The sequence below is a fragment of the Streptomyces sp. NPDC127097 genome, assembly GCF_042724075.1.
GTDB lineage: Bacteria > Actinomycetota > Actinomycetes > Streptomycetales > Streptomycetaceae > Streptomyces.
In genome coordinates this window covers 1-57,671 of the sequence record NZ_JBHXFI010000043.1, presented here as the reverse complement: position 1 = coordinate 57,671, position 57,671 = coordinate 1, and the positions used below count along the sequence as shown (strand labels likewise).

Below are 57,671 nucleotides of genomic sequence, written 5' to 3'. Positions count from 1 at the left end.
GTACGCACCAGGGGTGGCCTCTCGGTGCGCCTGGATGTACGCGCCACGGCGGCCGGACTGCTGCTGCTGGCCCTCGCACTGGCCGCCGCCGTCGCCCTGATCGGCTCCGGCGACTACCCGATGACCCCGGCCGAGGTGCTCGCCGCCCTGACCGGCGGCGGGGACGCCGGCCAGCAGTACATCGTGCACGACCTGCGGCTGCCGCGGGTGCTGGTGGGGCTGTTGGTGGGGGTCGCGTTCGGGGTCTCCGGGGCGGTCTTCCAGACCGTCTCCCGCAATCCGCTGGGCAGTCCGGACGTCCTGGGCTTCGCCCAGGGCTCGTCCGTCGGCGCGCTGGCCGCCATCGTCTACTTCCAGGCCGATGCCTTCGGGGTCGCGGCCGGCGCGGTGGCCGGCGGGGTGGGCACCGGGATCGCCATCTTCCTGCTCGCCTGGAAGCGCGGCATCCACGGCTACCGCTTCGTGCTCGTCGGCATCGGAGCGAGCGCCATGCTCTACGCGATGGTGCTCTTCCTCATGACCAAGGCGAACATCGTCGAGGCGACCCGGGCCACCACCTGGATGACCGGCTCCCTCAACGGCCGTGACTGGGACCAGGTCCAGCCGCTGGCCGCGGTCTGCGCCGTCCTCGTCCCGCTGCTGCTGTTCTTCGGGCGGCCGCTGCGCATGCTGGAGATGGGCGATGACGCCGCGTATGCGCTCGGCGTACGGGTCGACCGGGTCCGGGTCGTCGTGCTGCTGGCGGCGGTGGTGCTCGTCGCCGCCGCCACCGCGGCGGCCGGGCCGATCTCCTTCGTCGCGCTCACCGCACCCCAGCTGGCCCGCCGGCTGACCCTGCCGCGCTGGCTCAAGGGCGCGGGGAGCGGGGGCGGTGCCCCCATGCCCGGTCCCAACCTGGTGCTCTCCGGCCTCATGGGCGCCGTGCTGCTGGTCGCCGCCGACTGGGCGTCCCAGCGGCTCTTCGGCGCCGACCAGCTGCCGGTGGGGGTGCTCACCGGCGTTCTCGGCGGCGGCTATCTGCTGTGGCTGCTGGCCACGGAGCGCAGGGCGGGACGGGTGTGAGCGGTTGGGCGGCGAGGGGAGGACGGGCCGGGCGGGAGCTACGGGCCGGGTGGTGGGCGCCGGAGGGCGGGGCGGGGTGTGCCGGGCGGTGGTTCCGGGCCGGGCGGAGGGGAGTGTGGGCCGTGCCGGGCGGTGGTTCCGGGCCGGGCGGGAACCCCGGGCCGGGCGGCGACCCAGCGCCGGCCCGGCGACGGTGCGGGTCCCGGCCGGCGACGGCGCGGTCGGTTCCGGGCCGGCCAACAGCAGTGACACGACAACAACCCCAGGAGTTCCGAAGTGAGCCGTCTCTCGGCCGAGAACGTCACCCTCGCCTACGACCAGCGGGTCATCGCCGAGAACCTCTCGGTCGCCATCCCCGACCACTCCTTCACGGTCATCGTCGGCCCCAACGCCTGCGGTAAGTCCACGCTGCTGCGTGCGCTCTCGCGGATGCTCAAACCGGCCAGTGGATCGGTCCTGCTCGACGGCGCCGCGATCTCCTCGCTGCCGGCCAAGAAGGTCGCCAGGACGCTCGGGCTGCTGCCGCAGTCCTCGATCGCCCCGGACGGGATCACCGTGTCGGATCTGGTGGCCCGCGGCCGCTATCCGCACCAGGGGCTGCTGCGGCAGTGGTCGCCCGAGGACGAGCGGATCGTCGAGGAGTCGATGGCGGCCACCGGCGTCCGTGAGCTGGCCGACCGCTATGTCGACGAGCTGTCCGGCGGCCAGCGGCAGCGGGTGTGGATCGCGATGGCGCTCGCCCAGCAGACCCCGCTGTTCCTGCTGGACGAGCCGACGACGTATCTGGACATCCAGCACCAGATCGAGGTGCTGGACCTGTGCGCCGAGCTCCACGAGGAGCAGGGACGCACCCTGGTCGCGGTGCTGCACGACCTCAACCACGCGGCCCGATACGCGACACATCTCATCGCCATGAAGGACGGCGCGGTCCTCGCCGAGGGCGCCCCGGCCGACATCGTCACGGCGGAACTGGTGGAGCGGGTCTTCGGCCTCGGCTGCCAGATCATCGAGGACCCGGAGAGCGGCACTCCCTTGGTCGTCCCGGCGGCCCGCAAGCCGCGTAACGGGGGTGCCCGCGGGGGCCGGACGATGAAGGCTGAGGCGTCGGCGGGGGTGGGGGAGGCGCTTTCGGGACGGGAGGCGGCTTCGGCAGTGGAGAGGGAGGAGGCGCCTTCGGCCACGGAGACGGCTGCGCGGGCGGGGGAGGCTTCGGGGGCTGAGGAGCCTGCGGGGGCTGCGGGGGCTGCGGCGGGGGTTGGGCGGGGGAGCGGTCGGTAGGGGGCCAGGGGGCCAGGGGGCCAGGCGGCCGGGGCCAGGGGCTGCGTCGCGGGCTGTGGTTGGCGAGGCGTGAGGCGTCAGGGCCTGGTCGGTGGGGCGTGAGGCGTCAGGGGCTGGCCGGTGGGGCGCCCGGGGCGCGGCTGATGGGGCGTGACGGGGGGCGGTCCGGCTGACGAGGGTGCGACGAGCGGGGCTGCGGCTGCCCGGAGTGCGCTGAGCGGGGCCGCGGCGCCGGTTGGCGAGGCGCGACGCGATGGGCTGCTGTTACAGCAATGTCCTGAGGCGGAGCAGGTCGCGCAGGCCGGCCTCCAGCTTGACGCGGCCGCTGCCCCATGCCCTGGCGAAGTTCAGCTCTCCGTCCACCAGGGACACCAGGTCGTCGCCGGCCATGGACAGCCGGATATCGGCCTTGTGCGGGGGCGGGCCGGGGACGTTGGTCACCTCCTGGATGGTGCCGTCGGCCAGCCGCCCGAGGAAGGTCACATCGAGGTCCGTGATGCGGCAGCTGAGTGAGCGGTCGAACGTGGCGGCCTGGCGGACGCTGCCGTCGGCCGAGGACAGGTTCTGGGCCAGCCGGTCGAGAGCGGCGCGGCACTGTTCGAGGGTTGCCATCCTGATCGACGATACGCCAGGTCGGGGACGGCTCGTTCCTCCCCGACCGGCTTCGCCGGGGTAGCGTCGGGGGCATGGAAGAGCCGACGTCCGGCCCGGAGCCGGAGGCGCCCGCGCAAGCCGCGCCAGGTGAGCCGATGGAGCCCGCGGAACCGAGGGAACCCGGGCCGCGCGAGCGCAGCGGAGCCGTGAGCCCCGAGGGTGGTCTGCCGGCCGGTCCCGTCGGGTCGGGCAGTGCCGCAGGGCCGGACGGTGCCGCAGGGCGTGACGTTCCCGCCGAGCGGGGCGTTGCCGCCGAGCCGGACAGTGACGCCGAGCCGGGCGGTGGCGCGGAGCGGAGCGGTGACGCCGAGCCGGACAGTGACGCCGAGCCGGGCGGTGGCACGGAGCCGGGCGATACCGCTGAGCCGGTTGGTGCCGCCGGGCCGGGCGGACAGGGCCGGTCGGGCGCTGCGGGCGAGCCGGTGGAGCCCGCTGGGCCGCAGCCGATCGGGGTGGGTGTGACACCGACCGGTGAGGCCGCGGTCGATACCGGGCTGCGGCGCCTCGCCGACGCCGACCACCTCCCCGCGAGCGAACACCTCCAGGTGTACGAGGATGTGCATCGTGGGCTGCGCGATGTGCTGGCCGGTCTCGACCAGCACCCCGGGCCGCCCGCCCCTTCCTCGACGACGCACGACAACAGGAGCTGAACCACAGGTGGCAGGAGTGGCACGACGCCGTCTCGACGCGGAGCTGGTGCGCCGCAAGCTGGCCCGTTCGCGCGAGCACGCCAGCCAGCTGATCGCCGCGGGCCGGGTGACCGTCGGCGGGGCGACCGCGACCAAACCGGCCACCCAGGTGGAGACCAGCGCGGCCGTGGTCGTCCGCGAGGACGAGAGCGACCCCGACTATGTCTCGCGCGGCGGGCACAAGCTGGCCGGAGCATTCGCCGCCTTCGTCCCGCTCGGCCTGAAGATCGAGGGCCGCCGGGCGCTGGACGCGGGCGCCTCGACCGGTGGCTTCACCGATGTCCTGCTGCGGGCCGGCGCGCGTCATGTCGTCGCCGTCGACGTCGGATACGGACAGCTCGCCTGGTCGCTCCAGAGCGACGAGCGGGTCACCGTGAAGGACCGCACCAATGTACGCGAACTGACCCTGGAGCAGATCGACTCGGAGCCCGTCGATCTCGTCGTCGGCGATCTCTCGTTCATCCCGCTGGGGCTCGTGCTGCCCGCACTGGCCCGCTGCGCGGCGCCCGGCGCGGATCTGGTGCTGATGGTCAAGCCGCAGTTCGAGGTCGGCAAGGAGCGGCTGGGCAGCGGCGGGGTGGTGCGCAGCACGGAACTGCGGGCCGAGGCCGTCCGCGCGGTCGCGAGCCGGGCCGCCGAACTGGAATTTGGCGTACTTGGCGTAACTGCGAGCCCACTGCCTGGACCTTCCGGGAATGTCGAGTACTTTCTGTGGCTGCGCGCCGGGGCGCCTGCACTCGACCCGGCGGACGTCGACCGTGCAGTGGCGGAGGGGCCTCGTTGACCACTACCCATGCAGTTGAAGGCAGCGCAGCACACGAGAACACCGGAGCCGGGCGGACGGTGTTCCTGCTCGCACACACGGGCCGCCCCGCGGCCATCCGCAGTGCCGAACTCGTTGTCCAGGGGCTGCTGCGCAGCGGCATCGGGGTACGGGTGCTGGCGGAGGAGGCGGCGGATCTGCCGCTGCCGTCGTCGGTCCAGCGCGTCGACTCCGAGCAGTGCGCCGCCGAGGGCTGCGAACTCCTGGTGGTGCTGGGCGGGGACGGCACCCTGCTGCGCGGCGCGGACTTCGCCAGGACGTCCGGGGTGCCGATGCTCGGTGTCAATCTCGGCCGGGTCGGCTTCCTCGCGGAGGCCGAGCGCGACGACCTCGACAAGGTCGTCGACCGGGTCGTCACCCGGGCGTACGAGGTCGAGGAGCGGATGACGCTCGATGTCCTCGTCCGCAACAACGGCAATGTCGTCCACACCGATTGGGCCCTGAACGAGGCGTCGGTGGAGAAGGCCGCACGGGAGCGGATGCTGGAGGTGGTGACCGAGGTCGACGGCCGGCCCGTCTCGCGCTTCGGTGGCGACGGCGTGGTCTGTGCGACTCCGACCGGTTCGACCGCATACGCCTTCTCGGCCGGCGGGCCGGTGGTCTGGCCCGAGGTCGAGGCCCTGCTGATGGTCCCGATCAGTGCCCACGCCCTGTTCGCCAAACCGCTGGTCACCTCGCCGCGTTCCGTGCTGGCGGTGGAGGTCCAGCCCAAGACGCCGCACGGCATTCTCTGGTGCGACGGCCGCCGCAGTGTCGAACTCCCCGCCGGCGCCCGCGTCGAGGTCCGCCGCGGCGCCGTACCCGTACGCCTGGCCCGTCTGCACCATGCCTCCTTCACGGACCGCCTGGTCGCCAAGTTCGCCCTCCCCGTGGCGGGGTGGCGGGGGGCGCCGCACTAAGGGGTGTCCGGTGCGTCCCCGCTGCCGCCAGGGCCGGCGCCAGCGGGCGCCGGTCGCGCGGAGCGTCGCGCATCCGCGGCGCTGCCGGGCGACGGCCCGGACCTTCGTCGAGACGCTCGTGAATATCGACATGTGGACCGAGCCGCGGAGCGGAGTGACGGCCGTGCCCGCCCCGGCGCCGCCGCACCTCGCCCGCGCGCCGGCGTCGGCCGTCACCGCCCGGTCCACGGCGGGCGGCAGGGCCTCCGCGCCGGCCGAGACGAATCGCCTCATCGACGCGACGAGCCGCCGCACCGAGGCGCCGGCAATGGCCACCGCACCCCGCCTGACCACCGCTGTCCTGCCCGCCGTGGGCCGGTGACCGCACCACCCCGCATACGTCGATACATACGTCGATCCGCTGGACATGAGCACACCTTTCGTTCCGGACTGTGATCAGCTTGACGGCTGAGCGTGATCACGCACCATGCGGAATTCCCCCGTCTTTCGGTGCGGTTTTCCGCAGGGCCGGGGGCAGGAGTGAGGGGAGGCCGTCGCGGGGCGACCCCGGGACCTCGTAAGGTCGTATCCGTGTTGGAGGAGATGCGGATCCGGTCCCTGGGTGTCATTGACGACGCCGTTGTCGAGCTGTCCCCCGGCTTCACGGCGGTGACCGGCGAGACGGGCGCGGGCAAGACCATGGTCGTCACCAGCCTCGGCCTGCTGCTCGGCGGGCGCGCCGACCCCGCCCTGGTGCGGATCGGCGCCAAATCGGCAGTCGTGGAGGGCAGGATCAGCGTCGGCCCCCAGGCCCCCGCCGCAGTACGGGCCGAGGAGGCCGGTGCGGAGCTGGACGACGGCGCACTGCTGATCAGCCGCACGCTCTCCGCGGAGGGCCGTTCACGCGCCCATGTGGGAGGCCGTTCCGTACCCGTCGGCCTCCTGGCGGAGTTGGCCGACGACCTGGTCGCCGTACACGGCCAGACCGACCAGCAGGGCCTGCTGCGGCCGGCCCGCCAGCGCCAGGCCCTGGACCGCTACGCCGGAGACACGGTCGCGGTCCCACTGGCCAAATACGCCGCCGCCCACCGCCGGCTGCGCGCCGTCGCCACCGAGCTGGACGAGCTGACCACGCGGGCCCGCGAACGCTCGCAGGAAGCCGATCTGCTGCGGTTCGGCCTGGACGAGATCGCGGCGGCCGAGCCACAGCCCGGTGAGGACACCGAACTCGCCGCCGAGGCGGAGCGGCTCGGCCATGCCGAGGCACTGGCCTCCGCCGCGACCCTCGCGCACGCCGCGCTGGCCGGCAATCCCGAGGACCCCGAGGGCGTCGAGGCCACCACTTTGGTCGCCGGCGCCCATCGTGCGCTGGAGGCCGTACGCAGCCACGACCGGGAGCTCGCCGGGCTCGCGGAGCGGATCGGCGAGATCGGCATCCTGATGGCGGATGTGGCGGGCGAGCTGGCCGGCTACGCGGACGGCCTGGACGCCGACCCGTTGCGGCTCGCCGCGGTCGAGGAGCGCCGTGCCGCGCTGAACCATCTGACCCGCAAGTACGGCCAGGACATCGCGGCGGTGCTGGCCTGGGCCGAGGAGAGCGCCGCCCGGCTCGCCGAACTGGACGGCGATGACGACCGGATCGGCGAGCTGACCGCCGAGCGGGACGCACTCCGCACCGAACTGGGCGAACTGGCACAAACGTTGACCGATGCCCGTACGGCCTCGGCGAAGCGTTTCGCCGACGCGGTCACCGCCGAACTGGCCGAACTCGCCATGCCGCACGCCCGGGTGACCGTCGAGATCCGGCAGACCGAGGTCGCCGAGGACGCCGACGGCATCGAGGTCGGCGGCCGCACGGTGGCCTATGGACCGGCCGGCGCCGATGAGGTCGAACTTCTTCTGGCCCCGCACCCGGGCGCACCGCCCCGGCCGATCGCCAAGGGGGCGTCCGGCGGTGAGCTCTCCCGGGTGATGCTCGCCGTGGAGGTGGTCTTCGCCGGCTCCGACCCCGTACCGACCTACCTCTTCGACGAGGTCGACGCGGGCGTCGGCGGCAAGGCGGCCGTCGAGGTGGGCAGGCGGCTGGCCAGGCTCGCGAAGTCGGCGCAGGTCGTGGTCGTCACGCATCTCCCGCAGGTCGCGGCGTTCGCGGACCGTCAGCTGCTGGTGGCGAAGACGAACGACGGCTCGGTCACCAGGAGCGGGGTCACGGTCCTGGAAGGCGAGGAGCGGGTCCGTGAACTCTCCCGGATGCTGGCCGGCCAGGAGGACTCCGAAACGGCCCGCGCGCACGCCGAGGAGCTGCTGGAGACGGCGCGTACGGGCAGCTAGCAAGCGGTGGGGTGCCCGCGGGGCGCTTCCGCTCTCTCACCGGCCACCTGCCACCGGTCGTCGGCCACCGTTACGGCTGGCACCGGCCACCTGCCACCGGTCGTCGGCCACCGGTACCGCTGGGACCCGCCACCTGCCACCCGTCGCCGGGGGCGTCGTTCCCGCGTGACCGGGCGGCGCTCGCCCCTAGGGTGACGGGAGTCGAGCACGGCAGGGTGCCGGGTGAGGGGCGTGACATGGCGACGGTGGCGGGCGGCAGGGCGCTGGGGCGGTTCTCGGCGCTCCTGGGGGCGGCAGGGGCGACCCGGGCCGTGTACACGGTGCTCAGGAAGCGCCCGCCGGGCGGTGCCGTCCTGTGGGAGCGGAAGAACTACGCCGGCCGGACCGTGAATCTGCACGCGGGCCTCGCCACGGCCACGGGTACCGCCCTCGCCGCCGTCACCGCACCGGGGCTGCCCGCGCGGACCCGGGCCGCCGGGGCGCTGGCAGTACTGGCAGCCGGGGGCTGTGGCGCGTACGACGACGTGTTCGGCGCCAGTGATCCACGCCGCGGATTCCGGGCGCACCTCTCGGCGCTCCGGCAGAAAGAGGTCACCAGTGGGGCGGTGAAGCTGTTCGGGATCGGCGCCGCCGGGCTCGCCGCCGGTGTCCTCCTCAAGGAGCGGCCGGCCGACAAAGTGCTGGCAGGTGTGGTGATCGCGGGCTCGGCGCATCTGGTGAACCTCCTGGACGTCAGGCCGGGCCGGGCGGCCGGCGCCGTACTGGCCATCGGTGCCCCCGGACTGCTGCGCAGCGGCGCGGCGGGTGCCCTGTCCGCCGCGCCCATGGGGGCCGCGGCCGCCGTCCTCGGCGACGACCTCGGGGAGCGCACGATGATCGGGGACGCCGGGGCGCACGCCCTCGGCGCGGCGCTCGGTCTCGCCCTCGTCACGGGCAACGGCCGCCGGGGCCTGGCCGCGCACGCCGTCGGACTGATCGCCGCCGCGGCCGCGGGGGACCGCGTCAGCCGGGCGGCGGCGACGCTCCGAGCCCGTTGAAGACCCACCGAATCGACACCCCTCCGGAGGGCACCCCGCGAGGGGAACACCGCCCGTCCGGTTTACGCGCCGTCCGGTCTACGCGCCGCCCGCTCTCCGCTCCACCGGGTGTCTACGCCACGCGAACCTGCCGTGGGTCCCACACGGGCAACTCCGGTCCTCGTGGCCGGACCCTCGCAACCCGGCCCCGTCACCCACCCCGCCCCGTGTTGAGCCGGGCGGCCTGGCGCGTGAGGTAGTCGCGCTCGGCGAGGTTGGGTGCCTTCTGGGCCGCCTCGGCGTACAGCCGGGCCGCCGTCGCCAGGTCGCCGTCGCGCTCGTGGAGGTAGGCCGCCACCGCGGTGTGGCGGGGCAGGGAGTCGTTCAGCGCCGCGAGCGCCGCCAGCCCGGCCCGCGGTCCGTCGGCTTCGCCGACGGCCACCGCGCGGTTGAGCCGGACGACCGGGCTGTCGGTCAGGCGCGCGAGCTCGTCGTACCACTCGACGATCTGCACCCAGTCCGTCTCCTCGGCGGTGGGCGCGTCGGCGTGGAGTGCCGCGATGGCGGCCTGGGCCTGGAATTCGCCCAGCCGGTCGCGGGCGAGGGCCGCCTGAAGGATCTCGACGCCCTCGGCGATCGACGCGGTGTCCCACCGGCCACGGTCCTGCTCGGCGAGCGGCACCAGGCTGCCGTCGGGTGCGGTCCGGGTGCCGCGCCGGGCGTGGTGGAGCAGCATGAGGGCGAGCAGCCCCGCCACCTCGGGGTGGTCGATCGCGGCCGCCAGCTGCCGGGTGAGCCGGATGGCCTCGGCGGCCAGGTCGATGTCGCCGGAGTAGCCCTCGTTGAAGACCAGGTAGAGGACGCGCAGCACGGTGGCGACGTCGCCGGGCCGGTCGAACCTTCCCCGGGCTCCCGGGCTCGCTTGAGCAGCGGATATCCCCGTGCCGGAGACGGTGCGCTTGGCGCGGCTGATGCGCTGCGCCATGGTCGCCTCGGGCACCAGGTATGCCTGGGCGATCTGGCGGGTGGTGAGCCCGCCGACGGCACGCAGGGTGAGCGCCACCGCGGACGACGGCGTCAGCGACGGGTGGGCGCACAGGAAGTAGAGCTGGAGCGTGTCGTCCACCCCGGGCGCGGGGCCGGGCGCCGGCTCCTCGTCGACGAGGTCCTCGCGCCGGCGGCGGGCGGCGTCCGCCCGGGCCGCGTCGAGGAACCGGCGCCAGGCCACGGTGACCAGCCAGCCCTTGGGATCCCGCGGAGGGTCGGCCGGCCAGACGCGGACCGCCTCGACCAGCGCGTCCTGCACGGCGTCCTCGGCCGCCGCGAAGTCGGCTCCGCGGCGGACGAGGATCGCGAGGACGCTCGGTGTGAGGCTCCGGAGCAGGGCCTCGTCCATCGATGCGCTCACTCCGTGATGGTGGGCGGCGCGGTCAGGAACGGGCGTACCTCCAGCCACTCGTGGATCGGCTTCCCGCCCGCCCCGGGGGCCGCCGACAGTTCCCCGGCCAGCTCGACGGCGCGCTCGTAGCTGTCGACGTCGATCACCATCCACCCGGCGATGAGGTCCTTGGTCTCGGCGAACGGGCCATCGGTGACCGGCGGGCGCCCCTCCCCGTCGTACCGGACCCAGGTGCCCTCGGGGGCGAGCGCCTGACCGTCGACGAACTCGCCGGTCTTCTCCAGCCGGTCCGCGAAGTCCTGCATGTACCCCACGTGCGCCGAGATCTCCTCCGGCGTCCACTGGTCCATGGGCACGTCGTTGACCGCGGCCGGAGCGCCTCGGTAGTGCTTGAGCAGCAGGTACTTGGCCATGGTGTTCTCCTCGGTGCTGGTGCGTCCCATTGTGGTCGCGTTCACCCCGGGGACGGAGCCGGTCACGGGTTCTCGACATCGCCGTCGGAAGTTTTTTGGCCCGGGTGGAGGAACCCGGGTGAGCCGCCTCGTGGGGGGCGGGTCCATGGCACGGCGCGAGGGCGAGCCGGGCGCGGCCCTCCAAGATCAGTTGACGGGCGCTGCCCCCGCCGGAGTGCCGCCGGGACGGGGCCTCCGAACCCCGCGCCACCGGGAGTCGGGAGCCATACGCGGCCAGACCGGTCATTCCCGGCATCGCTTCTCCCATGGCAACTCCTTGTTCGGCCAAACACCGGCCGCGCTCCGAGCGGCGGCGCACGCGCCGGGTGAGGCGGCGCGAGGCGCACTCCGGGGAGTGGGTTCACCCTTGGGAGCCATGAATCCGCGCGGGTGGTTTGTCGCCCATGTGGGTGATCTGGTGGGCGCGGGGGTGAGACTTCCCACCGGAACGGCGGCCGGACGGTGCCGATTTGACCCCGCCGGGCTGGCATCCTGGGCGCGGTGCGCAGTCCCGGGCCCGGTGTCCGCGTCCTGACCCGTCGCCGGGCAGGCAGCCGGCCGCCGGCCGTGCGCCGCAGCTCAGCGGACCGACCCGCCGGTACGGCCCGCCCGCCCCCGACCCAGGAGTCCGACCACGTGATCAGCACCCCGACCTCGGCGCACGGGCTGTCGCCGCTGCGCACGGTCCAGGTGCTCGGGCACGGCAGCGCCGGCAGCGCGGCACATGTCCGCTCGCTGGCCGAAGGGCTGGTCGCACGCGGCGTACGGGTGTCCGTCTGTGCCACCCCGGAAACCGAGGAGGCATACGACTTCACCGGTGCCGGTGCGCGGTTCGTGCAGGTCCCGCCGCGGATGGATCCGGCGAGCGTGGCCGTATTGCGCAGCGCCTGCTGGGACGCCGACCTCGTCCATGCGCACGGCCTGCGGGCCGGGCTGCGGGCCTCGATGGCGTTGCGCGGACTGCGCGGCCCCCGGGGCGGGCGGCGGGTCCCCCTCGTCATCACCTGGCACACCAAGGCGCACACCGAGGGTGCGCGAGCCGGGATGGTGCATCTGATGGAGCGGCGGGTGGCACGGGCGGCCGCCGTGGTGCTGGGGGCTTGTTCCGATCTCGTGGACCGGGCGCGTGAGCGGGGCGCCCGTGATGCGCGGCTTGCGCCGGTCGCGATTCCGCGCCCCCGGTCCGGTGGCACACCGGGCGAGCTCGAGGAGCACGACCGGACGCGTCACAAGGAACGGGCCGAACTGGGCGCGGTGGACCGCCCGTTGCTGCTCGCGGTGGGCCGTCTCGATGTGAACCAGGGCCATGACCTGCTGCTGGACGCGGCGCACGCCTGGTGCGCGCTCGATCCGCAGCCGCTGGTCGCCATCGCGGGGGAGGGCGACCGGCGGAGCGCGCTCCAGCGGCGGATCGACAGCGAGCAGCTGCCCGTCCAGCTGCTCGGACGCCGTGACGACGTACCCGAACTCCTCGCCGCCGCGGACCTGGTGGTGCTGCCCAGCCGGTGGGAGGCGCGTTCGCTGATCGCTCAGGAGGCGCTGCGGGCCGGCGTGCCGCTGGTCGCCACCGACACCGGAGGCACCCGTGAACTGGTCGGCCGGGCCGCGGAGCTGGTCCGCTACGGGGATGCCGCCGCCCTGGCCCGTACCGTTCTCGCGCTCCTCGCCGACCCCGCGCGGCGGGACGCGCTCGCCGAGGCGGGCCGCGCCCAGGCGGCCGGCTGGCCCAGCGAGAACGACACCGTCACCCAGGTCCTCAGCGTCTACGACGAGTTGACCCAGCCGATTCAGCCGGTCTAGCCAGGAGAGGCCGAGCCGGCCAGGAGACGGCCGGGCTTGCCACTACGGCCGGGCCGGCTCAGCAGTCAACCCATGGGGACGCCGGCCGAGGCGCTCACGGACTGACCCGCCGCCCCCGGCCGCCGCCGCCCGTTACGGCTTGTCCGTGTGGCGCCGGGCGCGCAGCGCGAGCCGCAGGCCCAGGACGGTCTGCGGATCGTCCAGGTCCGTGCCGAGCAGCTGGGCGATGCGGGCCAGCCGGTCGTACAGCGTCTGCCGGTTCACATTCAGATCGCGGGCGGTCTCGGCCTTGCGGCCCGCGCTGGCCAGATATGCCTCCAGCGTCGGCAGCAGCGGCTGACGGGCGGCCCGGTCATGGGCCAGCAGCGGCCCGATGGCGCGTTCCACGAAGTCGGTGAGCACGCCCTGCTCGCCGTGTTCGCGCATCCGCCACAGCAACAGCTCGATATCCAGCCGGCGGGCGTCGTACCAGGGCTGTTCCGGCAGGCCCTGGGCCGCGGCCGCCGTCTCCGCCGCGTGCTGGAGGCCGGGGCCCGCCGCCGCCCAGTCACCGGGCGTCCCGACGACGACCACCGGGCGGTGCGCGGCCGGCCGGTCCAGGCCCGCGCGGACCACCCCGGCGCGCAGGGCCTCGGCGATCCGGCCGGCCAGCGCGTCCCGGTCCTGGCCCGCGCGCAGCGCCACCAGTATCGGCACCCGGCCCTCCACGGGGCGGACGCCGAGCAGCACGGGCACCCCGGGGGCCGCGAGTTCCTCGCGCAGGGCCTGGGCCAGGAGCGCCCAGTTGCCGGGGGAGGGCAGCCCCGCCGGCAGCCGCATCACCACCGGGAACACCGGCTCGGAACCGGGGCGGAAGCCCAGCAGGCGGGCCTGTGCGGGCGCCTCGGCCGCGGAGATCCGGCCCTCCGCCAGGTCGGCCAGGAAATCGCCACGCCCCCGGGCGGCGAGCACCTCCTCCTGGCGGGACTGGAGCATGACGACGGCGAGCAGATCGGCGGCGCGTTCGGCGGCGATCCGGTGCACCGGCGCCAAGGGGGTGTTGACGGGCAGCAGGACGAGGCGGGCGCGCACCGCGTCGGGGCCGTGGCCGCCGCCGGGCACATCGACCCGCAGGCCGGTGTCGCGCAGGCCCTCCCAGGCCAGCAGCGGGTCGGCCTCCGCGGGACCGTCGTCCTCGCCCTCCGGGCCCGCCGCGTAGAGCGGGCTGCCGTCGGGGGCCTCCAGACAGAGCGGGTTGCCGGTGAAGACGGCCAGCAGCCGGAGCACCTCGGGGACGCCACCGCCGCGCAGCAGCACGTCCGTGCAGCGCCGCAGGATCTCGTCGGCCCGCCGCAGCAGCGCGTAGTGGCTGTTGATGATCTCGGTGTGGATCGCCTCGGTGACCGTGACGTACGGGACCTCGCGGTGCAGCTGGATCAGCGGCAGCCCGCAGTCCCGTGCGGCGTCGACCAGCGCGACCGGCAGGGAGGCGAAGCGGGAGCCCAGCTCCACGACGAGCGCGGCGATCTCGCGGTCCGCGAGCTTACGGATGAAGGCGCGCTGCTCGGACGGCCGGGCCCCCAGCCCCAGGCCGGTGGTCAGCAGCAGCTCGCCGCCCTTGAGCAGTGAGGCGATATGCGGCACCTCGCCCGCGTGTACCCAGCGGACCGCGCGGTCCAGGCGGTCCCCGCCGGCCAGCACCTCCGGCAGACCGCGCCGCAGCGCGGGCAGCTCCAGCGCCCGGCGTACCGTGACCTCGGGTTCGATCTTCGCTTCCTGCCCCATGGCGAGGACGGTACCCGTAGTCCGCTATCCGGAGCTTCGCGGTCCGGATCACCGTCCCGTGTGGCGCCAGGAGGGCGCGCGCCTCCCGGCGCCCGCGCCCGTCACCCCGACTCCCGCACCACCAGCCGCGCCTCCGTGATCACCGGGGCGAGCGCCACCGCGTCCGCCTCCGCCGCCTTGCCCGGATCCAGCAGCCGCAGCAGCAGCCGCGCCATCAGCCGCCCCATCTCCTCCACGTCCTGCCGCACCGTGGTCAGCGGCGGATCCGCCCAGGCCGCCGGTTCCAGATCGTCATAGCCGACCACCGCCACCTCCTCCGGCACCCGCCGCCCCCGTGCCCGCAGGGTGCGCAGCGCACCGCTCGCCATCAGGTCGGAGCAGACGAAGACGGCGTCCAGGTCCGGGACGGCGTCCAGGAGTTGGGCCATGGCCCGCTCGCCGCCGGCGGCCGTGAACCCGCCGTCCGCGATCAGCCGCGGGTCCGGTTCGGCCGTGCCCAGCGCCTCGCGGTAGCCGTCGAGACGGTCCACCGCGGAGGTCTGGTCGAGCGGTCCGGTGATCACGGCGATCCGGCGGCGGCCGCGGCCGAGGAGATGGCGTACGGCCTGCCGCGCGCCCCCGCGGTTGTCGGTGTCGACATACAGCGGCCGCGGGCCCCGGCCGGCGTCCGCCCAGCCGGGCCGGCCGCCGTAGACGGTGGGCAGCCGGGCGCGCTCGGCCATGGCGGGCAGCGGGTCGTCGCGGTGCAGCGAGAACATCAGCGCGCCGTCGACATGCCCGGCCGACAGATACCGGCCGATCCGGTCGTAGTCGTCGCGGTGCTCGACGAGCATCAACAGCAGCTGGGTGTCGGCGGCGGCCAGTTCCCGGCTGATGCCGCGCAGTTGGCGTCCGAAGAACGGATCGCTGAAGACCCGGGTCTCCGGCTCCGCGATGACCACGGCGACCGCGCCGGTGCGGCGGGTGACCAGGGAGCGGGCCGCGCTGTTCGGGACGTAGCCCAGCTCGGTGACCGCCTGGCGCACCCGCTCCTGGACCGCGGCCCGGACGCCCGCACCGCCGTTGACCACACGGGACACCGTGGCGCGGGAGACCCCGGCGCGGGCCGCGACCGCCTCCAGCGTCGGCCGCGGACCCTTCGGATCGGACACCATGCAACTCCTTTTTCCACGCGGTGACTTGACGGCCTGCCATCGAGTCGGCAGGGTGCACAGCGCACGATATGAGAGCGCTCTCAGTCCGGAAAACCCCTGGAACTCCTCACGACCCCCCCACTGTGCCGAGGAGAGAATGTCATGTGCATGAGAGTCGGGCCCGGATGCCGGACGGCCGCCGTCCCGCAGCCCGCCGGGGCCGGTACCAGCCGCGTCACCCCCACCGATCGGCACACCGCCCCGCAAGGAGCCACCTCGTGATCACTCGCCGCACTCTGCTCGGCGGTCTCGCCGCCGGCGCCGCCGCCTCCGGAATCGCCCTGGCCGGCCGTGCGAACGGCGCGCCCGCCCCGGCCGCCGCACCCCGCGGGCCCGCCCGGTCCGCCGCCGGAATGCCCCTGCACCTCGTCAACAACTCCGGTGCCTACGCCAACTCCTCGGTCTGGATCTACATCGTCGGCAACGACGGGACCCAGCAGGTGCACGTCACCCCCGACGGCGAACTCAAGCCCGTGGCACTGGCCGACAACGGGCCGGACGGCTTCACCGACTACGCCATACCGCTCGCGGCGAGCGGCACCACGACCCTCCAGCTGCCCCGGATGTCCGGCCGGATCTACACCGCGCTGGGCAGCAAGCTCAAGTTCAAGGCGGTCGAGGACGGCAACGGCAAGGCCGCGCTCGCGTACCCGGCGGGCTGGGTCGCCGGCGACCCGAACTACGACGTGCTGCACGACTGCGCCGAGTTCACGTACAACGCCGGCGGGATGTACTGCAACACCACCATGGTCGACATGTTCAGCGTGCCGCTGGCGATCAAGCTCACCGGGGCCAGGGACCAGACCACGGGCACGCTCAAGGACGGCGCCCGCGCCAGGGTCTTCGCCGACGTCCGGGCCGCCGAGGGCTTCGACCGGCTGGTCATCGGCGACCGGCGGGTGATCGCCCCCGGCCACGGCCTGGACGGCGGACTGTTCGCCCCCGACCACCTCGCCCCCGCCATCGACGAGGCATGGTCCGCCTACGCGGCCAAGGACCTGTCCGTCACCACGAACGCGGGCACCTTCACCGGCCGGGTCCGCGACGGCAAGCTCACCTTCACGGGCCCAGGGACGGTCTCCTTCAACAAGCCGTCCACCCGCGACGTCCTCTTCTGCGACGGCACCCTCGCCGCGCCCAACGACGGCACCCTCGGTCCGGTCGCGGCCATCCTGGGCGCCGCCCTCAACCGCTCCACCCTCACCGCGCACGCCGCCCAGCCCACCACCGACCCGGCCACCTTCTACCGGGAGCGGCTGACCAACCACTACGCCAAGGCCATGCACACCGCGACCCGGGACGGCCGGGCCTACGGCTTCGCCTTCGACGACGTCGCCGGCTTCGCCTCCTACATCGAGGACCCCGCCCCGAAGGAGATCACCCTCACCCTGACCCCGTTCTGACAAAGAAAGGTGCCGTCCGAAAGCCGGTGTAGGTTCCCTTCACTGTTGGCCACCGGCTGCGCCCGTGACCTGCAGGTTCAGATGCGGGCCCCAGCTGGCTGTCCACGGTTCTGTTCCATGATCGTGTCCATTTCCTCAGGGCTGCTCCGTTCCCTGTCAAGTGCATGTAGGGAGGCCCTGGCGCCGATCCGGCTCCGGGGCCGGGGCAGCTAGGGACGGCTGACGAGGCTCGAGAGTCGAGCGAGCTCGGAAGTCAGTCCACGAACCTGGCTCTCGCCTAGACGACATCACCCGGAGATGTTGGGGTACGGCACTCAGCTGCGCTGTGGGGGAGTGTGGTGATCGTCGTCCTTGGCCAGCATCTCAATCTCACTCTTGACGACACGACATCGCTCGTCTTCAGGCCCGCCTGCGCAGCCTTTCCTCGGACCTCTGCGTGCTCCGGCGCTGGAGTCATGCTGAGCCGCGGAGCGGTCCACATTGGAAATGTGCTCGGGGCGGATCCGACCGGCATGCCACCTGACGCAGCGACAGGATCAGACGTACCGGGCCAGTTGAGTTGGGATGACACGGCCGAACTGGTGTGCGATGATGTGCATGGTTTCAGAAATGCGACCTCGGCTGAGGTATCATTTCTGAAACCGACTAAGCCTGGAGGACCTGACCTTGGCCGAGCTCGACCCCCAGCAGCACGCTCAGCAACTCGCCGAACTTGATGTGTCCGCAGATCTGTTCACCCTGGTGCTGAGCATGGCGCTGGAGGACGTGCGAGGGTGTACCGACTTCGATGCCCCGGCGGCACGCGGGTTCCTGTTCTGGAGCCGGGCCAACCGCTACCTGGCGGAGGTGCTGGTGCCCGACGGGTGGGGACGTACCTCGCGGGACAGCATCCTGCGGGTGATTCACCCCGACCGGACGCACGCCATCACGGCCATCAGCGCGGAGGGTGGTGTCGCCGACCTGAACCGCCGCGTTCGGTCGAAGAATCCCAAGGGTCCCGCCATGGCGCGGATGGTGGAGAAGAACGGCCAGCTGGCCTTCCTCTCCCGTGACGAGGTGGAGTACGGGGTGGAGCTGGACCAGCTCCCTACCTGGTGTCTGCTGTACAAGCGGGAGGAGGGCATCATGCAGGCGGAGCTCTCGCTGCCGGTGAAGATGAACGGCAAGTTCGTCGACGAGTGGCTGACCCGCATACCCATCAGCCTCCCGCCGATGGATGACCCCGGCTTCGATATCTCGCTCGACGAGCCCGGGGACGACCAGGGCCCAGAGGTCGTCGTGGAGCTTCTGGGGGAGAATTAGCTGGTCAGGGTAAGACATGGGAGTTGAGGCAAGGTGTTCACGCCAGAGCGGCTGGTTCTCGCGCGCAAGCGTCGTCGTATGACCCAGGCCGCTTTGGCGGCCGCTTCCGGCCTGTCCGCGCAGAGCATCAACGCATTCGAGAAGCACCGCAAAGCTCCGTCTGCGGACACGCTGGCCGCGCTCGCCGAGATTCTTCGCTTCCCTGTGGCGTTCTTCCAGGCCCCGCCCGCGCCGGAGATGCAACTGGACGCGGTCAGCTTCCGGGCACCGACCAAGATGAGCGCCTTGGAGCGCGACGCCACGCTCAGCTCCGGTGCCGTGGCCTCTACCCTCAACGCCTGGATGGAGGAGCGCTTCCGCCTGCCGGCCCCCAACGTGCCTACCTACCCACACCTCACCCCGGAACAGGCCGCTGAGCAGGTCCGAGCTGCTTGGGGGCTGGGCGAGGCCCCAGTCCCCAACCTGGTCCACCTGTTGGAGGCCAACGGCGTACGTGTGTTCTCGTTGGCTCCGGACTGCCTGGACGCGGACGCCTTCTCCACCGTCCACTCAGGCACGCCGTACATCTTCCTCAACACCCGCAAGACCGGCGAGCGTGGCAGGTTCGACGCCGCCCACGAACTCGGTCACCTGGTCCTGCACTCAGAGCACCGCATTCCGGGTGGCCGGGAGGGCGAGCCGGAGGCCAACTCCTTCGCCTCTGCCTTCCTCATGCCCCGGGCCGGCATCATCGCTCAACGCCTCAACGACGCGTCCGTCGAGCGAATCCTCAGCGCCAAGCGCCGCTGGGGCGTTTCTGCCATGGCCCTTGCCTACCGCCTCCGCGACCTCGGCCTACTTTCCGAGTGGCGCCACACCCAGACCGTCAAGAAACTCGCCCAGATGGGCTACCGCAACGGTGAGCCCGGGTCCCTGTTGGCCAGGGAGAGCAGCCAACTGTTGGCCAAGGTCTTCGACGCCCTGCGCGCCAAGAGCATGGCCCACGCTGACATCGCGGCCCACATGGGCATTCACCTCGACGATCTCAACGACTACGTTTTCGGGCTTGTCCCGGTCAGCGTCCCGGGCGGCGGCAGAAAATCGCCAGCGCCACGCCCCGAACTACGCTTGGTCCACACCACCCCGGCCAGTCCATCACGACCTGGTGTCGTACCTATGGGACACTCAGCCTCCTCGGCTGACACCGAGTCGACGACGCCTCCCCTCGATGAGTCGATCGATGAGGGTATTGGGCGCCCCACACCACTGCGACGCCCCAGCCGATCGAGGATGTCCGGTCCACAGACCCCCCGACGTAGGTGACTTTCTCGGCGGTGGGCTCGCCGGGCGACGAGAGCGCAGGTGTTTGCTTCGGCGTCGCACATGCCGGGTGCCTGACGCTCGGTTCATGCGTTTCCCGACATGGCGTCAGTGAGCCCCGCTAGCGTCCTCGCATGGCACTTGAACCGGTTTGGATAGCGCTGGTCGACGCTCCATCCTTGTCCCCAGCCCAGCAGCGCACGGTGGCTGAAATCGTGGCCCATCGCGGTGACCCCGCGACCGCTGCTCGTTTCTTCGCTCGACCCGATGTGACAGCGGAGACCCGCGCACTCCTGATCCGAGAGGCTTATGACAGGCAGCTGATCAAGGCTGTGCTGGCTACGCCGGTGGTAACCACCGAAGCCTTGCTGATCGCCGCAGAGAAGCTCGGCGCCGAAACTGTTCTGACCGAAGTTGCTCGCACCCGCTGGGATCTGCAGGAAGCCCAGCTTCTGCTCGTAAAAAGACTGGATCACGCCGCGGCCCGGCGTGTGGCCGAAGCATGGACATACTTCGGCCCAGAGCTACGCATCGCCTTGATCGACGCAGCGGTACGGGACAAACCGCAGGATTTGGAGCATGGCGTAGCGTCCGATAGCGGGCGCAAGGCCGAACGAGACGCGTGGATGGCCAAGGTGGAGTCCTGGCACAACGACGTTTGGGCTCTGCTGTCCGCCCAGCCTGCCGAGAGTCTCTGGCCGGAACTCATCGCTCGTAGCCCGGGTCACGACAGCGACCAGCTCATCGTCAACATGATCCTGGCCAGAGCCGAGGAACTGCCTGATCGGACGCTGCTGGCCTGCCTGAAACAGGCGTTTCCCAAGGCTGACCCCGAACCTGATCCCGACCTTCGGGGATGGGCGGCACGTTTGGAGCTCGAGAGACTGGCGGACATCGTCTCCCGTCACCCTCGTGCTCTCGCGTTGCACGGACCCGTCTTGCGCCCACTCACGCGTTCCTTGGCCGTGGCAGGCGTGGCCGAGTGGCGGAAGAAGGGCATCTCAAAGTGGGAGTGGTCCACCTTCGAGTCCCTGGCTGCCGTGTGCACAGATCCGGAGGTCTTGAGTGACGCCGCTGAGGGCCTGGCGACTGCTACTTTGCCATCTTGGCAACGCGATAGACGGCCGGACCCCGACTGGGGCATCGGCCGCAGCAAAGCCGCTGATGCCCTTGCGGGGAACCCATTGCTCCCTTCCGACGCGTTGACGCTGATAGCACCTTGGCTCGGCCCGGCAACTGCTGCTCGGTTCACCCAGCATCCGAACGAACAGGTGCGGGAGGCCGTGGAGCGCACTGTTGCGCAGGCAGTCAGCAAGACGGAACCAGTTCAGCGTGATGTGAGGCCCCCGTCCAAGGAGGCGAAGCGTCCAACGCTCCCGTCCGACGGTGCCCTGGCCGAAAGCGGCGATCCGCGGAGCGAGCTGGCCTCGTACCTTCCCCTGAAGGGCCCTGCAGCGCACAAGCGGCAGATAGCCCAGGCGATCATCGAATCACGGTTCGCGGATGCTGATCTCCTCCGGGAACTCCCGGCTGCCCTTGTGCTGACGAGTGCATCCCACGCGCCTGGGGTCGCCACCCTCTTGCAGGAGGAACTGGGCGACAACCCACAGATGTGGGACACCTTCGCGGGCAAGGTCTCCCGCATGGCTCCCAACGCCACCAAGAGCCTGACTGCCCTCATTGAGGAAGCGCGCGCCAGCAGTACCTCCGACTGACGGAAACAGGGGACCACCTGCACGGTGGGAAACGATCTTGAGGTCGGCGGGATAGCACCTTGGCGCCTTCGATCTTCCCGCTGATCAGCACATTTCGGCGGTTCCCTTGGAGGGATTGGAAGCACCGCAGCTTGCGGCCGCCCGTGTCCCGTCTCATCTGTCCCTTCGCAGCGAAGGCTGAGCGTTCTCACCGAAGGTTGGGCGAAGGGCTTTTTCCCACCGAAGGTTGAGCGCTTGCCATCGCGGCCTGCGCCGAGGCCGTAGCCTGCTCGCTCACCGGCAAGGGACTGTAGGGGTCCGGGGAGCGCCGGAACCAGTTTAGGAGGTAGGGCTCAGCGCTCTCAGAAGGGGGCAATGCAGCCCGCGCAAGGCGTCGGAATTCCGCACCGGCGGGGTCAACGCCCGCACTACGATGCGCGGATGAACGAGCTGATGCCGTCCATACTACGCACCCTGTACAAGCGCGGGCCGCTGCGCCGCGCGCTGCTGGACACCTCCGTGCTGACCACGGACATCATCGCGGCCACCCGTCGGCGGGACCCGTCGTCGTTCGTCGCCGGGGCGCGGGCGGGGACGGTGCGGTGTCTGATCCCTGTTCACGTGTGGGAGGAAGTGCCGCGGGTGCTGGCCGACCGGCACCAGGAGGGCGGGCGGTTCGACCTGGGGCGGGCACTGGCGCTGTGGCAGTCCCGGTACGCGCCCGTCCTGTACGTCGTGGACACCGCCGGCCTGCCGATGACCCCGCAGGCTCAGGTTCTCGCCGGACGGGATGCCTCCGATGTGCCGATGCTGCTGTTGGCCGGGGTGATCGCCCCGGTGGTCATCATCGGAACCGATGCGGACCTGGTCGACAGCGGGCTCGCGGTCAAGGAGTGGCGGGAGCTGCGTTCGGCCCTGGGCGACGTGGGGGTGACGGAGGGCAAGATGATCGACCTGGAACGGCAGGCCAGCGTCTTCCTGAATATCACGGAGCACCTGGTGAAAGGGGTGATCCGGCAGAGCAGCCCGAAGCATCTGGCGGCCGCGGCGGTGGTGGCCGGGGCGGTGGGTGGGGCGCTGTACTGGCGGCAGCAGAAGCACCCACGAGTCCCCCCGCAGCGGCAGCCGGTGTGGCCGGTGATCCTGGAGCACGCCTCGACGCGGATGGCCGCCCACGCCGAGCGGCACACCCGCGGTGAAGACCGGTGGCGGCAGGCGGAGCTGGGGGCGCCCGGCGACACGCTGCTGCATCGGGTCGCACGGACATTGGTCAGGTCGCGGGAGCCTCTGACCCGTACGGCAATCGTGGAGCGGCTGGGGGAGGCTGTCCCCGGTGCCGGGCACACCGAGCGGATGGCGGCTGTCCAGGACGTGCTGACCTCCCACGCGATGTTCGTGGACGTCACAGGCCGGGGGCACTGGCAGGTCGGCCGCCTCGGCAGCCGGTAGCCGGAGAGCTCACCTGCACCGTGCCCTCACTCACCCTTTGATGAGAATCGCTCAACCTTTGACGCTACAGGTCATCACCGAAGGTTGAGCCTTCTCACCGAGCTTTGACTGCCTCGGTCGGGTCTGCCCGCTCTCGGCACGTGGCTGAACCAGAACCAGCCGCATGACCGCCCGGTCACGCGGCTGGTGAGAACAGGAGGCGGGCTCCTCAACTGCCTTGAAAAGCCCGCCGGCACATGCCGGTCTCGGGTTCTACCGCGCCGGTCAGACCCGAAGGATCAGCGCTTCCACCTGTTCGAGCGTCGTCACGCTGGCCTGGGCTGCGGCCCGGACCTTCGTCAGCTTCTCCATCCACTCGATCCGCTGCTCGGCTGGGAGCGCGTCCTCTCCGAGCTGGACTCGCAGGCGGTGCGCCTCCTCGAAATCCGTCATCAGGGTGTGGGCGGAGTCCACGGCCTGCTGGTAGCCGCTCTCGACGAGTTCCACACGAGCGGGCAGCTCCCGGCGCAGCGTGGCCAGCTGGTCGTGCGGGTCGGCCGGCGGAGCGCCGTTCACGGCGGCAGTGGGATCCGTGCTGGTTCCGGCCCCGGGAGACGTGGTGGTGCATCCGGGGCTGCCCGGGGCCGGGCGGCTGAGCTCCACGGGGAACGTCTCGTCGAACCAAGCCTTGTCGGCGACATAGTGGGTGGGCTGGCCCTCGGTGTCAGGAGCGATCACCATCCCCGCGGTGATCGGCGTCCGGCCCTTCACCCAGTGCCGCTCCCCATAGCAGACCAGAGGCTCACCGTCTTCCGCCTCGGGCGGCTGCGTCGCGTCCGGGTGCTCCAGGACGGCCTTAGCGAACGCCAGGAGGAGTGCCCGGCTGATGTTCGGGGCGTTGGGTGCCGTGTACGCCAGGGTGAGGGCGGCGAGGGCGCTCTTGGGGGTGCGCCGCACACCTTTGCGTCCTTCGCCTGCCTCGCTGCCCTGGCCAGCGGTGATGAACGGCTGCGGAGCGTGGATCAGCGCCGGTGCCATGCGCTGGACGAGGGCGGCCCAGGCGGTCGCGTCGCCGGCCTCTGACCTGAGGAGGAGCACCTTTAGTGACCGCGGGTCCTGCCCGGCGCCCTTGGCGGTCTCCGGGACGCCGAAGAGGCCGAGGGCGGAGAGAATGTTGCCCCGGTGCAGGAACAGTTGGGCGATGGCGGCGGACCACAGGCGGGTGCGTGCCTCTGCTGTCTTCGCCTTGGTCTGGCTCCACGCCGGCTCCTGCAGCGTGCCCCTGACGATCGGCCAGAAGCGCCCCGTGTCTCGGACGGTGCGTGCGTTTGTCCGCTTCGGAGCCTCGGGCGGGATCTCGGGGAACACGAGCGCGGTGATGGCGCGCACCGCGATGTCACGGAGCACGCTGGGGGAGATGTCGTCGCCCGCGGGCACGAGCGGCTCGAGCGGGTCGAGAGGTCCGTTGGCGGTCAGTGCGTCGCGTACCCCGACCAGGTCGAGAAGATCCGCGCCGCGCGCGTCGGGAAACGCCTCGGCGAGCGCGTCCGCGAGGAGCGACTCCCTGGCGTAGGCGTCGACGAGCGTTGCGAACAGGGCGATCAGGCGTGCGTCCTCGTCGTAGGGCTGGATGCCGCGCAGGTGGTCGTTGACGTTCAGCGTCCGCAGGACGTGTTCCAGCGCCGCCGGCTTGGTGCAGCCGATCACGATCTCAGCGGAGACCGTGGCGATCTTCTGGGCCCGGACCGAAGGATCGGTCGCCTCCGGCTCCGGCTTGGCGGCGGCCTCGTTGAGCCGGTCGGAGAGCCGGTTCAGGATCTCCCGCTGGCTCAGCAGCAACAGCTCGGGATCGGCCTTCTTGCCCTTCGGCATGGGCAGGAGCGACTGGGGCATCCCCGTGACCAGGTGTTCCGGACGCACACGGAAGATGTTGAGACGGGCCAGCGCACGGTTGTTCCCGGTCACGGCGGCCAGCCGCCACAGCTTCGACACCGTACCGTCGGGGCGGGTGATCTGCCACTGCTGCAGGACGTTCATGCCCTTGGAGAGCTGACCCGCGTCCACGAGGGACTCGGCCAGGTCGTAGCCGCGGGTCTTGCCGGCACGCTCCAGATTCTCGGCGGCGTACCGCTGCATGTGGACGGCCACCTCGTACGGCTGCTCGGCGAGAGTGAGCGCCGCCTTCGGTTCCCCGTCCTCCTCCGCGGCCCGGACCACAGGACGTGGCCGCCGGCCGCCGAGGGCGGTGAGGAGGGCCTGGCGCTCGCCTTCGAGTTGCCTCACGCGGCGCTCGGCGTCCTCGTGCTTCTGCGTGGCCGCCGCCAGGGCCTGTGCGGCGTACGTGTCGTCGCCGGCCGCGCGGCGGCAGCTCTCCCGCTCCTTCTCCGCAGTCCTCTCGGCCTTCCTGGCCTCGTGCAGCGCCAGCTCGGCGGCGATGAGGTCCTTGACGCGCTGGCTGGCCTCAGCGACGGGCGGCGACCAGCAGTTGACGGTGCGGTCGTTGAGGTCCCACGGGACTACCGCAGCGCCATGGACGTCACACATCAGCAGGAGTACCTGCTCGTCGCCAGCCTGCACGAGACGGTAGGCCGAGGGCTTGAGCACCTTCTTGTTGTTCCGGCTGGCGATCAGGCCCTTGATCTCCGTGTCCGGGAGAGCGGTGGCCAGTCCCTCGGTGATCGCCTGCCGAGGAGGGGGCACGACCCCGTGTTCCGCGCAGGTGTTCTCGATGGCTTCCGCAAGGCGGCCACCGTAGGCGTCGGTGCCGATGCGCGGGAAAATGCCGTCAGGTCGTTTCGCGACCATGGTGTTTGTCCTTCCACCCGGGCGTGCCGGGCGAACACAGAAGCTCCCGTCTCTCGGGAGCGTGTCACGCGCCCGAGCGCCGAAGCCTCGTGCCGACGAGAAACAGGCAGACACCCCTTGCAGGAGGGTGTGCGGCGGTCCTCGCCCCGTACAGCCCATCTGCCAACGTCCGAAGAACGATCAGCCCCAACAGCGCCTCGGTGGCGCCTGGACATCTCGCAGCTTGCTCCTGCTCCGCCGACGGCGGCATGAGGCGGACGCCGGTAATGAGCCACCGACGTGCACCACGGAATCTGCCACCCGCTCCCGCGCAATGCCGAACCAGGACGGCGGAGTTCAGTAGATCAGGTGAACAAGCAATCAACCGGGCCGCCCACAGGCTGATTTAAGGTATAAGCGCTACACGATCCTGGGCGCCCCGCGCCGCCTCGACCGCGCCTGCAGCTCGTCCAGCAGTTCGTCCAGCCGCAGCTTGGGCAGGTGCTGCTCGGATCGCCCGGGCCGTTCCCCGCTCATCGTCACCTCCGACCGGCTCACGCGGACGCACCCGGATCAGGCGCCTTCCTTCCCTCACGATAGTGCGTGGTGACCTGGTAGGACGGGCTTCCGCCTCGCCTTTGCAACGGCTGCTCGAAGGCGCCCGCCCCAGCGGGGGGGCCTTCCTGGCGACCTGCAACAACCACTAGGACCGAAGGTCCCCCGCACTGGACCAACCAGCCCAGGCAGGGCCTCGGGAAGCCGCCTAGGGTCGCTGGTGGGACAGGCCTCCAGCAGCAGGAGGAAGCGACGTGGAGATCATCGCGTACGGAGTACTCGCCGACGAGAAGCCGCTCCTGCAGGAAGCCATCGACCAGGCATTCGGCAGTAGCCACGAGCTGCGCTGCCTGGAGCTGTTCCTTAACCGGGACACCGCCCCCACCGCGGCCGGCCACGAGGTGGTGCTCAGCAGCGTGAACGACACCCTCAACGCCGATGTGCTGCACCACTTGGCCAAGGGCGGGACGCGGATGATCGCCCAGCGGGCCACCGGCTATAACAACATCGACCTGGCCGCGGCACAGGAACATGGGCTGACTGTGGCCCGGGTGTCGTATTACTCGCCCCACTCGGTCGCCAAATTCGCCGGGGCCCTCGCCCTGGCCGTCAACCGGCGCATCGTCCGGGCCGCGCACCGCACCCGCGAGTTCGACTTCCGTCTCGATGGCCTGATGGGCCGCGACCTGCATTGCCGCACTGCGGGCGTGGCGGGCACCGGCAAGATCGGGACGGTGTTCGCACGCATCGCCCCTGATGGCCTGCTTATCCATACTTGGATGCGACGAACGCGATCCCTGATGATCAAGGTTCTCGAAGCCTTTGATCACGAACAGGTTCGCCTTCGCGCGCCATCCTCCCTGATCGACGTTCTCCAGCGCCACCGCGAGGACGCCGACCTGCTGCACCTGCCTGCCGGGCTGTCCGAACTCGCGGCGCTGTCGGAGGTGTTGGACCGGCTTCCCGATCCACTACGGGTGCAGGGACGTCGCTACCAGCTGGGGTCACTGCTCGCCCTGTGCCTGCTCGCGGTGCTCGGCGGCGCCACCACGCTGGGCCGCTTGCTGTCCCGTCTGGACGGCGACGCCCTCGATGACGCCGTGGGCGCCTGGCTGGCCCGGCACGCGAGTGATCCGGCCGACGAAGGCACCGTGGAGCTGGTGGGGGTGGCCGTCGACGGCAAGGCCGTACGCGGCAGCCGCACCGGCGAGAAGACGGCCGTCCACCTCCTCGCCGCCGTCCTGCACGAGGGCCAGGCCGTCATCTCCCAGCGGCAGATCGCCGCGTAGAGCAATGAAATCCCTGCCTTCGCCCCACTGCTGAAACGGCTCGACCTGCGCGGATGCGTCATCACCGCCGACGCGATGCACACCCAGACCGGCCATGCCGAGCACGTCGTCGCCCGGGGCGGGCACTACATTCTGGTCGTCAAGGGCAACCAGAAGAAGCTCCGCCGACAGCTGCGGCATCTGCCCTGGCGCGCGGTCCCACTGCAGCACCGCACCCGCGAACAGGGCCATGGCCGACGCGAGATCCGCCGGCTCAAGGTCTGCACCGTCCAGCCCGGCCTTCTCTTCCCGCACGCCGTGCAGGCCATCGAGGTCAAGCGCCGCCGCACCAGCCGCACGACGGACAAGACCACCATCAAGACGGTCTACGCGGCCACCAGCCTCACTCCCGAGCAGGCCACCCCGGAACGGATCGCCGAACTGATCCGCGGGCACTGGCAGGTCCAGGCCCTGCACCACGTGAGAGATGTGACCTGCACCACGTGAGAGATGTGACCTTCGCCGAGGACGCTTCCCGCGTCCGTACCGGCACCGCACCCCGCGCGATGGCAACACTCCGCCACTTCACCATCGGCCTCATCCGCCAGGCCGGCTGGAGGAACATCACCGCCGCGACCGACCACTCCCGGTGCCGAATCGACCACGCCCTCCACTACTCGATCTTGAAGCCTGAGAACGCATCAACCTTGGGCCGCTGATTGATCATGGCCGCCGGTATTACAGCCGATGCTATCCGGAACCGCAAGAATCTCATCGCTCAGCTCAAGCGCTAGTCGCGCAGCGCGCGTACCGTTCCCCAGTCCGCTCCGGACCCAATCTGTGTTGGATGCAGAAAACTCGCGCCCGTAGAAAAGGTGTTGATGACGGTCTTTGCGCGTGCCTCGGTCAAGCCCTCGTGGTTGAGAACCTCTTCGTTCTGCTTGTCTTCAGTCAGTTCGCCCTCGGCGATCGGGTAGCCGTCCATATGCGCATACCCGAGAGTTCCCACCCCTGCATTGCTGTGTGAGAAAATGAAGTGCTGATAGTTGCCGGGGTTTCCGAGATAGTAGGACTCGGCGTACAGGAAGTTGTTCGCGCCAACGCGAACGATTCGACCGGTCGCGACGCCCGGGAGATCCCGGAAAGTGCTCTTGCCCAGTTTTACTGGTAGGCCATCCCAGGTTAGGTGTTTCGTGCTGTAGCGGAACCTCTTACGCGCTACGGTGATAGAGAATGCCTCGACACCTTTCGCGGCAGTGTGCTGTACCTGAACCCAGGCATATGCCGTCTTATAGACATAGGTGCTGGTGTCCGTGCCTGCTTTCCGCTCAAAGACCGGCGCGCCAAACAAGCTTTCAACATGAGCTAGTGTGCTGCCAACAGCCAGTTGGTTCAGCTGCTCCCTGACTCTTCGTCTCTTGCCGAGCGTCGCTGTATAGCGGCTCTTGCAGAATTTTCCGGTGGCAACCAGGAAGCCCCATACGCCGGCAGCTGAAGCCCCGAGCTTGATGGCATCCGCGGTGCCAATGCCGTGCCAGTTCAAAATTGTTCCTTCCGCACCAAATCTATGGAGCGATTCCTAAGTCACGCCGCATGACAATTCGCATCTCAGATATGACCTCCCATGTGTCTCTACGTACCTCTGCGGCTGCTTCGATGGTTTCACCTTGTTCAGGCTCATCGATATCGATTCGTCGCAAGATTCCGTACAGGTTGCCGAGATGGCCGTTCACGGTTCCGGCTGCAACTAACACAGTGTCGGGAACGAGCATCTGAGCTTCTGCGTGACGAGCTCTGTGGTCTCGTCGCATTTCGTCCACGTCGGCGCGTATCTCATCGGTCACGGCGCCGGAGCGAATGGCGACAAGGTAGTTAGTGAGCGCTGTCTGGTACAAGCGGGCGGCGATATTCAGCCCGACGTAGCAGGCACGCCGACTCTCAATAGTTGCTTGCTCGGTTTGGTACGCACGCTCTTCTCGCCGTTGTTGGTCGGCCCGCTCAAGTTCTCGCATCTTGTTGTTGTTGGCGCTGCGTTGGGTGAGGAGTGCCGAAGCGAGCGTTCCTACGATGCCAACGAGGGCAATAACTAAGGCGCTTGTGGACGGACTCACATTCCCCCGATACTCCAGTGGCTACGCGAACGGGTCGTTGTCGGCTGGCGGCAACGGCTCGTACTCTCGCTTAATCCTGAACGTGCTTAGCGATGCTGGGTCAATCTTCAAGTGGAGCTTGTCATCTGCGAAGCGCTCGATTTCGTCGTCCCGATCGATGCACCGCTTGTTGGGCACGTCGAGTACGACACAGGTCTTACCCGTCACAGCAGAGGTATAGATCAAGCCGTCGACACTGCCCCCACCCTTCGGGTGGTGCACTTTAAGGAGGTACTCCATCAAGATCTGAGTCGGTACGTACTCGATCTGCTCGAAAGTTGGCCGGACCTCTCTGGTTAGATCTTTCGTGAAGTCTTTGAGGAACAAGATGCCGTACCGTTCAGTAAGCCGTTCGACATCGAATTCAGAAGGGGGCTCGGGGAGCCTGCTTCCAGTCAGGTCGACTACCGTGAAGCGTTGCGTTCCCCGGAAGGCGGCAACACTGACATGGGTGTCTGAGGTTCGTACGAGGCTTTCCCGCACGGCTGTGTCTGCGTCTTCGGCACCGTAGAACATGGGTATGCCGGCGGGGCTCATGCGGTTCGCTTGTTTCGCGTGTTCCCGTCCTGCCGTTCCCAGGTCCTTTGCGCCCCAGGAAGCTTCAGTCTCCGTACGTGTGCGGGCTCGCCAAAATGTGTCGCTTACTTCAACGGTGCGGTACAGGTTGTGTTCGTCGATGTGCTCGCTCAGTGATTGCATGATTCTGGCAGGGTGAACGCCGTCTGCGTCGTATTCCTGGTCTTGCCAGTCCTTGCGCTGCCAGAACACATAGCGAGACTCGTACATGACGGCTTCACGGAATCGTTCCCAACCGGTAGAGATGGCCTCGCTTGGTGAGGTGTACCAGCTATGCAAGTCAGTCCAGATTTTGTCATTAATCGCGTCGACCACTGCTTCCTGAAATAGTGGCTCGCGGAAGATATGACAGTACTCTCCGACCATTTCGTCAGTGTCTAGGGTGTAGCCGATGTAGACACCGTCCTCACTGTCGTATGGCAGTGTCCCTTCCGCATCTCCGTACCGGGCAAACACCCCTTGAGTGAAGGCGTCGACGAAGATGTCTAGCTCGGCAGCCGGACTTTCGCCACAGTAACTACATTCCTCACCCTCGCGGGCTGCGTCCTTGACTATTGCTGCGAGGAAAGGTTCGTTGACACACTGCTCGCAGACCCATACGTCATCCGTTGGAGCCCAGCCTTGTTCCTCGATTTGGATGGCTCGGTTTTTCCAGTACCCCACGTTGTCCCCCGATTGTTTATCGCGACTCGCTATTTCGTTGTGTCTGCGGGTTCGGTCTCCGGAGCCGTCAGCCCGTGCACCAGCTCGGCCGGATAGAGCGGCAAGGCGTCGGCAATCTTGAGGATGTTGTGCAGCGAGACGTTGCGCTGCACACGCTCCACCTGCCCGATGAACGTCCAGTGCAAGCCGCTGTCATCGGCTAGACCCTCTTGGCTCCTGCCGAGTTCGTTCCGCCGGCTACGGACACGTGCGTAAGGTTGCTGCTGCGTCTAAGATGGGTTGCTTTGGCATGTCATGCCCTAGCTCATACGTCCCAAGCTTCGGTATCCAGAGATGATGTATCCCAACTCTCCACGTCCCATGACTGTATGTCCTATAGACGGCCGTGCACTACCCCGACTGGCGGAGGCGGTGGAGAGCTATGTACGCACGCAAGAGCGGTGGCGGCGGGACCAAGAGGTGACGTCGGCAAGCAGAGCAGCAGGGAAGCGCTTCGAGAACCTTGATCATCAGGGGTCGCGTTCGTCGCATCCAAGTATGGACAAGCAGGCCGTCAGGGCACGTCCACGCACGAGTCACTCATCTCGCCGCGTGAGAACGCACGCGCCCTGCCCACGAGGCGGACAATCGAGTGTCAGGGATGGACAGTCCCCGCAGCGAACCAGTCACGAGCGGTTGATTCTCCTCCTTCGGGCAGGTCGTTTAGGAAGACCACTGCCAGGCCGCGCTTGGCTCGTGAGCAGCAGACGTAAAACAGGTTTCGTGACCGTTCGGTGCGGTCGGGCTTGTCGGTGCCGGCGAGCATCTTGCCGATGCTGTACATCGTCCACGCGGAGTCGTCGACGACCACGACAACGTTCCCGAACTCATCTCCCTTCACGCCGTGCTGCGTGGAGAAGGGGGTGAGTTCGTCGATGAACCGGGTGACGCTGATGACCTCACGATAGGGAATTCCGCGTAGGTTGCTGGAAAAGTCGGCCTTTCGCTGTTGGCGCTCGTCCAGGCCGGTCGCAGTTCTACGGCGTTCGAGATCCCGCACCCTTCCTGGAACGGCCAGGAGGTGACCATCGGCCATGAGGTCCAGTACGTCACCGATGGTCCCAGTCGTGCGCACGGTGTCGAGTCTGCGGATGGCCTCGTTGATGGTCCGCTTGTCAGCATGCTTGGCGATGGGCCGCCTACCTTGGTTCAGCAAGCTATTCAGCTCCACGAAGTCCCTGGTCTGGTAGGCCCTGCACAGCGCCTCGATCCTCGTGAGGTATTGGATGTACGGCTCGTTGCGCGCCATGAGGTCATCGGGGCCGTGGCTGCCAAGCTGCCGGTACTGCTCCAGCAAGCTGGCGTACTCCAGCGTGCCGGCGATGCCGCGGTGGGTGAGCAGGAGGTACTTGGTGTTCTCGCGTAACCAGCCTTTGCTTGCGAGAGTGGCTTCTGCGGCAGCAAGCCGGGGTGGGCCGGGAGACGCGTGGGTGTTGAGGAACAGGTGCACCTCGCCCTCTTGCTGTTCTCCGGAGGCCCGCTGGATGAGCTGGGGACGAATTTTGTTGAGAACGTCGATAACCGGGCGCGAGCACCGGTAGTTCTCGTGTTTGGTGATCGGCGTAAGTTTTGCATGCTGAACCGCGCCGACGCCGGACCGGTAGATCTTCTGCATCGAGTCGCCGAAGAGGCCGATCACACAGGGGACCTGACCTGCGCCTGCTAGATGGTCCAGCAACAGCTCGATCGTCTTGGGTGAGGTGTCCTGGTATTCGTCGACGAAGATGACGGGATACTTGCTGGTGATGATGCGTATGAGCTTTGGATGGGCGGCAATGAGGCGGAGGGACAGTGCAATGACATCGTCGTGGGAGATGCGCCCCTCGCTCAGTTTCCGCCCCCGGTCCGAGTACTCGATGACTGGGGGAGTGGCTACCTCGTCGATGTCTTCGGGCTTGGACAGCTCCTTGTTGTAGTCGAGGACCTGCTGCCAGAGCTCACGCGGATAGGCCTGGATAACGCTCCAGAGAAATTCGTGGATGGTGCCGACAGCGACAAGCGGGTCCGCCGAAATGCGTTCAAGAATCTTCTTCTTGGCCACGTTCGTGTACGTGATGCAGGCGATTCGTCGGCCGCTTGCCTCAAGCTCTGTGCGCCGGTGGCTGAGGAGGTGCTGCAAGGCGCGGACGAGAGTCGTCGTCTTGCCGGCACCTGCTCCGGCTTCCAAGAGGAAGCTGCGCCGGGCCTCCAGCTCTTCAATAACGGCCGCGAGGGTGTCTAGGCGAGCCACTGAAGTCCTTCGGCGATGTAGCGGGGGACCGCCCAGCCCTCAAGGAGCATGACGTCGAACGCGAAGTCAGTCTTGTGCTTGGAAAGCCGTTTGGCGATGGCGAACGCGCCGGCCTCGATCTCCGCCGTGGTGGGGTCCGCCCCGACTTCCTGCAGGAAGGCTCTCTTCAGCGCCAGATGTCTGAGGTCTCGGGCGAGGATCTCTGCGTTGGCGATGATGAAGGCGTCCTCAAAGCTTCGGGCGCAGACGCCTCCGTTTTTTTCAGGGACCTGGTAGGCCACGCGCACGTGGCCGTGCTCCTTGGCAGCAGGGTCGGCGGCAAGGAGTTTGGGGATGCTGGATTCCTTTGGAAGCCAGTTCTTCAGCGTCGAGTTCGAGGTGATCGCCTGATCGGTGTCCGGCGGGCAGGCCTTCTGATCTTTGGGACTGATGGAGTCAATGTCGGTGATGACGACGGTCTTCACGCTGAGGAACTCCAGCAGTTCCCTGAAGCGGACGGCGTAGGCGTCACCGACCTCGATGACCGACACGTACTGGTGCAGGAGCCCTTCGGCGCACCTGCGGACCATCTCGGGCAGCAGCAGCCGTTCCGCGGTGCCCTCGATCAGGATCACCTTGTCGGCGAAGAACATGTCACACCGGTGCAGCACCATGTACTGATGCAGAAACCGTAGGGTCTCGTCGCCGTGCGGGGTCGCCTTGACCTTGGCCTGGAAGGTGGAGAGGTCCTTGACCTTGCCATCGGCTTCGGAGCGGTCGAAGTACCGCACCGCGTGGAAGCCGCCGCTTGCGACGATGTGGGAGGAGTGCGTGGTGACGACGACCTGCACCGTCCATGGGGCTTTGCGCTTGATGAAGTCCTGGATGTTTTTGATGAAGACCTCCTGCATCTGGGGGTGCAGGTGGGCCTCCGGCTCCTCGATGAACAGCACCTGCAGCGCCGGCTTCGGGGCGGCGCGCTCATAGGCCTGGTGGAAACTGATCATCTGCAGGATGGTGAAGATCAGCTTGCTGTAGCCCAGCCCGTTGTGGCCTTCGGGAAGGTGGAAGCCGCCGTCTCCAGACGGATACTGAAGCCGCGTACTGCCCCGCAAGATGCCCGAGCCCTCCATGAGGGACACGATGCGGGGCTTTTCGACGGGCGTGATGGTTCCCACCCCGAAGCTGCGCAGGTCCTCAAAAACGGGGTCGAAAAGCGACTCGTAGCTGCTGTCGAGCGCCAGCGACGCGGCAGTCAGGGCGTCCTCGATTTGCTCGACGCTCTGGTGACGGCCGTCCGGGCCGCTCTTGACCTTGTAGTAGGTCTCGAACGTCTTGGACAGCGTGCGGGCCTTGTCTCCCGGGGTGTCGTCCACCTTTGTTTGCGCGTAGACGAAATTGACCGAGATGATCGCCTGTGCGGCGCTGCGCTTGATCTCCTTCGTGACCTTCTCGTCCACCGGGCTGACCGCGCGATAGACGGGGGAGAAGTAGTCCGTGAAGTTCTTGCGCAGCCACTTGATGGGGTCGAACTTCTGCCTCTGACTCGCTGTCCAGAAGTCCTTGAGGAACTCCTGCGGCCTCGCTGCCTCCAGCACCGCTTCGATCTTGACCGTGAAGCAGGAGTCGTCGAGGTCCAGGATCACGTCCGCCAGAGGAGCGAGGTCATCGTCCTCGCCGTACTCGATCGTGAGCTCCAACCGGATGGCTGGGACGAGGTCGTACGCCTTGGCCAGCAGGCTCTCGCTCGTCTCCTGATCGCCCGCGGCTGCGTGTCCCTGCGCCTCGGCGAAGATCTGCAGTGCCTGCTCGATGTCGGGGATGCGACAGGTGGAGAAATCCTCCAGCACGAACCGTGTGTCGTCCTCGCCAAAGAACTTCTCGAAGAGGTTGACGAACGACGTCTTGCCGCTGTTGTTGCGTCCCACGATGAGAGTGGTCTTCGGATCAATCCGTACCTCCGCCTTGTCCAGGGCACGGAAGTTGATCACTTTGGCGTAGGTCAGCTGCATCGCACTCCCGACAATCGTTCCCGACCCCTGCTCCCGTGGCGGCATATACCAGCAGCTTCGAAGAGCCAGAGCAGTATCCGACACGGAAGGGGTAGGAGTTCCTCCTTGGCTCAAAGTGGTTGGCGATGCGTCAGATTGCGTCTGGCTCGATCAGTTCCGATCGCGTGCTCGACTGCACCCGTGTCACCGCGGTGACTCTTGTGTCAGCGCTGGTGTTCGGAAGCATTGGCCGGATCGGCGGCAGGTGGTCGAGCCTGAGCTCACGCACCGATCGCGCAGATACGGTCATCCCGCGCTGCAAGCAGGTCCGCTCGGCCAGCACGGTCACCGATCTCTTCATGGGGTAAGGCGGAGCAGCGAGGCAGCGGAGTGTGGCAGCCGCCGGATTGCCTCAGCCCTCCGAAGCCACAACCTTTTCGGATTGGTCGGTAGCCCGCTGAGGCAGATCGCACCCAGGTAGCAGTTGCCAGTACAAATCTCCTGAACCGGGTGCAACTCGCCAGGAGATGAAAGATGTCGCCAACTGGTCGAGCGCAGGGAACAGAACCGCAGGAACAAGTCCGCCCTCACGTGCGATCAAGTCCACTTCGACGCACCCTCGACCGGCAGAGGAGTCTGTGTGCGCCGCAAGGCAGAGGGCGGTCAGCCGCATGGGCGGGTCGCTGGCGCCCGCACGGCCGCCCCTCGCCATGCGTAGGGCCCAGTCAGCAGCACTCTGACGATCCGGGCGTGCGGGACACTGAGCAAACAACACCCCATCGAGGATCTGGGCGACCACCGCGCCGTCGGTAGCCCCAGGGGCAGTCGGTGTTCTGCAGAGCCATCGTGCCTGCTCCAACTCACTCCAGGGGAGCGGGTCACGGCCGATACGAAGACTGCGCAGCACCCCGGCCGGCAACCGGACCTTCCCTTCCGAGTCCATGCGCAGTGCGCACTGCACTGCGAGCAGTCGGGCCGCAGCCGCAGTGCGGCTCGGCAGGGTGGCGGCCAGGTAACTGAGCATCTCCCGCACTCGAATCTGGTCACCCGGCCCCTTGGGTCGTCGTTTGCGACGCCGCGAGGCCTTGCCCGACGACGTCATGACCACACGCATGAAAACCTCCGGAACCACGGCGGCCTGCTCCGTCACCGACGCGCAGGCCGTACATGCATCGGCAAGTCGCCAGAGCCGTCCGCCGCGTTCGCGGGCGAGAAGCAAACGGACAGGGCCGGCGCAACCGCGGTGGCGGGGGTGCCAGCGGCAGCCTCGCTCATGGCACTGGCAGGTCCGCATGTATGGCGGCAGCACATCACGCCTGGCATGTCCCGCCAGATGCTCGAGCGCTGCTGAGCGCCCGGACACGGCAGTGAGCAACACACCCTGATGATCACACTGTGCGGAGCTCGGGCACCGCTATGTGAGTCGACTGAACGGCCCACGCCAGCCGGCCTGGAAGACTGGGCAGGCCCTCGGTATCACCCGGCCCGTCCGCATCGGTGATCACGACATCAGCCACAAGACGCTCTCTCACACGGCGCTACGAACCGTGACACGCTTCTGCTACTCCGCCGATCGAGCGCTGGCTCGCCACCACGTGCCGCGCCTTCGCCGACTGAGAGCGAACGACGAACACGCCGAGCTAACGGACTTCGTCATGCCGTTCGCGGCCAAGGTCCTGGGCCGATCTACAGGATCCGGAGCGGGGCGTGGTCCGCTTCGAACACGACCACTACCTGAAGATGTGGGCCCTGACTGAGCCCAAGATGGATGCAGACTTCCTCTTCCTTGACGAGGCCCAGGACACCAACCCGGTGCTTGAGCAGGTCTTCAATGCCCAGCGCGATCACGCCCAGCTCGTCATGGTCGGCGACTCTGCCCAGGCCATCTACGGCTGGCGCGGTGCGCGCGACGTGATGACCGACTTCGACGCCACAGCGCTCACGCTCACCCGCTCCTTCCGCTTCGGTCCTCGTCTCGCCGAGCATGCCAACCACTGGCTCGAACTTGCCGAGGCACCTATCCGTCTCACCGGCAGTGACTCGATCCCCACCGAAGTCGGCGACGTCACACACCCGGACGCGGTGCTGTGCCGCACCAACATCGGCGCCATGGCCGAGGTCATGCGTCTCCTCTCCGCAGGCCGCCGGGTCGCCCTGGCCCGCGGTGGCCACACGCTTGCCGCACTTGCGCTGGCGGCTCGTGACCTCAAGGAAGGCCGCCGTACCAACCATTCGGAGCTCGTCCTTTTCGCCTCTTGGGGGGAGGTGCAGGACTATGCGGCTTACGATCCTGCCGGCGGAGACCTCCAGCCCTTCGTCGACCTCGTCGACACGCACGGTCCGGACGCCATTCTCACTGCGGTCGACGAGCTCACTGACGAGGACCATGCCGACGTCATCGTGTCCACTGCCCACAAGGCCAAGGGCCGTGAATGGCCGACCGTCCGCATTGGTGAGGACTTTCCGCCACCTAAGGACACTGACCAACAGGACGCAGAGGGCCGCCCAATCCCGGAACCCGTCAAGGACACTGACGCCCGCCTCGCATACGTGGCCGTAACACGTGCACGCCGCCGACTCGACCTAGGGGGGCTGTCATGGGCCGTTGTGCCATCTGCGGCTTCGAGCATCTGACGATTCGCGAACCGTGCACTACTGAAGCGCTTTGCTCGCTTGCGACGACGCCAATAAAGGTACTGCGCGGCAGTAAGTCATTCGTGTAACTCCCGATCAGAAGCATGCACCGGTGAGAGCGTGACCGAGCTCAGGACCGCGGAGGCAGCAGAGGTCGCACCGGTGAAGTCTGTGGATGACCAGTTGATCGACGAGCTGGTGGGGCGGGCCCAGGCCGACGACCCACAGTTGACCGGCGACGGCGGGCTGCTGCAGCAGCTGACCAAGCGACTGCTGGAATCCGCCCTCAAGGGCGAGATCACCGACCGCCTCGGCTATGACAAGCACGTCCGGCGGGCAAGATGGCGGCAACTCCCGCAACGGAAAGGAGGCGAGACCGTGCTCAGAAGCGTCAGAAGAATGTGACGACTGGCAAGATCCTCGGATCTCGTCTCGGCGGCTCCCCTGCCCGCCTCGACCTGCTAAAGAGTTCGTATGTGCTGACTGGCGGCCTGCCGTGCTGAGGAGGTCAACGTGTAGTACGTGCGGCGTCGTCTGGATCCTTGTCGTTCATGCGCGGTTTCAAGACGACCCACGAGCCAGCCGGCTTCTTCGAGGCGTTTGAGCTGCTTGAAGATCGTGGTCATCGGTATGCAGGTGGTGGCGTGGATCTGTGCTAGGTAACTCTCCTGATCTCTGCGAGCGAGGAGATGCCTCAGGAGCGGCAACATGGGGGGAGGGATGCGGAGTCGGTCGCCGTACTGGGAGCGGCTGTGAAGGTTGGTCAGCGCGCCGCGCTCACCGTCGACTGTGGCGATTGCGGAATTGATCGCGTCTTGGTCGGGGATTTTCTCGATGTTCGATCCGAGCGCGGCATGCATAAGTTTTCGGACGTCATCGCGGTCGAGATCACGCAGGAGACGCGCTCCTCGTTTAGTTGGGCTCTGCGGCGCGTGTCGGACCGACCGGCGGAACAATTCGGCTCCAACAGCGCACTCCAACTGGTCGAGCTGCGTGGTGAGCGTGCCCGGCATGAGGCCGAGGTAGCTGGCGCTAGTTGTAAGAGTGGGAAAGAACATGCTGATCTCGAAACGGCGTAGGCGTCGCCAGCCGTTAAGTGTCTCTTCCGCTGCTGCTCGAATGTCGGGCGGAATTGATGCATCGAGCTTCGTAATGAGAGCGGGGATACTGCGGCCAGATGGCCTGCGCTGGATTCCGAGTTGTTCGAGCCGGCGTCGGACGGTCTCGCAGTTGGTGCCGACTTCCTCGGCAATGTCACGGCCGGTCCGTTTATGCGTGACGTATTGCTCGCGAAGCCAGTCGTCGTTGAATACCGGCGGGCGAGTTCCTCCTCTGTGGATGGAGACACCGAGGTTTTTGGTGTGGCGGACCACGTGCGCGATGGGCATGCCCACTTCTCTGGCAATGGTGGCCAAGCTTTTCCCGCCCTCGGTGTACTCGCGCTGTAGGAATTCGGGCGTCAGGATCCGGACACGGCGTTCATGGAAGCGCCAGCCGCCCAACGGCGACTGTGAGTCGGTGGCGTCCGTGAACGCGGTTTCCCAGGCGGAACGGCAGGTGGCGCTCATCTTCCGCAGGTCGGACGGCCCCAGGACCCCGGCGAGCCCGGAGAACAGGCGGTCCACCTCGACGAAGACGGCGTCAGCGGAGCTGAACGGATGGAGGGCGATGCCGTTGATCTCGGTTTGGGATTGGACGATCGGATGGTTGTGACCGAGGTTGAGCCGCGGCGCGCTGCTCAGGTCGGCGCCGCAGACGTTCCTTCTGCCGGTCCGGCGCATGCAGCGTCCCGGCGAGTGCAAGTGCACGGCCCTGGGCAGGAAGTAACGCGGTTCGCGACCACAGCTCGGACAGACGCGGTGGAGAAGGGCATGGTGCTTGGTGCAGGCGAAAGCCCACGGCAGCCACCAAAGCGTCGGCCAGCGGCCCTCGCCGTCGTGCAGGCACTGCGGGCAGAACTGCCAGCCGGGCGCCCGGCGGCCGAAGATCTCGGCGGGCAGGACGGCATCGTCAAGGCAGCCGGGAGACAGCGTCACCTGCCGTTCCAGCCGTCGAAGTGCCCCCTCCGACGGTGAGGTGACGAGACGGCTCGTTCGCTCCCGGGCCGGCACGTCGGGCAGGCCCAAGGCGTCCAGCAGAGCCGAGAGCGAGGTCCAGGAGCGCCGGGCGAGGGCCTCCAGCCAACTATCGAGGCTTTCCCCGGGGCGTGGCAGGACGCGGATCGCCAGGGTGCGCGGTTCGCTCATGCCGCCTCCTTTCTCGGTCGGCTGACCAGCCGGCCGGAGGCGAGGGCGTGCTGGAGTTCCTCGCGTGCCTGCTCGGACGCGGCGTCGTTCTTCACCTGGTCCAGCAGTTCCTTGTCCAGGCGTTCGGCACCGGTGCGTACTGCTCTCTGGCAGCCGCGGTTGATCAGTGTCATGAGCGAGCCGATGTGTCCGGTGCTGCGGGCGAAGAGCTCATCGGATAGATCGTCCGCGATCATTCCGGGGTACTTGTCCGCGAGAACGACGCGTTCCTCGATCCCGAGGAGGGTGTCGCGCCAGTCCTTCCGTCCCATCTCGGAGGAGATGGTGAACGGGTCCATGTTGAGCCGGGTGGTGCGGCGTCCGGTCTGCGCGAGAACTGCGTCCTCGTAACTTGACCCTTCGCTGAAGAGGCCCCGCTTTTCCAGACCGACGCCGATCATGAGCAAGGTGACCGGGAATTCGTTGGCAATGTATTTGAAGTGGTTGCTGACTTCGATCCCGTTCTTGTTCCGCCACTTCAGGAAGTGTAGGTCGTCAACGATCAAAAGTTTTGTTTCCGCCGACAGGACCGAATCGAGTGCGCGGTAACCGAACTCAGCGGCGGTCCCACGGAAACGGCCGGGGTGGCCGTAGTACTCAAGAATCGCCCGGTTGAAGTCGCGCATTCCGGTGTTGCTGGTCAAGCCGACACGGCAGATAGGCCATCGTTCGTGTCCCTCGTCGGTGTACTTTCCCTCCTCTTCGATGATGCGACGGTGGACCTTTTTGGCGAAGGCGAGCACGGCTGTGGTCTTTCCCAGCCCGGGGAAGGCGTCGAGGGCGATGCCGCCTTTAACCTTGTCGCTGTCCTGGTCGTTGCTGTCGAAGATGTCCCAGAGGTCTTCGTGCAGGGATTTCATTTGCGGCGTTCCCAGCGGGCCGAGGTTCGCGTGCCACTTGCGGCGGTCGCGGTTGTATTCGGTAAGCGCCTCCTTGCCCAGCTTCTTCAGCTGGCGGCGGGACAGAAGCTCCGGTCGCTTCCTGCGCGGCGCGTCGGCCAGGCGTCCGAAGCCTTCCTTGCGGGACAGCGTGAGGTGATCCAGCCGGGAACGCAGATCGGCTTCCTCGGCCTGGACCCGGGTCGGCTTATTCGTCGTCATCGATGTCCTTCAAGGCTGTGGCGTAGAAGTCGAGTTCCTCTTCCAACTCCTCCAGGCCGTCGGCGTCGTCATCACCGGCCTCCGGCTTCCGGTCCTGGACGGCCTCGATCACCGGAGGCGCCGGCTGCTCGAAAAGGGACAGCACGCGGGCGACCGACGGCAGCGAACTGACGTCGTCGACCGGCTGCTCGGGAAGATCCAGAGCCACTTGTTCGCGGGAGAGTCGCAGCGCCATCCGCCGTTCGACCAGGGAAGTGCCCAGCCCCAGGTTCCAACGCTTCAGCAGTAGGGCGATGGCGAGCCGGTCATCGGGATAGGTGTACTCCTTCGCCGCCAGACGCCGGGCGAACTGCAGCGCCTCCTCGCTCAGCGGCATGGCCAGGCTGGGCGCGTGCTCCCATTTAAGGGTGTGCCAGACGCGTTCGCGGTCCCTGAAGTGGATCCGGGTGACGTCGTCGGGGTCTGCGAAGAACGGCAGCCGTCGTTTGTCCAGGTCGATGTCGGAGCCGGCCATGTCCCGCAGCCCGTCGAGGCAGTCGCCGTTGTAGCGGCGGCTGTTGATTTCGACCCCGTAGTGTTGGACGGTGCGCATCGTGACGTCGAGGAACTCGTAGGCCAGGTGCGGGTCGCGGGGCACCTCGATGTAACCCGCCCGCGCGAGCCCATGCTCGAACATTGCCGCAGGAGACAAGTCAACCTTCGGCAGGTGCGGATCGAGGAGGCCCTCGTGTGGCCTGCGGTGATACGTCACCGCGGTCCACTCGCGGATGATCGCCTCCAGCTCGTGGTGGAAGAAGAAGGCGTCCTTTTCCGGGTTCAGGCCGCGCGAATGGATGTCGGGTCCCTTGTAGCCGGGCAGCCGCTGCAGCAGGTCTTCCCGAAGCGTGCGGAAATACCGCTCCACCGGCCCCTTGTCCCGGCCCGTGCGCAGCCTCGCCGGCTGCACCGAGATCCCCATCCGGCGGCAGACGCTGGTCAAATGCGCCGACAGGTAGATCTTGCCGTGGTCGACGATCAACGTCTCCGGAGCCACCTTCGGGCCCCAGACCCCGGTGAGGGGTCCGTGGACGGCCTCGGCCTCCAGCAGCACCCCGCGCGGAATGCCGTGCTCGGGCCAGGCCGCTTCCCTCGGCCAGCTCTCAGGAACCGGCTGGGGGCGGTATGCCTGGTAGAGGACGGCTGCTGCGTCGATGGCCTTCGTCGACACGGGAGTCACCCGCAGACCGATGATGCAGCGGGTGTACCAGTCCATTGCGACGGTCAGCTCCGCCTGCATCCACCGCAGCGTCACCGGGTCGAGTGCGAACACGTCCAGTCGCGTGGTGTCCATCAGCACGTACTCGCCCGGACGCGTGGGCCGCAGCTTCCCGTAGACGCCCCGCGGGCGGTCGGCGATGTCCCGGTTTCGCTGGGTACTCAGCCGGAACGTCGGATGGCGCCGCTCCAGCTCCTGCATCCACCGGTAGGCCGTTGTCTGAGGCGGCACCGGCACCTTGACCAGCTTGAATTTGGTCTTGACGCGTGCCTCGACTTCTTCCAGCACCACCTTCACCGAGGGCCGTGACTCCTCCTCGTACTCGTTCAGCACCTCCTCCGCGGCCTCGACCCAGCGCGGATCGGCGTTGCTCAGCCCGCCGTCCGCCCTCGCCGTCCTCGGCACCAGGCCAGCCTCGCCGTGTTCACGGAAGGCCTGTGCCCACCGGCGCGTCGACCGGGCGGACACCCCCAGTTCCGCCGCCTTGGCCTCATACCGAACCTTCAGCGGCAGTCCAGGGGCATACTGAGGCCGTGGCTCGTCGGGCCGGGGAAGGTCCTCGCTGCCGGAGCGGTAGCCCGTCAGCATCTCCCGGACATGCTCGGCCCGCTCCAAGACCTCCTTCTTCTCGTCCTTGGTCAGCCGGTTCAGCACGACGGCCGCGAGGTCTTCGTCGTCGGTGGAGGACGGGCCCGATGTGTGGTGGATCAGCTCAGCGCGATCGGAGGTCAGCAGCTCACGCAGCGACACCCGGGCCAGTCGGTCACGGCCGTCCTTGAGGACGACCTCCATGCCCGTGGCCAGGCTGGCGAACTCCACGACCTCGACCGTCTCGCCGTCCAGCCGGAAGCGCGTCCCGACCCCCAGCTTCGTCCCCGCACCGCTCATGCGGCCCTCCGCAGCACGTGCCCCGCGCTCAGCGGCCGGTCCAGCGCGGTCGTCACATGCCCGGACCACAGCAGGTGCAGCACCGCCGACTTCACCAGCGGCCGGGGACACTCCGGTAGCAGCCGGAAGGCATCGCCCAGAGGCATCCCGTCCAGATCAGCGGCCCGCAAAGCGGCCACCAGGTCAGGGTCGAACAGCCAGGCGCGGCGATAGCCGGCCAGGAACCGGACGTTCTCCAACACGTGCGGATCCGGCTCGCTCCACACCTCGTACCGCCACCCGCGCGACGTGACCGCTTCACGCGTCCAGGCGAAGGCGCAGGCGACCTCCGGCTTCTCAAGCCGGTGCCGCGTTTTGACGTCCACGACCACCGGACCGTCGTCCGTGAGCAGCAGATAGTCCGGGATGTGCTTGCGGACCTTGCCATCGATATCGGCCTTGAGCAGGAACGGCTGGGCGACGATGTGCCGCACTTCCGGGGCGAAGTCGGCGAACATCAGCCGCCCCAGCTCCAGGCGCGACTCGTAGATCACGTGATCGCCCACGGTGGCCGACCAGTAGGTGCCCGAGTAGTGCTGCTGCCCCTTGAACCAGCGGAACGTCCGCCACGGCCGGGCCTCCCGCAGCAGCCCGAGCGGCACCGACGGCCACTCCAGGTCCTCTACCACGGCCCCGTCGCCACGCCGGACACTCAGCCGTACCGGCGCGGCCACCGCTGTACCCATCGGACCACCAACCCCCGGGATTTCCGAGGCGGCCCCACTGGCCGCCGCCGAACGCTGGGGTTCTGCCCCGGCCGGCAGTGGAGACGCCGACCGGGGAGGTCCTGTACACGAAGAGGGGAACTACTCGTCCACGGAGCATGATTTCCATCTCCGTGGCCTATTGGCCACGCGGTGGCCATCGTTAATGGAAAGTGGCCACGGGATCTGGAAACCTACAGGGCGCTAACCTCCGTAAGCCCCACTGGCCGTCAGCCGCAGCGCGGTGTCGATCAGCGGAACATGGCTGAATGCCTGCGGGAAGTTGCCCACCTGCCGCTTGGCCTTGGGGTCCCACTCCTCCGCGAGCAGGCCCAGGTCGTTGCGGAGCGAGAGCAGCTTCTCGAAGAGCTTGCGGGCCTCGTCCACCCGGCCGATCATCGCGAGGTCGTCCGCGAGCCAGAACGAGCAGGCCAGGAAGGCACCTTCCTCGCCTTCGAGGCCGTCCACCCCGAGATCGTGCGCACCCGACGTCGGGTAGCGCAGCACGAAGCCGTCCTCGGTGGACAGTTCCCGCTGGATGGCCTCGATGGTGCCGATGACGCGCTTGTCGTCCGGCGGCAGGAAGCCCATCTGGGGGATCAGCAGCAGCGAGGCGTCCAGCTCCTGCGAGCCGTAGGACTGGGTGAAGGTGTTGCGTTCCTTGTCGTAGCCGTTCTCGCAGACGTCCCGGTGGATCGTCTCGCGCAGATCCTTCCAGCGCTCCAGCGGTCCGTCGACGTCCCCGGACTCGATCAGCTTGACCGTGCGGTCGACCGCGACCCAGGTCATGACCTTGGAGTGGACGAAGTGCCGGCGCGGGCCGCGGACCTCCCAGATGCCCTCGTCCGGCTCGTCCCAGTGCTTCTCCACCCACTGGATCAGCTTGAGCTGGAGCAGCGAGGCGTAGTCGTTACGGGCCAGCCCCGTCATGTGCGCCAGGTGCAGCGCCTCGGTGACCTCGCCGTAGACATCGAGCTGGAGCTGTCCCGCGGCGCCGTTGCCGACCCGTACGGGGCGGGAGTTCTCGTACCCGGGAAGCCAGGTGAGCTCGTTCTCGCCCAACTCCCGTTCGCCCGCGATGCCGTACATGATCTGGAGGTTGTCCGGGTCGCCGGCCACCGCCCGCAGCAGCCACTCCCGCCAGGCCCGCGCCTCTTCGCGGTAGCCGGTGCGCAGCAGGGAGGACAGGGTGATCGCCGCGTCGCGGAGCCAGGTGAAGCGGTAGTCCCAGTTACGGACCCCGCCCAGGCACTCCGGCAGTGAGGTCGTCGGCGCCGCCACGATTCCGCCGGTCGGCGCGTAGGTCAGCGCCTTCAGCGTGATCAGCGAGCGCACCACCGCGTCCCGGTAGGGGCCGTGGTACGTGCAGTGCTCGACCCACTCGCGCCAGAACTCCTCGGTGGCCTCCAGCGACCCCTCCGGGTCGGCGACGGCCGGCGGCTGCTTGTGCGAGGGCTCCCAGCTGATCGTGAACGCGACCCGCTCACCCGGGGAAACGGTGAAGTCGGAGAACGTCGTCAGGTCCTTGCCGTAGGTCTCCGCCTCGGTGTCCAGCCACACCGAATCGGGCCCGGCCACCGCCACCGTCCGGTCGTCGATCTTGTGCACCCACGGCACGACCCAGCCGTAGGAGAACCGCATCCGCAGCTCCGAGCGCATCGGGACGCGCCCGCTGACGCCCTCCACGATGCGGATCAGCTGCGGCGCCCCGTCACGGGGCGGCATGAAGTCGATCACGCGGACGGTGCCGCGCGGGGTGTCCCACTCCGATTCCAGGACGAGCGAATCGCCCCGGTAGCGCCGGCGGTCGGCCGGTGCGGGCCGCCCTCCGGGGCCGTTGACCGGCCCCAGCCGCCAGAATCCGTGCTCCTCCGTGCCCAGCAGCCCCGCAAAGACCGCCGGCGAGTCGAAGCGGGGCAGGCACAGCCAGTCCACCGTGCCGTCCCGGCACACTAGAGCGGCGGTTTGCATATCGCCGATAAGTGCGTAGTCCTCGATGCGCCCGGCCACGTGCGTCTCCCGTCGAACTGGAGTCACGCCCCCCATGGGACGTATGTATTGGTCCGTCCTGCCCATGAAACGTCGCCGAGCAGCTGGACCGGAAATCGGGCGGGGGTGGTGCCTTCCCGGACGGCTCGTAGCGCGTGTCCGAGCAGGATACGACGCAGGTGGGTGATCCGCGTGACGCTCGCAAGGACTGAAGTGCTCCGAACGGGTGGCCTCCGTCACGTGACACCGTCACCTCGGCCGTGACCGCACGGTCGCCGTGTGTGGCCGGACACGACCATGCCCGGTCGCTGATAGCCTGGTACCCCGTGGACCGGTGGTCACGAGAACCCCCGAACCGCAGCGACGGCACCCCTGAAAACCGGGACGGCGCCGCTTCGCACCTCTCCACCTCGCGACCACGGGAGCCCCCTCTTGGCCATGCCGCCCAAATCCACGACGACCAAGCACCTCTTCGTCACTGGGGGCGTCGCCTCCTCTCTCGGCAAGGGGCTCACCGCCTCCAGCCTGGGTGCTCTCCTCAAGGCGCGCGGCCTGCGGGTCACGATGCAGAAGCTCGACCCGTATCTGAACGTCGACCCCGGAACGATGAACCCGTTCCAGCACGGTGAGGTCTTCGTCACCAACGACGGTGCCGAGACCGACCTGGACATCGGTCACTACGAGCGCTTCCTGGACGTCGACCTCGACGGCTCCGCGAACGTCACCACCGGCCAGGTCTACAACACCGTGATCGCCAAGGAGCGGCGCGGCGAGTACCTCGGTGACACCGTGCAGGTCATCCCGCACATCACCAACGAGATCAAGCACCGCATCCGGCGGATGGCGACCGAGGACGTCGACGTCGTCATCACCGAGGTCGGCGGCACCGTCGGCGACATCGAGTCGCTGCCGTTCCTGGAGACCGTCCGCCAGGTCCGCCACGAGGTCGGCCGGGACAACGTCTTCGTCGTGCACATCTCGCTGCTCCCCTACATCGGCCCGTCCGGTGAGCTGAAGACCAAGCCGACCCAGCACTCCGTCGCCGCGCTGCGCAACATCGGTATCCAGCCCGACGCGATCGTGCTGCGCGCCGACCGCGAGGTGCCGACCGCCATCAAGCGCAAGATCTCGCTGATGTGCGACGTCGACGAGGCCGCGGTGGTCGCCGCGATCGACGCCCCGTCGATCTACGACATCCCCAAGGTCCTGCACACCGAGGGCCTGGACGCCTATGTCGTGCGCAAGCTGGACCTGCCCTTCCGGGACGTGAACTGGACCCAGTGGGAGGACCTGCTGGACCGCGTCCACAACCCCGACCACGAGGTCAGGGTCGCGCTGGTCGGCAAGTACATCGACCTCCCCGACGCCTACCTCTCGGTCACCGAGGCGCTGCGGGCCGGCGGCTTCGCGAACAAGGCCCGGGTGAAGGTGAAGTGGGTCACCTCCGACGACTGCAAGACCCCGGCCGGCGCCGCCGAGCAGCTCGCGGACTGTGACGCGGTCTGCATCCCCGGCGGCTTCGGCGACCGGGGCGTGGACGGCAAGGTCGGCGCGATCACCTACGCCCGGGAGAACAAGCTCCCGCTGCTCGGCCTGTGCCTGGGCCTCCAGTGCGTGGTCATCGAGGCGGCCCGCAACCTGGCCGGCATCCAGGGCGCGAACTCCACCGAGTTCGACCCGGCCGCGGCCGACCCGGTCATCTCCACGATGGCCGAGCAGATGGACATCGTCGCAGGTGAGGGCGATATGGGCGGCACGATGCGGCTGGGTATGTACCCCGCCAAGCTCGCCGAGGGCTCGATCGTCCGCGAGGTCTACGACGACCAGCCCTACGTCGAGGAGCGCCACCGCCACCGCTACGAGGTCAACAACGCCTACCGCGGTGAGCTGGAGAAGAAGGCCGGGCTGCTGTTCTCCGGCACCTCCCCGGACAACAAGCTCGTCGAGTACGTCGAGTACCCGCGCGAGATCCACCCCTACCTGGTCGCCACCCAGGCGCACCCGGAGCTGCGCTCCCGCCCGACCCGTCCGCACCCGCTCTTCGCCGGGCTGGTGAAGGCCGCGGTCGCGCGCAAGACGGGCGCCGCGAAGTAGCGGACACCACGGCGGATACGGTTGCCGGGGTACGGCCTCCCGCAGGTCGTGCCCCGGTTTCTGCGTTGGTACAGGCACACACAGGAGGACGCGCCATGGCGATCAAGGACACCCCGGAGGAGTGGACGGTCACCGCGACCACGACGCCGTTCACCGGAAACAAGACCAGCGTGCGCACCGACACGGTCGTCATGCCGGACGGCGGCACCGTCACCCGCGACTACCAGGTCCACCCCGGCTCCGTGGCCGTCCTCGCACTCGACGAGGAGGGCCGGGTGCTGGTGCTGCGCCAGTACCGCCACCCCGTACGCCAGAAGCTGTGGGAGATCCCCGCCGGGCTGCTCGACATCCCCGGGGAGAACCCGCTGCACGCCGCGCAGCGCGAGCTGTACGAGGAGGCGCACGTCAAGGCCGAGGACTGGCGGGTGCTGACCGATGTCTACACCACGCCCGGCGGCTGCGACGAGGCCGTGCGGATCTTCCTCGCCCGCGATCTGTCCGAGGCCGAGGGCGAGCGCTTCGAGGTCTCCGAGGAGGAGGCCGACATGGAGCTGGCGCGGGTGCCGCAGGACGAGCTGGTCCGTGGCGCGCTCGCCGGTGAGCTGCACAACAACTGCCTCGTCGTGGGGGTGCTGGCCCTCACCGCGGCCCGGGCCGGTGCGGGTCTGGACGCGCTGCGCCCGGCCGACGCACCGTGGCCGGCCCGCCCCTTCGAGAACTGACCGACGGGCCCGCCCCCGCCGTACGACGCGCCCGTCGGATGATCCGCCGATCCGATCGGGTGACGTAACCGCCCTGCGCTGCACGAGACGTGACGTGCCGTGAACTACGCTCGGCAGCGTCCGCCCCAGCGGCGGATTCGTACGCGCAGGTGGACGGGAGCGTGAGCCGGTGACGGACCAGGCGGTGGGCGGGGGGCACGTCCCGCCGGAGGCGGCGAGAGCGGCTGCCACGACAGCGCCCGGACCGCGCGGCGCGGCGCCCCGCCAGGACGGTGCCGCCGCCCGCCCCGCCCTTCCCGCGACCGCCGTCGCCCCTGCCCCCGGTGGCTTCACCGGGCGGCGCCGCGAGCTCAAGGCGCTGCACGCCGATATCGCCCGCGCCGGCCTGGACACCCTCTCCGGCCGTAAGGGCGCCCGCAGCCGGGTGCTGCTGATCGCCGGGCGCCCCGGTTCCGGCCGTACGGCCCTGGCGGAGGAGCTGCTGCGGGAACTGGCCGGCGACCATCCCGACGGGGTGCTGCGGGCCACCCTGACCGGTCCGGACGGCGCACCGGCCGACACCGGCCACACCGCACGGGAGCTGCTGGCCGCGCTCGGCACCGGCGCCCCGCCCGGCGCCCCCGAGGACGAGCTGACCGAGCGGCTGCGCGAGGCGCTCGCCGGGCGCCGGGCACTGCTCTTCCTGGACGACGCACCGGGCGCCGACCAGGTCGAACCGCTGCTCCCGGACGCCCCGGACTGCCTGGTCGTGGTGGTCTCGCAGGGGCCGCTGACCGGCATTCCCGACGTCCGGCCGTGCGCCCTGGGCGGCCTGGACAGCGCGGCCGGGGTCGCCGTTCTCAGCCGCTACGCCGGGCCGACCCGGATCACCGTCGACCCGCGGACCGCCGACCGCGTGGTGGAGGAGTGCGGCGGCCAGCCGGCCGCCCTGGTGCTGGCCGGCGCCTGGCTCGCCGCCCGCCCGATGTCCTCGGTCGCCGATCTGTACCAGGCGCTGCACGCCGTCGCGCTGCCGCCGGACCTGCCCACCGGGGCCCGGCCGCTGTTCCGCGCCTTCCGCCTCGCCCATGACGCGCTGCCGGCGCCCGCAGCCCGGATGCTGCGGCTGATCACCCTGGCCCCGGGCGGCCTGGTGGACGCGCACATCGCCTCCGCGCTGGCCGGCTGCTCGGTGGCGGTGGCCACCACGACGCTGGGTGAATTCGCCGCGCTCGGGCTGCTGCGGCCGGTCACCGCCGAGGACGACGAGGTCCCCGGCGCCCGGGCGCCCGACGCCGCCCTGTATCTCCCGTACCGCCTTCCCGGCTGTCTTGGCCCGCTGGTGCGCGATCTGCTGACGGAGCACGAGCGCCCGGCCGACGTCCAGCTGGCCCGCGCCCGGATGCTGGAGCGGACCGTAAGGCTGCTTCAGTCCTGCCGGGCGATGGGCGAGCCGGCCGATTCGCCCTCCCGGCAGAAGACCGCGGGGCTGCCGCGTGCGCTGCGCTTCGGCTCCCGGGCCGCCGCCGCGCACTGGCTGCGCAGCCGCCGCGGCGCCCTGCTCGACGCCGCCCGGATCGCCGTCGCGGACGGTGAACTCGACACCCTGGACCGGCGGTTGATGGCCGCGCTGACCCGGACGCTGCTGGCCCACCAGGGCGCCGAGGCCGCCGCGCCGGACCTCTACGCGCTGCACGGGCTCGTCCTCCGGGTCGCCGAGCGGCGCGGGCTGCCGCGGGAGCGGGCCGCCGCCCTCCTGAACCTCGGGGACCTGGACGGCCAGGCGGGCCGGACCGCACAGGCGGCCACCCGCTACCGGGGTGCGCTGGAGGCGGCCCGCTCGGTGAAGGACCCGATGGCCACCGGCCGGGCGCTGGAGTCGCTGGGCGGCGCGTACGCCGAGCTGGGCGACGGGCAGCGGGCCGCCGACTGGTACGGCCGGGCCCTGGAGCTGCGGCTCGCCCGGGGCGAGGCCGCGGACGCGGCGCGGCTGCACGGCCGGATCGGCGGCGCGCTCAGCCAGGCGGGCCGGTGGAGTGAGGCGCTCAAGGCGTGGCGGGCCGCCGTCGGGGCCTGCCGCAGGCTCGGCGACGTGGCCGGCCAGGCGCGGGCGACCGGTGAGCTGGCCCGGGTGCAGGAGTACGCGGGACGGCCCGAGGACGCCCTGCGGACCTGCCTCGAAGCCCTGGAGACCGCCCGGAAAGCGGGCGACGGACGACTGGAGGCGGCCCTTCAGCTGCGGATTGCGGACACCCTCGACCGGCTCGGAGATCCGGCCGCGGCACGGCTCCATCGTGCCGCTGGAGAGCGACTCCTCGGAGATCATCCCGAGTGACCTACGAAATCGGTAGTGCTTCTCGTGAGAATTAATGCTTTGCAAGGCTAGACAAGAAGAGCTCCTTCAATAGACTGGCTGGGCCGCGTTCGGCGCGGTCAGTTCCGTCATGCAACGCATGAGGGGATAATTCCTCCTGCACCCTCTCTTTCAAGGACCGTGATCGACGTGAAGGTCGGTATCCCCCGCGAGGTCAAGAACAACGAGTTCCGTGTGGCCATCACGCCCGCCGGAGTCCACGAGCTCGTCCGCCACGGCCACCAGGTCTTCATCGAGAAGGACGCCGGTCTCGGCTCGTCCATCACGAATGAGGAGTACGTCTCCGCCGGTGCCTCCATCCTGGACACCGCCGATGAGGTCTGGGGCACCGCTGACCTGCTGCTGAAGGTCAAGGAGCCGATCGCGGAGGAGTACCACCGCCTCCGTAAGGACCAGACGCTCTTCACCTACCTGCACCTGGCCGCGTCCAAGGAGTGCACGGACGCCCTGCTGGAGTCCGGCACCACCGCCATCGCCTACGAGACCGTCGAGACGGCCGGCCGCCAGCTGCCGCTGCTCGCCCCGATGTCCGAGGTCGCGGGCCGTATCGCCCCGCAGGTCGGCGCCTACCACCTGATGCGCCAGGCCGGCGGTCGCGGCGTGCTGCCCGGTGGCGTCCCCGGTGTCCACGCGGGCAAGGCCGTCATCATCGGCGGTGGCGTCTCCGGCTGGAACGCGCTTCAGATCGCCGTGGGCCTCGGCTTCCACGTCACCCTGCTCGACAAGGACATCAACAAGCTCCGCGAGGCCGACAAGATCTTCGGCACCAAGGTGCAGACGATCGTCTCCAACGCCTACGAGCTGGAGAAGGCCGTCGTCGACGCCGACCTCGTCGTCGGTGCGGTCCTGATCCCCGGCGCCAAGGCGCCGAAGCTGGTCACCAACGAGCTCGTCGCCAAGATGAAGCCCGGAAGTGTTCTTGTCGACATCGCGATCGACCAGGGCGGCTGCTTCGAGGACTCCCGTCCCACCACGCACGCCGAGCCGACCTTCCCGGTCCACAACTCGGTCTTCTACTGCGTCGCCAACATGCCCGGCGCGGTGCCGAACACCTCCACCCACGCGCTCACCAACGCCACGCTGCCCTACATCGTGGAGCTGGCGAACCGCGGCTGGGTCGAGGCGCTGCGCCGTGACCCGGCGCTGGCCAAGGGCCTGAACACGCACGACGGCAAGGTCGTCTACGGCCCCGTCGCCGAGGCGCACGGCCTGGAGCACGTCGAACTGCGCACCCTCCTCGGCTGAGACGTCAACCGCGGACGTCAACGCCGCACCACCGGCCGGGCCTTGTCGACAAGGCCCGGCCGGTCGCGTGTGCGACCCGCGGCGCGCCGCCCTCCGGGCCGCCGGCACTCAACTCGCCGCGAACGTAACCCTTTAACCGATTCGCGCACCCCTGAAACATCGGTCCGATACCGCTTGCGCCCTTGACATCGGGGGGTCCGGTTACCGACACATCGTGCCGGGTCCGGTGGATTGTGTTGCTGCGGACGCCCGACACGCCATAGAGTCGCCAACCGTCGGCATGGTGCCACGCTGACCTATCGATAAAGTTTCCTGGTCACGTCCAAGGAGGTAAGACGACTTGTGAATGAGTCGACATTTACTCCCGGAGGCGGTCAACCAGGAGTGGTTGCACGGGACCAGGATCCTTCGGGGCGCGAGGCTGTCGGCTCCGTTGCGGTCCATACCTTCGCAGCCCATCAGAGTATTTCCACGACAGCCCACCAGAGCATGGACGGCCATCACGTGAACGCCATGGCCGGCGACCGGGGCAGTGGAGAACCCGCCCGTCTCGCCGACTACGACGACCTGCCCGAGGGGCACTTCTACGATCCGGACGCGGAGTACGAGCCGGACCCCGAATACGCCGCGACGCTCGCGCCGGACGCCGCGCGCCAGCGTCGCGAACGCGTCGGCCCGACCGGACGCCCGCTCCCTTATTTCCCCATCCCGGGACCGCTGTCGGACCACGGCCCCGCCAAAATCATCGCGATGTGCAACCAGAAGGGCGGGGTCGGCAAGACCACCTCGACCATCAACCTGGGCGCCGCGCTCGCCGAATACGGACGACGGGTGCTGCTCGTCGACTTCGACCCGCAGGGCGCCCTGTCGGTCGGACTCGGCGTCAACCCGATGGAGCTCGACCTGACGGTCTACAACCTGCTCATGGAGCGGGGCATGTCGGCCGACGAGGTGCTGCTGAAGACCGCGGTCCCCAACATGGACCTGCTGCCCAGCAATATCGATTTGTCAGCGGCAGAGGTGCAGTTGGTCAGCGAGGTCGCGCGCGAGTCGACGCTCCAGCGTGCGCTGAAGCCGCTGCTGGCCGACTACGACTACATCGTCATCGACTGCCAGCCCTCCCTCGGCCTGCTCACCGTCAACGCCCTGACGGCGGCTCACAAGGTCATCGTGCCGCTGGAGTGCGAGTTCTTCGCGCTGCGCGGTGTCGCGCTGCTCACCGAGACCATCGAGAAGGTCCAGGAGCGGCTCAACCCCGAGCTGGAGCTGGACGGCATCCTGGCGACGATGTACGACTCCCGCACCGTGCACAGCCGTGAGGTCCTGGCGCGGGTCGTCGAGGCATTCGACGATCACGTCTACCACACCGTCATCGGCCGTACGGTCCGCTTCCCGGAGACCACCGTCGCGGGTGAGCCGATCACCACGTACGCCTCCAACTCCGTGGGTGCCGCCGCCTATCGTCAGCTCGCCAGGGAGGTGCTCGCCCGGTGTCACGCCGAGTGAGTCTGCCGGGAGCCGACGAACTGTTCCGTACCACCGGGGGAGTGGGGCTACAGCCCTCCAGCCCCCGTCGATCGGCGAACGGCTCCCCGGCCGGCGGCGAGGCGCCCCGGGTGCCCGCACCGGCCGGCGAGCCCGATCCGGCGGCGGACGGGCCGGAGGCGGCCACCGCGGTACGGCAGCGTCGGCCCGGGGCCGGCGGCTCGGACACCCCGGCGGCGACGGCCGGTGACGGCGGGCCGGCCACCCCGCCCCGGGTGCCCGCCGTCGGCCCCCCGGCCGAGCACGGCGGCCGCGAGACGGACGGCGAGACCGCCCAGGGTCACCGGGCCAAGGCGGCCAAGGGCGGCCAGGCCGGTTCCGAGCCGGCCGCCGCGACCGGGCAGACCGGTGGCCAGGGCCGCCGCCGCGGCTCCCGCGGCGCCAACCGCCGCCCCAGCGGCCGGGAACGGCACGACGAGAAGATCACCGTCTATGTCTCCGCCGAGGAGCTCATGGACCTCGAACATGCGCGGCTGGTGCTGCGCGGCGAACACGGCCTCGCCGTCGACCGCGGCCGGATCGTCCGCGAGGCGGTCGCCGTCGTCCTCGCCGACCTGGAGTCGCGTGGCGACGCCAGCATCCTGGTGCGGCGGCTGCGGGGCCGCTGACGCCCGCTGCGCACGGTCCGTGTGCGCGTGCCGTCGTGGTCATCCGTAGATCACGGCCGGGAATTTCCTGCGTCGGCCGCCGCGGTGCGGAAACGTCACGCCGGGTGGGCCGGGATAGCCTGCCTCCTCGGCGGGGTCTCCCGCCCGTGACCAGCCCGTCGCCCCCGGCACGGGACCGCAGCACCATGGACCGCGATGCCGACGACCAACGACGAATCCCCCGCGCCCCGCACCCGCAGACCTCTCGGCCGCGGGGCGGGCGCGGGGCGGGTGTCACCGGGGGCGGCCGTGGCGCCGGAGGGGCCCGGGGTGCCGGACGGACCCCAGGCGCCCGCGTCGCCTTCGGCGAAGGAGGTGGCCGGGCAGGCCGGGGCCTCCGAGGGGCCGGAGGAGGCCGGGACGGCCGAGGTGTCGGACGGGTCCGCGCCGACCGAGATGCCGGAGGCTTCCGCTGCGGCGGAGGCGTCCGTCGCCGGGGAGGAACCCGCGAGCGTCCCCGGCACCGCTCCCACCGAGACCGCGCCCGAGAGTGGCGAGAGCGGCGACAACGGCGGGACGGGCGAGGGTGCCGAGCACGCCAACGGCAGCGAGAGCGCCGAGCACCTCGGGAACCCCGAGCACCTCGGGAACCCCGAGCACCTCGGGAACCCCGAGCACCCCGATCACCCCGAGAACGCCGAAAGCACCGACGGTCGCTTCACCCTCCACCTCGACAACTTCGAGGGCCCCTTCGATCTCCTCCTCCAGTTGATCTCGAAGCACAAGCTGGACGTCACCGAGGTCGCGCTGTCGAAGGTGACCGACGAGTTCATGGCGCACATCCGGGCCATGGGGCCGGACTGGGACCTGGACCAGACCACGGAGTTCCTGGTCGTGGCCGCGACGCTGCTGGATCTGAAGGCGGCCCGGCTGCTGCCCGCGGCCGAAGTGGAGGACGAGGCGGACCTCGCGCTCCTGGAGGCCCGTGATCTGCTCTTCGCCCGGCTGCTCCAGTACCGCGCCTACAAGCGGATCGCGGACATCTTCAGCGGCCGGCTGGCGGACGAGGCCCGGTGCCATCCGCGTACGGTCGGCCTGGAGCCGCGGCTGGCCGAGCTGCTGCCCGAGGTCGTGATCAGCACCGGGGCGGAGGGCTTCGCCAAGCTCGCGGTGAAGGCGATGCAGCCCAGGGCGCGGCCGCAGGTCTACGTCGATCACATCCATGCGCCGCTGGTGAGCGTGCGGGAGCAGGCCGAGGTGGTGATGGCGCGGCTGCGGGAGGCGGGCGAGAGCAGCTTCCAGGAGCTGTGCGCGGACGCACCGGACACCCTCACCGTCGTGGCGCGCTTCCTGGCCCTGCTGGAGCTCTACCGCGAGCGGGTGGTGGTCCTGGACCAGGACGAGGCCCTGGGGGCGCTGACGGTCCGCTGGACGGGCGCGGAGGGGGCCGAGCCGGTGGTCACCGACGAGTTCGACCAGGAACCGGCACAGCGCGTCGCTGAGGCGGCGCGGGCAGAGCGAGCAGGAGAGGAGCGGGCATGAGCGGCGCGGCCGGTGGCGAGGCGTACGACATCACGGAGACCGGTACGGGCGGCACCCCCGGGGAGCGGCCCGGGGCGCCGGCCGGGACGCCGGTCGTCGCCGAGCTGGAGCTGAAGCCCGCGCTGGAGGCCGTCCTCATGGTCGTCGACGAGCCCGCGACCGAGGAACACCTGGCCAGGGTGCTGGAGCGGCCCCGCCGTGCGGTCGCGCTGGCGCTGCGCGAACTGTCCGACGACTACACCCGCCAGGGGCGCGGTTTCGATCTGCGCCTGGTGGCCGGCGGCTGGCGCTTCTACTCCCGTGCCGCCTACGCGGACGCGGTGGAGAGCTTCGTCCTAGACGGGCAGCAGGCCCGGCTCACCCAGGCAGCTTTGGAGACTCTGGCCGTGGTCGCGTACCGTCAGCCGGTCAGCCGTTCCCGAGTCTCGGCCGTACGCGGCGTGAACTGTGACGGTGTGATGCGCACGCTTCTCCAGCGCGGCCTGGTGGAGGAGGCGGGGACGGAACCTGAAACAGGTGCGATCCTGTACAGGACGACGAATTACTTTCTGGAGCGGATGGGCCTGCGCGGCCTCGACGAGCTCCCTGAGCTCGCACCGTTCCTCCCGGAGGCGGACGCGGTCGAGGGCGATTCCCCGGAAGGTATCCCGTCGTTCGACGTAGACGACAGCGGCGACTCTCAGACGGATCATTGATGCGAAGCAGCGGCAGGAACAACGACAGCGGGCGGGGCAACTACCGCGGCGCGGGTGGGGGCACCTCCCAGCCGAAGGCCGGGGGGAAGAGGGACGACAAGCAGCAGCGGGCCGGCCGTCCCCGTCCCGAGGAGCGCCGCTACGACGTGGGCGGAACCGGCGGCCCGGGCGGCAAGGACGAGCGCGGCGGCGCCAAGAGCGGTGGCTCCAAGAGCACCGGCAGCCGGGGCGCGGCGGCCCGTGGCGGCGCCAAGGGCGGGCCCCGTACCGGAGCCAAGTCCGGCCCCGGTGCCAAGGGCGGCCCCAAGGGCGGCCCGCAGCGCGGCCGTGGCCAGGCGCCCGCGCGGCCCCGTGAGTACGACGCCCAGGTGGAGGAGCGCAACCGCGCCCGCCACAACAAGCCGCAGATCAAGACCCCCAAGACGTTCGGCGACCAGGACGGCGAGCGGCTCCAGAAGGTGCTGGCCAGGGCCGGGATGGGCTCGCGCCGGGCCTGCGAGGAGCTGATCGACCAGGCGCGGGTCGAGGTCAACGGCCAGATCGTCATGGAGCAGGGCGTCCGGGTCGACCCGGAGAAGGACGAGATCAAGGTCGACGGCCTGACGGTCGCCACCCAGTCGTACCTCTTCTTCGCGCTGAACAAGCCGGCCGGCGTCGTCTCCACGATGGAGGACCCGGACGGCCGCCAGTGCCTGGGCGACTACGTCACCAACCGCGAGACGCGGCTGTTCCACGTCGGCCGTCTCGACACCGAGACCGAGGGCATCATCCTGCTCACCAACCACGGTGAGCTGGCCCACCGCCTGACGCACCCGCGCTACGGCGTCAAGAAGACCTACCTGGCCGCGATCCAGGGCCCGCTCCCGCGCGACCTGGGCAAGCAGCTCAAGGACGGCATCCAGCTGGAGGACGGCTACGCCCGCGCCGACCACTTCCGGGTCGTGGAGAACACCGGCAAGAACTACCTCGTCGAGGTCACCCTCCACGAAGGCCGCAAGCACATCGTGCGCCGGATGCTCTCCGAGGCCGGCTTCCCGGTCGACAAGCTCGTCCGCACGAGCTTCGGCCCCATCGCCCTCGGCGACCAGAAGTCAGGCTGGCTCCGCCGGATGACGAACACGGAGGTCGGCATGCTGATGCGAGAGGTCGAGCTTTAGCCCACGTTGTTTTCTTTCCCGCCGTGGTGGTTTCTCGCCGTTGCGCCTGCGGCGGGCCGGGTGGGTGTCGGGTGCGGTGACGGGCCTCCGGGGTAGGGGTGTGGGACTGCTTCGCTTTACGTCCCACACCCCTACCC

General features: G+C 69.2%; 44 protein-coding genes and 2 pseudogenes (1 of these 46 running past the window's edge). 29 read left to right on the top strand and 17 right to left on the bottom strand.

What is annotated here, in order from left to right; all coding sequences use genetic code 11:
- Both ACFWJW_RS27315 and ACFWJW_RS27310 read left to right on the top strand, forming a co-directional pair.
- Positions 1-1,062, top strand: partial view of a FecCD family ABC transporter permease gene (locus ACFWJW_RS27315; RefSeq protein WP_387246363.1) — the 3' portion only. It extends 84 nt beyond the left edge of the window; the window shows 1,062 of its 1,146 coding nt (coding positions 85-1,146); its start codon lies beyond the left edge, outside the window; the stop codon is at positions 1,060-1,062.
- A 276-nt stretch (positions 1,063-1,338) separates the two neighbouring features.
- Complete coding sequence (locus ACFWJW_RS27310) at positions 1,339-2,340, top strand: ABC transporter ATP-binding protein (protein ID WP_387246361.1); 1,002 nt, start codon at positions 1,339-1,341, stop codon at positions 2,338-2,340.
- Positions 2,341-2,604: 264 nt separating this feature from the next.
- Here the strand turns inward: ACFWJW_RS27310 and ACFWJW_RS27305 are convergent, their stop codons facing one another.
- Positions 2,605-2,952, bottom strand: a complete 348-nt coding sequence (locus ACFWJW_RS27305) for an SCP2 sterol-binding domain-containing protein (RefSeq protein WP_387246359.1) — start codon at positions 2,950-2,952, stop codon at positions 2,605-2,607.
- 74 nt (positions 2,953-3,026) lie between these two features.
- Between ACFWJW_RS27305 and ACFWJW_RS27300 the strand changes: the two genes are divergently transcribed.
- From ACFWJW_RS27300 to ACFWJW_RS27275, 6 genes are all read left to right on the top strand, one after another.
- The gene (locus tag ACFWJW_RS27300) at positions 3,027-3,644 is read left to right on the top strand and encodes a hypothetical protein (RefSeq protein WP_387246357.1); all 618 of its coding nucleotides are present in this window, start codon (positions 3,027-3,029) and stop codon (positions 3,642-3,644) included.
- Positions 3,645-3,651: 7 nt separating this feature from the next.
- Positions 3,652-4,467, top strand: a complete 816-nt coding sequence (locus ACFWJW_RS27295; protein ID WP_387246355.1) for a TlyA family RNA methyltransferase — start codon at positions 3,652-3,654, stop codon at positions 4,465-4,467.
- A complete protein-coding gene (locus ACFWJW_RS27290; RefSeq protein WP_229893503.1) occupies positions 4,464-5,405 on the top strand; it encodes an NAD kinase in 942 nt (313 codons plus the stop codon). Before ACFWJW_RS27295 ends, ACFWJW_RS27290 begins: the two co-directional genes overlap by 4 nt.
- Positions 5,406-5,415: 10 nt before the next feature.
- A complete protein-coding gene (locus tag ACFWJW_RS27285; RefSeq protein WP_387246353.1) occupies positions 5,416-5,766 on the top strand; it encodes a hypothetical protein in 351 nt (116 codons plus the stop codon).
- 221 nt (positions 5,767-5,987) lie between these two features.
- The gene (gene recN / locus ACFWJW_RS27280) at positions 5,988-7,715 is read left to right on the top strand and encodes a DNA repair protein RecN (RefSeq protein ID WP_387246388.1); all 1,728 of its coding nucleotides are present in this window, start codon (positions 5,988-5,990) and stop codon (positions 7,713-7,715) included.
- Between the two features lie 236 nt (positions 7,716-7,951).
- Positions 7,952-8,752, top strand: coding sequence for a hypothetical protein (locus ACFWJW_RS27275; RefSeq protein WP_387246351.1), 801 nt, complete (start codon positions 7,952-7,954; stop codon positions 8,750-8,752).
- A gap of 190 nt (positions 8,753-8,942) precedes the next feature.
- On the opposite strand, the gene ACFWJW_RS27270 is transcribed toward ACFWJW_RS27275, so the two are convergent.
- Together ACFWJW_RS27270 and ACFWJW_RS27265 are read right to left on the bottom strand one after the other, a co-directional pair.
- Positions 8,943-10,127, bottom strand: coding sequence for an RNA polymerase sigma factor (locus ACFWJW_RS27270; protein ID WP_387246386.1), 1,185 nt, complete (start codon positions 10,125-10,127; stop codon positions 8,943-8,945).
- 8 nt (positions 10,128-10,135) lie between these two features.
- Positions 10,136-10,543, bottom strand: coding sequence for a YciI family protein (locus ACFWJW_RS27265; RefSeq protein WP_387246384.1), 408 nt, complete (start codon positions 10,541-10,543; stop codon positions 10,136-10,138).
- Positions 10,544-11,218: 675 nt separating this feature from the next.
- On the opposite strand from ACFWJW_RS27265, the gene ACFWJW_RS27260 reads away from it, so the two are divergent.
- Positions 11,219-12,382 (top strand): glycosyltransferase family 4 protein, encoded by a 1,164-nt coding sequence (locus ACFWJW_RS27260; protein ID WP_387246349.1) that lies wholly within the window; start codon positions 11,219-11,221, stop codon positions 12,380-12,382.
- A gap of 132 nt (positions 12,383-12,514) precedes the next feature.
- On the opposite strand, the gene ACFWJW_RS27255 is transcribed toward ACFWJW_RS27260, so the two are convergent.
- Both ACFWJW_RS27255 and ACFWJW_RS27250 read right to left on the bottom strand, forming a co-directional pair.
- Positions 12,515-14,146, bottom strand: coding sequence for a PucR family transcriptional regulator (locus ACFWJW_RS27255; protein WP_387246347.1), 1,632 nt, complete (start codon positions 14,144-14,146; stop codon positions 12,515-12,517).
- A 101-nt stretch (positions 14,147-14,247) separates the two neighbouring features.
- Positions 14,248-15,300, bottom strand: a complete 1,053-nt coding sequence (locus ACFWJW_RS27250) for a LacI family DNA-binding transcriptional regulator (protein ID WP_387246345.1) — start codon at positions 15,298-15,300, stop codon at positions 14,248-14,250.
- Positions 15,301-15,557: 257 nt separating this feature from the next.
- Here ACFWJW_RS27250 and ACFWJW_RS27245 point away from each other — a divergent pair, with 257 nt between their 5' ends.
- The 5 genes from ACFWJW_RS27245 (at position 15,558) to ACFWJW_RS27225 (ending at position 22,486) form a co-directional block, all read left to right on the top strand.
- Positions 15,558-16,742 carry a beta-1,3-glucanase family protein gene (locus tag ACFWJW_RS27245; RefSeq protein ID WP_387246343.1) on the top strand — a complete coding sequence of 395 codons (1,185 nt, stop codon included), beginning with the start codon at positions 15,558-15,560 and terminating at the stop codon, positions 16,740-16,742.
- A 666-nt stretch (positions 16,743-17,408) separates the two neighbouring features.
- Positions 17,409-18,044 carry a hypothetical protein gene (locus ACFWJW_RS27240; RefSeq protein WP_387246341.1) on the top strand — a complete coding sequence of 212 codons (636 nt, stop codon included), beginning with the start codon at positions 17,409-17,411 and terminating at the stop codon, positions 18,042-18,044.
- 33 nt (positions 18,045-18,077) lie between these two features.
- The gene (locus ACFWJW_RS27235; protein WP_387246339.1) at positions 18,078-19,346 is read left to right on the top strand and encodes a helix-turn-helix domain-containing protein; all 1,269 of its coding nucleotides are present in this window, start codon (positions 18,078-18,080) and stop codon (positions 19,344-19,346) included.
- A 131-nt stretch (positions 19,347-19,477) separates the two neighbouring features.
- The gene (locus tag ACFWJW_RS27230; protein ID WP_387246337.1) at positions 19,478-21,058 is read left to right on the top strand and encodes a hypothetical protein; all 1,581 of its coding nucleotides are present in this window, start codon (positions 19,478-19,480) and stop codon (positions 21,056-21,058) included.
- 420 nt (positions 21,059-21,478) lie between these two features.
- On the top strand, positions 21,479-22,486 hold the full coding sequence (locus tag ACFWJW_RS27225; protein ID WP_387246335.1) for a PIN domain-containing protein: 1,008 nt from the start codon (positions 21,479-21,481) through the stop codon (positions 22,484-22,486).
- A gap of 264 nt (positions 22,487-22,750) precedes the next feature.
- On the opposite strand, the gene ACFWJW_RS27220 is transcribed toward ACFWJW_RS27225, so the two are convergent.
- Positions 22,751-25,270: a hypothetical protein gene (locus ACFWJW_RS27220; RefSeq protein ID WP_387246334.1), complete on the bottom strand. Its 2,520-nt coding sequence runs from the start codon at positions 25,268-25,270 to the stop codon at positions 22,751-22,753.
- 788 nt (positions 25,271-26,058) lie between these two features.
- On the opposite strand from ACFWJW_RS27220, the gene ACFWJW_RS27215 reads away from it, so the two are divergent.
- From ACFWJW_RS27215 to ACFWJW_RS27205, 3 genes are read left to right on the top strand one after another with little or no spacing between them, the layout of a single operon-like run.
- Positions 26,059-27,093: an NAD(P)-dependent oxidoreductase gene (locus tag ACFWJW_RS27215; protein WP_387246332.1), complete on the top strand. Its 1,035-nt coding sequence runs from the start codon at positions 26,059-26,061 to the stop codon at positions 27,091-27,093.
- A gap of 9 nt (positions 27,094-27,102) precedes the next feature.
- On the top strand, positions 27,103-27,579 hold the full coding sequence (locus ACFWJW_RS27210) for an ISAs1 family transposase (RefSeq protein WP_387246382.1): 477 nt from the start codon (positions 27,103-27,105) through the stop codon (positions 27,577-27,579).
- A complete protein-coding gene (locus tag ACFWJW_RS27205; protein ID WP_387246330.1) occupies positions 27,576-27,791 on the top strand; it encodes a hypothetical protein in 216 nt (71 codons plus the stop codon). Before ACFWJW_RS27210 ends, ACFWJW_RS27205 begins: the two co-directional genes overlap by 4 nt.
- Before the next feature lie 71 nt (positions 27,792-27,862).
- Here the strand turns inward: ACFWJW_RS27205 and ACFWJW_RS27200 are convergent, their stop codons facing one another.
- From ACFWJW_RS27200 to ACFWJW_RS27175, 6 genes and pseudogenes are all read right to left on the bottom strand, one after another.
- Entirely contained in the window at positions 27,863-28,615 is a 753-nt protein-coding gene (locus tag ACFWJW_RS27200; protein WP_387246328.1) for an ETEC_3214 domain-containing protein, read from the bottom strand.
- Positions 28,616-28,637: 22 nt separating this feature from the next.
- Entirely contained in the window at positions 28,638-29,183 is a 546-nt protein-coding gene (locus ACFWJW_RS27195) for a hypothetical protein (protein WP_387246326.1), read from the bottom strand.
- A gap of 21 nt (positions 29,184-29,204) precedes the next feature.
- Positions 29,205-30,461, bottom strand: a complete 1,257-nt coding sequence (locus ACFWJW_RS27190) for a HEPN-associated N-terminal domain-containing protein (protein WP_387246324.1) — start codon at positions 30,459-30,461, stop codon at positions 29,205-29,207.
- Between the two features lie 29 nt (positions 30,462-30,490).
- Positions 30,491-30,694 (bottom strand): annotated as a pseudogene (locus ACFWJW_RS27185) (helix-turn-helix domain-containing protein); the annotation flags it as partial.
- Positions 30,695-31,095: 401 nt separating this feature from the next.
- Complete coding sequence (locus ACFWJW_RS27180; protein ID WP_387246322.1) at positions 31,096-32,730, bottom strand: UvrD-helicase domain-containing protein; 1,635 nt, start codon at positions 32,728-32,730, stop codon at positions 31,096-31,098.
- The gene (locus ACFWJW_RS27175; RefSeq protein WP_387246320.1) at positions 32,718-34,721 is read right to left on the bottom strand and encodes an ATP-dependent endonuclease; all 2,004 of its coding nucleotides are present in this window, start codon (positions 34,719-34,721) and stop codon (positions 32,718-32,720) included. Before ACFWJW_RS27175 ends, ACFWJW_RS27180 begins: the two co-directional genes overlap by 13 nt.
- Before the next feature lie 125 nt (positions 34,722-34,846).
- Here ACFWJW_RS27175 and ACFWJW_RS27170 point away from each other — a divergent pair, with 125 nt between their 5' ends.
- From ACFWJW_RS27170 to ACFWJW_RS27160, 3 genes and pseudogenes are all read left to right on the top strand, one after another.
- Positions 34,847-35,068: a hypothetical protein gene (locus ACFWJW_RS27170; protein WP_387246318.1), complete on the top strand. Its 222-nt coding sequence runs from the start codon at positions 34,847-34,849 to the stop codon at positions 35,066-35,068.
- Positions 35,069-36,097: 1,029 nt separating this feature from the next.
- A pseudogene (locus ACFWJW_RS27165) lies at positions 36,098-37,334 on the top strand (UvrD-helicase domain-containing protein); the annotation flags it as partial.
- A 120-nt stretch (positions 37,335-37,454) separates the two neighbouring features.
- Entirely contained in the window at positions 37,455-37,739 is a 285-nt protein-coding gene (locus ACFWJW_RS27160; RefSeq protein WP_387246316.1) for a hypothetical protein, read from the top strand.
- 56 nt (positions 37,740-37,795) lie between these two features.
- Here ACFWJW_RS27160 and ACFWJW_RS27155 read toward each other — a convergent pair whose 3' ends face one another.
- The 5 genes from ACFWJW_RS27155 to ACFWJW_RS27135 form a co-directional block, all read right to left on the bottom strand.
- Positions 37,796-39,580, bottom strand: coding sequence for a TniQ family protein (locus ACFWJW_RS27155; RefSeq protein ID WP_387246314.1), 1,785 nt, complete (start codon positions 39,578-39,580; stop codon positions 37,796-37,798).
- Positions 39,577-40,719, bottom strand: a complete 1,143-nt coding sequence (locus tag ACFWJW_RS27150; protein WP_387246312.1) for an AAA family ATPase — start codon at positions 40,717-40,719, stop codon at positions 39,577-39,579. The genes ACFWJW_RS27155 and ACFWJW_RS27150 overlap by 4 nt, the downstream gene beginning before the upstream one ends.
- Entirely contained in the window at positions 40,706-42,793 is a 2,088-nt protein-coding gene (locus ACFWJW_RS27145) for a transposase (RefSeq protein WP_387246310.1), read from the bottom strand. Before ACFWJW_RS27145 ends, ACFWJW_RS27150 begins: the two co-directional genes overlap by 14 nt.
- Positions 42,794-42,858: 65 nt before the next feature.
- Positions 42,859-43,587 (bottom strand): TnsA-like heteromeric transposase endonuclease subunit, encoded by a 729-nt coding sequence (locus tag ACFWJW_RS27140; protein WP_387246308.1) that lies wholly within the window; start codon positions 43,585-43,587, stop codon positions 42,859-42,861.
- Between the two features lie 222 nt (positions 43,588-43,809).
- Positions 43,810-45,651 carry a glycoside hydrolase family 15 protein gene (locus tag ACFWJW_RS27135; RefSeq protein WP_387246306.1) on the bottom strand — a complete coding sequence of 614 codons (1,842 nt, stop codon included), beginning with the start codon at positions 45,649-45,651 and terminating at the stop codon, positions 43,810-43,812.
- Between the two features lie 381 nt (positions 45,652-46,032).
- On the opposite strand from ACFWJW_RS27135, the gene ACFWJW_RS27130 reads away from it, so the two are divergent.
- The 9 genes from ACFWJW_RS27130 to ACFWJW_RS27090 all read left to right on the top strand — a co-directional run bounded on the left by ACFWJW_RS27130 (position 46,033) and on the right by ACFWJW_RS27090 (position 57,534).
- Positions 46,033-47,688 carry a CTP synthase gene (locus tag ACFWJW_RS27130; protein ID WP_387246304.1) on the top strand — a complete coding sequence of 552 codons (1,656 nt, stop codon included), beginning with the start codon at positions 46,033-46,035 and terminating at the stop codon, positions 47,686-47,688.
- A gap of 95 nt (positions 47,689-47,783) precedes the next feature.
- Positions 47,784-48,410, top strand: coding sequence for an NUDIX domain-containing protein (locus tag ACFWJW_RS27125; RefSeq protein WP_387246302.1), 627 nt, complete (start codon positions 47,784-47,786; stop codon positions 48,408-48,410).
- Between the two features lie 169 nt (positions 48,411-48,579).
- Positions 48,580-50,724, top strand: a complete 2,145-nt coding sequence (locus tag ACFWJW_RS27120; RefSeq protein WP_387246300.1) for a tetratricopeptide repeat protein — start codon at positions 48,580-48,582, stop codon at positions 50,722-50,724.
- Between the two features lie 168 nt (positions 50,725-50,892).
- Complete coding sequence (gene ald / locus ACFWJW_RS27115) at positions 50,893-52,008, top strand: alanine dehydrogenase (protein ID WP_042157652.1); 1,116 nt, start codon at positions 50,893-50,895, stop codon at positions 52,006-52,008.
- A 489-nt stretch (positions 52,009-52,497) separates the two neighbouring features.
- Positions 52,498-53,514, top strand: a complete 1,017-nt coding sequence (locus ACFWJW_RS27110; protein ID WP_018087947.1) for a ParA family protein — start codon at positions 52,498-52,500, stop codon at positions 53,512-53,514.
- Positions 53,499-54,161 (top strand): hypothetical protein, encoded by a 663-nt coding sequence (locus tag ACFWJW_RS27105; protein WP_387246298.1) that lies wholly within the window; start codon positions 53,499-53,501, stop codon positions 54,159-54,161. The genes ACFWJW_RS27110 and ACFWJW_RS27105 overlap by 16 nt, the downstream gene beginning before the upstream one ends.
- 195 nt (positions 54,162-54,356) lie before the next feature.
- Positions 54,357-55,682: a segregation/condensation protein A gene (locus ACFWJW_RS27100; protein WP_387246296.1), complete on the top strand. Its 1,326-nt coding sequence runs from the start codon at positions 54,357-54,359 to the stop codon at positions 55,680-55,682.
- Positions 55,679-56,377 carry an SMC-Scp complex subunit ScpB gene (gene scpB, locus ACFWJW_RS27095; protein WP_387246294.1) on the top strand — a complete coding sequence of 233 codons (699 nt, stop codon included), beginning with the start codon at positions 55,679-55,681 and terminating at the stop codon, positions 56,375-56,377. Before ACFWJW_RS27100 ends, scpB begins: the two co-directional genes overlap by 4 nt.
- The gene (locus ACFWJW_RS27090; protein ID WP_387246292.1) at positions 56,377-57,534 is read left to right on the top strand and encodes a pseudouridine synthase; all 1,158 of its coding nucleotides are present in this window, start codon (positions 56,377-56,379) and stop codon (positions 57,532-57,534) included. The genes scpB and ACFWJW_RS27090 overlap by 1 nt, the downstream gene beginning before the upstream one ends.
- The last annotated feature ends 137 nt before the right edge of the window (positions 57,535-57,671 follow it).

Excerpts from the sequence above, each read along its gene's own strand:
- scpB (WP_387246294.1), top strand. The coding sequence starts at position 55,679 with ATGAGCGGCGCGGCCGGTGGCGAGGCGTACGACATCACGGAGACCGGT.
- ACFWJW_RS27175 (WP_387246320.1), bottom strand. The coding sequence starts at position 34,721 with ATGCAGCTGACCTACGCCAAAGTGATCAACTTCCGTGCCCTGGACAAG.
- ACFWJW_RS27255 (WP_387246347.1), bottom strand. The coding sequence starts at position 14,146 with ATGGGGCAGGAAGCGAAGATCGAACCCGAGGTCACGGTACGCCGGGCG.
- ACFWJW_RS27300 (WP_387246357.1), top strand. The coding sequence starts at position 3,027 with ATGGAAGAGCCGACGTCCGGCCCGGAGCCGGAGGCGCCCGCGCAAGCC.
- ACFWJW_RS27125 (WP_387246302.1), top strand. The coding sequence starts at position 47,784 with ATGGCGATCAAGGACACCCCGGAGGAGTGGACGGTCACCGCGACCACG.
- ACFWJW_RS27220 (WP_387246334.1), bottom strand. The coding sequence starts at position 25,270 with ATGGTCGCGAAACGACCTGACGGCATTTTCCCGCGCATCGGCACCGAC.
- ACFWJW_RS27265 (WP_387246384.1), bottom strand. The coding sequence starts at position 10,543 with ATGGCCAAGTACCTGCTGCTCAAGCACTACCGAGGCGCTCCGGCCGCG.
- ACFWJW_RS27140 (WP_387246308.1), bottom strand. The coding sequence starts at position 43,587 with ATGGGTACAGCGGTGGCCGCGCCGGTACGGCTGAGTGTCCGGCGTGGC.
- ACFWJW_RS27270 (WP_387246386.1), bottom strand. The coding sequence starts at position 10,127 with ATGGACGAGGCCCTGCTCCGGAGCCTCACACCGAGCGTCCTCGCGATC.
- ACFWJW_RS27250 (WP_387246345.1), bottom strand. The coding sequence starts at position 15,300 with ATGGTGTCCGATCCGAAGGGTCCGCGGCCGACGCTGGAGGCGGTCGCG.
- ACFWJW_RS27130 (WP_387246304.1), top strand. The coding sequence starts at position 46,033 with ATGCCGCCCAAATCCACGACGACCAAGCACCTCTTCGTCACTGGGGGC.
- ACFWJW_RS27225 (WP_387246335.1), top strand. The coding sequence starts at position 21,479 with ATGAACGAGCTGATGCCGTCCATACTACGCACCCTGTACAAGCGCGGG.
- ACFWJW_RS27275 (WP_387246351.1), top strand. The coding sequence starts at position 7,952 with ATGGCGACGGTGGCGGGCGGCAGGGCGCTGGGGCGGTTCTCGGCGCTC.
- ACFWJW_RS27135 (WP_387246306.1), bottom strand. The coding sequence starts at position 45,651 with ATGGGGGGCGTGACTCCAGTTCGACGGGAGACGCACGTGGCCGGGCGC.
- ACFWJW_RS27170 (WP_387246318.1), top strand. The coding sequence starts at position 34,847 with ATGCGTCAGATTGCGTCTGGCTCGATCAGTTCCGATCGCGTGCTCGAC.
- ACFWJW_RS27155 (WP_387246314.1), bottom strand. The coding sequence starts at position 39,580 with ATGAGCGAACCGCGCACCCTGGCGATCCGCGTCCTGCCACGCCCCGGG.
- ACFWJW_RS27100 (WP_387246296.1), top strand. The coding sequence starts at position 54,357 with ATGCCGACGACCAACGACGAATCCCCCGCGCCCCGCACCCGCAGACCT.
- recN (WP_387246388.1), top strand. The coding sequence starts at position 5,988 with ATGCGGATCCGGTCCCTGGGTGTCATTGACGACGCCGTTGTCGAGCTG.
- ACFWJW_RS27305 (WP_387246359.1), bottom strand. The coding sequence starts at position 2,952 with ATGGCAACCCTCGAACAGTGCCGCGCCGCTCTCGACCGGCTGGCCCAG.
- ACFWJW_RS27230 (WP_387246337.1), top strand. The coding sequence starts at position 19,478 with ATGGCACTTGAACCGGTTTGGATAGCGCTGGTCGACGCTCCATCCTTG.
- ACFWJW_RS27090 (WP_387246292.1), top strand. The coding sequence starts at position 56,377 with ATGCGAAGCAGCGGCAGGAACAACGACAGCGGGCGGGGCAACTACCGC.
- ACFWJW_RS27150 (WP_387246312.1), bottom strand. The coding sequence starts at position 40,719 with ATGACGACGAATAAGCCGACCCGGGTCCAGGCCGAGGAAGCCGATCTG.
- ACFWJW_RS27110 (WP_018087947.1), top strand. The coding sequence starts at position 52,498 with ATGGACGGCCATCACGTGAACGCCATGGCCGGCGACCGGGGCAGTGGA.